The 56,903-nt window shown below is 58.9% G+C and carries 58 protein-coding genes, 3 tRNA genes and 2 rRNA genes (1 of these 63 running past the window's edge); 30 read left to right on the plus strand and 33 right to left on the minus strand.

Annotated features, from left to right (window positions below):
- A partial coding sequence (locus L6758_RS05670; RefSeq protein ID WP_237205086.1) for a hypothetical protein occupies positions 1-275 on the plus strand: 275 nt, incomplete at its 5' end.
- A gap of 367 nt (positions 276-642) precedes the next feature.
- A complete protein-coding gene (locus tag L6758_RS05675) occupies positions 643-1,626 on the plus strand; it encodes an LLM class flavin-dependent oxidoreductase (protein WP_237205087.1) in 984 nt (327 codons plus the stop codon).
- A gap of 63 nt (positions 1,627-1,689) precedes the next feature.
- Here the strand turns inward: L6758_RS05675 and L6758_RS05680 are convergent, their stop codons facing one another.
- The 6 genes from L6758_RS05680 to L6758_RS05705 all read right to left on the minus strand — a co-directional run bounded on the left by L6758_RS05680 (position 1,690) and on the right by L6758_RS05705 (position 7,005).
- The gene (locus L6758_RS05680) at positions 1,690-2,469 is read right to left on the minus strand and encodes a LuxR C-terminal-related transcriptional regulator (RefSeq protein ID WP_237205088.1); all 780 of its coding nucleotides are present in this window, start codon (positions 2,467-2,469) and stop codon (positions 1,690-1,692) included.
- A gap of 35 nt (positions 2,470-2,504) precedes the next feature.
- Complete coding sequence (locus L6758_RS05685) at positions 2,505-3,944, minus strand: sensor histidine kinase (RefSeq protein WP_237205089.1); 1,440 nt, start codon at positions 3,942-3,944, stop codon at positions 2,505-2,507.
- Between the two features lie 91 nt (positions 3,945-4,035).
- Positions 4,036-4,623 (minus strand): DUF421 domain-containing protein, encoded by a 588-nt coding sequence (locus L6758_RS05690; protein WP_237212169.1) that lies wholly within the window; start codon positions 4,621-4,623, stop codon positions 4,036-4,038.
- Positions 4,624-4,639: 16 nt separating this feature from the next.
- A complete protein-coding gene (locus tag L6758_RS05695) occupies positions 4,640-5,497 on the minus strand; it encodes a uroporphyrinogen-III synthase (RefSeq protein WP_237205091.1) in 858 nt (285 codons plus the stop codon).
- 42 nt (positions 5,498-5,539) lie between these two features.
- Positions 5,540-6,232, minus strand: coding sequence for an Abi family protein (locus L6758_RS05700; protein ID WP_237218611.1), 693 nt, complete (start codon positions 6,230-6,232; stop codon positions 5,540-5,542).
- A 110-nt stretch (positions 6,233-6,342) separates the two neighbouring features.
- Positions 6,343-7,005, minus strand: coding sequence for a DNA alkylation repair protein (locus tag L6758_RS05705; RefSeq protein WP_237205093.1), 663 nt, complete (start codon positions 7,003-7,005; stop codon positions 6,343-6,345).
- A 139-nt stretch (positions 7,006-7,144) separates the two neighbouring features.
- Here L6758_RS05705 and L6758_RS05710 point away from each other — a divergent pair, with 139 nt between their 5' ends.
- The gene (locus L6758_RS05710) at positions 7,145-7,825 is read left to right on the plus strand and encodes a TetR/AcrR family transcriptional regulator (RefSeq protein WP_237205094.1); all 681 of its coding nucleotides are present in this window, start codon (positions 7,145-7,147) and stop codon (positions 7,823-7,825) included.
- Positions 7,826-7,864: 39 nt separating this feature from the next.
- Here the strand turns inward: L6758_RS05710 and dnaB are convergent, their stop codons facing one another.
- The 3 genes from dnaB to L6758_RS05725 all read right to left on the minus strand — a co-directional run bounded on the left by dnaB (position 7,865) and on the right by L6758_RS05725 (position 11,883).
- Positions 7,865-11,086 (minus strand): replicative DNA helicase, encoded by a 3,222-nt coding sequence (dnaB, locus tag L6758_RS05715; protein WP_237205095.1) that lies wholly within the window; start codon positions 11,084-11,086, stop codon positions 7,865-7,867.
- 85 nt (positions 11,087-11,171) lie between these two features.
- Positions 11,172-11,537, minus strand: a complete 366-nt coding sequence (locus L6758_RS05720; protein WP_237205096.1) for a hypothetical protein — start codon at positions 11,535-11,537, stop codon at positions 11,172-11,174.
- Between the two features lie 16 nt (positions 11,538-11,553).
- Positions 11,554-11,883: a hypothetical protein gene (locus L6758_RS05725; RefSeq protein ID WP_237205097.1), complete on the minus strand. Its 330-nt coding sequence runs from the start codon at positions 11,881-11,883 to the stop codon at positions 11,554-11,556.
- 148 nt (positions 11,884-12,031) lie between these two features.
- On the opposite strand from L6758_RS05725, the gene L6758_RS05730 reads away from it, so the two are divergent.
- The gene (locus L6758_RS05730) at positions 12,032-13,009 is read left to right on the plus strand and encodes a siderophore-interacting protein (protein ID WP_237205098.1); all 978 of its coding nucleotides are present in this window, start codon (positions 12,032-12,034) and stop codon (positions 13,007-13,009) included.
- 27 nt (positions 13,010-13,036) lie between these two features.
- Here the strand turns inward: L6758_RS05730 and L6758_RS05735 are convergent, their stop codons facing one another.
- Entirely contained in the window at positions 13,037-14,173 is a 1,137-nt protein-coding gene (locus L6758_RS05735; RefSeq protein ID WP_237205099.1) for a glycerate kinase, read from the minus strand.
- A gap of 174 nt (positions 14,174-14,347) precedes the next feature.
- On the opposite strand from L6758_RS05735, the gene L6758_RS05740 reads away from it, so the two are divergent.
- The 3 genes from L6758_RS05740 to L6758_RS11000 all read left to right on the plus strand — a co-directional run bounded on the left by L6758_RS05740 (position 14,348) and on the right by L6758_RS11000 (position 17,222).
- Positions 14,348-15,463, plus strand: a complete 1,116-nt coding sequence (locus L6758_RS05740; protein ID WP_237205100.1) for a sensor histidine kinase — start codon at positions 14,348-14,350, stop codon at positions 15,461-15,463.
- Positions 15,464-15,468: 5 nt separating this feature from the next.
- Positions 15,469-16,134, plus strand: a complete 666-nt coding sequence (locus tag L6758_RS05745; RefSeq protein WP_237205101.1) for a response regulator transcription factor — start codon at positions 15,469-15,471, stop codon at positions 16,132-16,134.
- Positions 16,135-17,093: 959 nt separating this feature from the next.
- Positions 17,094-17,222 carry a hypothetical protein gene (locus tag L6758_RS11000; protein WP_272878804.1) on the plus strand — a complete coding sequence of 43 codons (129 nt, stop codon included), beginning with the start codon at positions 17,094-17,096 and terminating at the stop codon, positions 17,220-17,222.
- A gap of 137 nt (positions 17,223-17,359) precedes the next feature.
- On the opposite strand, the gene L6758_RS05750 is transcribed toward L6758_RS11000, so the two are convergent.
- The 13 genes from L6758_RS05750 to L6758_RS05810 all read right to left on the minus strand — a co-directional run bounded on the left by L6758_RS05750 (position 17,360) and on the right by L6758_RS05810 (position 28,024).
- Positions 17,360-17,674, minus strand: coding sequence for a DMT family transporter (locus tag L6758_RS05750; protein WP_185173745.1), 315 nt, complete (start codon positions 17,672-17,674; stop codon positions 17,360-17,362).
- Positions 17,675-18,031: 357 nt separating this feature from the next.
- A complete protein-coding gene (locus L6758_RS05755; RefSeq protein ID WP_237205102.1) occupies positions 18,032-19,324 on the minus strand; it encodes a DUF418 domain-containing protein in 1,293 nt (430 codons plus the stop codon).
- A gap of 348 nt (positions 19,325-19,672) precedes the next feature.
- Positions 19,673-19,999, minus strand: a complete 327-nt coding sequence (locus L6758_RS05760) for a hypothetical protein (RefSeq protein ID WP_237205103.1) — start codon at positions 19,997-19,999, stop codon at positions 19,673-19,675.
- Positions 20,000-20,134: 135 nt separating this feature from the next.
- Positions 20,135-20,584, minus strand: coding sequence for a 50S ribosomal protein L9 (gene rplI, locus L6758_RS05765; protein ID WP_135011324.1), 450 nt, complete (start codon positions 20,582-20,584; stop codon positions 20,135-20,137).
- A gap of 22 nt (positions 20,585-20,606) precedes the next feature.
- A complete protein-coding gene (gene rpsR, locus L6758_RS05770; RefSeq protein WP_004005948.1) occupies positions 20,607-20,843 on the minus strand; it encodes a 30S ribosomal protein S18 in 237 nt (78 codons plus the stop codon).
- A 130-nt stretch (positions 20,844-20,973) separates the two neighbouring features.
- Positions 20,974-21,642: a single-stranded DNA-binding protein gene (locus L6758_RS05775; protein WP_237205104.1), complete on the minus strand. Its 669-nt coding sequence runs from the start codon at positions 21,640-21,642 to the stop codon at positions 20,974-20,976.
- An 88-nt stretch (positions 21,643-21,730) separates the two neighbouring features.
- On the minus strand, positions 21,731-22,036 hold the full coding sequence (rpsF, locus tag L6758_RS05780) for a 30S ribosomal protein S6 (RefSeq protein ID WP_135011322.1): 306 nt from the start codon (positions 22,034-22,036) through the stop codon (positions 21,731-21,733).
- A 176-nt stretch (positions 22,037-22,212) separates the two neighbouring features.
- Positions 22,213-22,566 carry a TM2 domain-containing protein gene (locus L6758_RS05785; protein ID WP_237187013.1) on the minus strand — a complete coding sequence of 118 codons (354 nt, stop codon included), beginning with the start codon at positions 22,564-22,566 and terminating at the stop codon, positions 22,213-22,215.
- A 25-nt stretch (positions 22,567-22,591) separates the two neighbouring features.
- Positions 22,592-23,866 carry a hypothetical protein gene (locus L6758_RS05790; RefSeq protein ID WP_237205105.1) on the minus strand — a complete coding sequence of 425 codons (1,275 nt, stop codon included), beginning with the start codon at positions 23,864-23,866 and terminating at the stop codon, positions 22,592-22,594.
- A 90-nt stretch (positions 23,867-23,956) separates the two neighbouring features.
- On the minus strand, positions 23,957-24,841 hold the full coding sequence (locus L6758_RS05795; protein ID WP_237205106.1) for a hypothetical protein: 885 nt from the start codon (positions 24,839-24,841) through the stop codon (positions 23,957-23,959).
- A 2-nt stretch (positions 24,842-24,843) separates the two neighbouring features.
- The gene (locus L6758_RS05800; protein ID WP_237205107.1) at positions 24,844-25,854 is read right to left on the minus strand and encodes an ABC transporter ATP-binding protein; all 1,011 of its coding nucleotides are present in this window, start codon (positions 25,852-25,854) and stop codon (positions 24,844-24,846) included.
- A gap of 119 nt (positions 25,855-25,973) precedes the next feature.
- Positions 25,974-26,552 (minus strand): helix-turn-helix domain-containing protein, encoded by a 579-nt coding sequence (locus tag L6758_RS05805; RefSeq protein ID WP_237197709.1) that lies wholly within the window; start codon positions 26,550-26,552, stop codon positions 25,974-25,976.
- A 65-nt stretch (positions 26,553-26,617) separates the two neighbouring features.
- Positions 26,618-28,024 (minus strand): CCA tRNA nucleotidyltransferase, encoded by a 1,407-nt coding sequence (locus tag L6758_RS05810; protein WP_237199870.1) that lies wholly within the window; start codon positions 28,022-28,024, stop codon positions 26,618-26,620.
- A 92-nt stretch (positions 28,025-28,116) separates the two neighbouring features.
- On the opposite strand from L6758_RS05810, the gene L6758_RS05815 reads away from it, so the two are divergent.
- From L6758_RS05815 to trxA, 5 genes are all read left to right on the plus strand, one after another.
- Positions 28,117-28,620 (plus strand): NUDIX domain-containing protein, encoded by a 504-nt coding sequence (locus tag L6758_RS05815; protein ID WP_237205108.1) that lies wholly within the window; start codon positions 28,117-28,119, stop codon positions 28,618-28,620.
- A 24-nt stretch (positions 28,621-28,644) separates the two neighbouring features.
- On the plus strand, positions 28,645-30,327 hold the full coding sequence (gene murJ / locus L6758_RS05820; protein WP_237205109.1) for a murein biosynthesis integral membrane protein MurJ: 1,683 nt from the start codon (positions 28,645-28,647) through the stop codon (positions 30,325-30,327).
- A gap of 49 nt (positions 30,328-30,376) precedes the next feature.
- The gene (locus tag L6758_RS05825) at positions 30,377-31,639 is read left to right on the plus strand and encodes a serine/threonine protein kinase (RefSeq protein ID WP_237199872.1); all 1,263 of its coding nucleotides are present in this window, start codon (positions 30,377-30,379) and stop codon (positions 31,637-31,639) included.
- A 94-nt stretch (positions 31,640-31,733) separates the two neighbouring features.
- Entirely contained in the window at positions 31,734-32,768 is a 1,035-nt protein-coding gene (gene trxB / locus L6758_RS05830; RefSeq protein ID WP_237205110.1) for a thioredoxin-disulfide reductase, read from the plus strand.
- Positions 32,769-32,803: 35 nt separating this feature from the next.
- Positions 32,804-33,124, plus strand: coding sequence for a thioredoxin (gene trxA, locus L6758_RS05835; RefSeq protein ID WP_185173759.1), 321 nt, complete (start codon positions 32,804-32,806; stop codon positions 33,122-33,124).
- 462 nt (positions 33,125-33,586) lie between these two features.
- Here trxA and L6758_RS05840 read toward each other — a convergent pair whose 3' ends face one another.
- The 4 genes from L6758_RS05840 to L6758_RS05855 all read right to left on the minus strand — a co-directional run bounded on the left by L6758_RS05840 (position 33,587) and on the right by L6758_RS05855 (position 36,869).
- Positions 33,587-33,880 (minus strand): hypothetical protein, encoded by a 294-nt coding sequence (locus L6758_RS05840; RefSeq protein ID WP_237205111.1) that lies wholly within the window; start codon positions 33,878-33,880, stop codon positions 33,587-33,589.
- A gap of 106 nt (positions 33,881-33,986) precedes the next feature.
- On the minus strand, positions 33,987-34,316 hold the full coding sequence (locus L6758_RS05845; protein ID WP_237218612.1) for a hypothetical protein: 330 nt from the start codon (positions 34,314-34,316) through the stop codon (positions 33,987-33,989).
- Between the two features lie 425 nt (positions 34,317-34,741).
- Complete coding sequence (locus tag L6758_RS05850) at positions 34,742-35,851, minus strand: ParB/RepB/Spo0J family partition protein (RefSeq protein ID WP_237205113.1); 1,110 nt, start codon at positions 35,849-35,851, stop codon at positions 34,742-34,744.
- 199 nt (positions 35,852-36,050) lie between these two features.
- A complete protein-coding gene (locus L6758_RS05855; RefSeq protein ID WP_237187072.1) occupies positions 36,051-36,869 on the minus strand; it encodes a ParA family protein in 819 nt (272 codons plus the stop codon).
- Positions 36,870-37,222: 353 nt separating this feature from the next.
- On the opposite strand from L6758_RS05855, the gene L6758_RS05860 reads away from it, so the two are divergent.
- The gene (locus tag L6758_RS05860; RefSeq protein WP_237205114.1) at positions 37,223-37,744 is read left to right on the plus strand and encodes a GNAT family N-acetyltransferase; all 522 of its coding nucleotides are present in this window, start codon (positions 37,223-37,225) and stop codon (positions 37,742-37,744) included.
- Between the two features lie 65 nt (positions 37,745-37,809).
- Here the strand turns inward: L6758_RS05860 and rsmG are convergent, their stop codons facing one another.
- The 6 genes from rsmG to rpmH all read right to left on the minus strand — a co-directional run bounded on the left by rsmG (position 37,810) and on the right by rpmH (position 41,049).
- Positions 37,810-38,460 carry a 16S rRNA (guanine(527)-N(7))-methyltransferase RsmG gene (gene rsmG / locus L6758_RS05865; protein ID WP_237205115.1) on the minus strand — a complete coding sequence of 217 codons (651 nt, stop codon included), beginning with the start codon at positions 38,458-38,460 and terminating at the stop codon, positions 37,810-37,812.
- Between the two features lie 3 nt (positions 38,461-38,463).
- The gene (locus tag L6758_RS05870) at positions 38,464-38,994 is read right to left on the minus strand and encodes a Jag family protein (protein ID WP_237205116.1); all 531 of its coding nucleotides are present in this window, start codon (positions 38,992-38,994) and stop codon (positions 38,464-38,466) included.
- 21 nt (positions 38,995-39,015) lie between these two features.
- Positions 39,016-39,987, minus strand: coding sequence for a membrane protein insertase YidC (yidC, locus tag L6758_RS05875; RefSeq protein WP_237205117.1), 972 nt, complete (start codon positions 39,985-39,987; stop codon positions 39,016-39,018).
- 58 nt (positions 39,988-40,045) lie between these two features.
- A complete protein-coding gene (gene yidD, locus L6758_RS05880) occupies positions 40,046-40,450 on the minus strand; it encodes a membrane protein insertion efficiency factor YidD (RefSeq protein WP_237205118.1) in 405 nt (134 codons plus the stop codon).
- 3 nt (positions 40,451-40,453) lie between these two features.
- The gene (rnpA, locus tag L6758_RS05885; protein WP_237205119.1) at positions 40,454-40,816 is read right to left on the minus strand and encodes a ribonuclease P protein component; all 363 of its coding nucleotides are present in this window, start codon (positions 40,814-40,816) and stop codon (positions 40,454-40,456) included.
- 95 nt (positions 40,817-40,911) lie between these two features.
- Positions 40,912-41,049, minus strand: a complete 138-nt coding sequence (gene rpmH, locus L6758_RS05890; RefSeq protein WP_083091541.1) for a 50S ribosomal protein L34 — start codon at positions 41,047-41,049, stop codon at positions 40,912-40,914.
- A gap of 496 nt (positions 41,050-41,545) precedes the next feature.
- Here rpmH and dnaA point away from each other — a divergent pair, with 496 nt between their 5' ends.
- The 17 genes from dnaA to L6758_RS05975 all read left to right on the plus strand — a co-directional run.
- Positions 41,546-43,117: a chromosomal replication initiator protein DnaA gene (dnaA, locus tag L6758_RS05895; RefSeq protein WP_423817206.1), complete on the plus strand. Its 1,572-nt coding sequence runs from the start codon at positions 41,546-41,548 to the stop codon at positions 43,115-43,117.
- 458 nt (positions 43,118-43,575) lie between these two features.
- On the plus strand, positions 43,576-44,703 hold the full coding sequence (dnaN, locus tag L6758_RS05900) for a DNA polymerase III subunit beta (RefSeq protein WP_237205120.1): 1,128 nt from the start codon (positions 43,576-43,578) through the stop codon (positions 44,701-44,703).
- Between the two features lie 36 nt (positions 44,704-44,739).
- Complete coding sequence (gene recF / locus L6758_RS05905; protein WP_237205230.1) at positions 44,740-45,933, plus strand: DNA replication/repair protein RecF; 1,194 nt, start codon at positions 44,740-44,742, stop codon at positions 45,931-45,933.
- Between the two features lie 18 nt (positions 45,934-45,951).
- On the plus strand, positions 45,952-46,545 hold the full coding sequence (locus L6758_RS05910; protein ID WP_237198221.1) for a DUF721 domain-containing protein: 594 nt from the start codon (positions 45,952-45,954) through the stop codon (positions 46,543-46,545).
- Between the two features lie 299 nt (positions 46,546-46,844).
- Positions 46,845-48,872 (plus strand): DNA topoisomerase (ATP-hydrolyzing) subunit B, encoded by a 2,028-nt coding sequence (gyrB, locus tag L6758_RS05915; protein WP_237205121.1) that lies wholly within the window; start codon positions 46,845-46,847, stop codon positions 48,870-48,872.
- A gap of 74 nt (positions 48,873-48,946) precedes the next feature.
- The gene (gene gyrA / locus L6758_RS05920; protein ID WP_237205122.1) at positions 48,947-51,598 is read left to right on the plus strand and encodes a DNA gyrase subunit A; all 2,652 of its coding nucleotides are present in this window, start codon (positions 48,947-48,949) and stop codon (positions 51,596-51,598) included.
- The gene (locus tag L6758_RS05925; protein ID WP_237187036.1) at positions 51,588-52,094 is read left to right on the plus strand and encodes a DUF3566 domain-containing protein; all 507 of its coding nucleotides are present in this window, start codon (positions 51,588-51,590) and stop codon (positions 52,092-52,094) included. The genes gyrA and L6758_RS05925 overlap by 11 nt, the downstream gene beginning before the upstream one ends.
- Positions 52,095-52,257: 163 nt before the next feature.
- Positions 52,258-52,331 (plus strand) — tRNA-Ile (locus L6758_RS05930).
- A gap of 23 nt (positions 52,332-52,354) precedes the next feature.
- Complete coding sequence (locus L6758_RS05935) at positions 52,355-52,474, plus strand: DLW-39 family protein (protein WP_237205123.1); 120 nt, start codon at positions 52,355-52,357, stop codon at positions 52,472-52,474.
- A 12-nt stretch (positions 52,475-52,486) separates the two neighbouring features.
- A tRNA-Ala gene (locus L6758_RS05940) sits at positions 52,487-52,559 on the plus strand.
- Between the two features lie 3 nt (positions 52,560-52,562).
- A 5S ribosomal RNA gene (gene rrf, locus L6758_RS05945) occupies positions 52,563-52,679 on the plus strand.
- 213 nt (positions 52,680-52,892) lie between these two features.
- Entirely contained in the window at positions 52,893-54,086 is a 1,194-nt protein-coding gene (locus tag L6758_RS05950; protein WP_237205124.1) for an inorganic phosphate transporter, read from the plus strand.
- On the plus strand, positions 54,087-54,374 hold the full coding sequence (locus tag L6758_RS05955; protein WP_135011291.1) for a hypothetical protein: 288 nt from the start codon (positions 54,087-54,089) through the stop codon (positions 54,372-54,374). It abuts the gene before it with no gap.
- 129 nt (positions 54,375-54,503) lie between these two features.
- Complete coding sequence (locus L6758_RS05960) at positions 54,504-55,238, plus strand: AAA family ATPase (RefSeq protein ID WP_237205125.1); 735 nt, start codon at positions 54,504-54,506, stop codon at positions 55,236-55,238.
- 123 nt (positions 55,239-55,361) lie between these two features.
- Positions 55,362-55,434: transfer RNA gene (locus L6758_RS05965), tRNA-Ala, on the plus strand.
- A 3-nt stretch (positions 55,435-55,437) separates the two neighbouring features.
- A 5S ribosomal RNA gene (gene rrf, locus L6758_RS05970) occupies positions 55,438-55,554 on the plus strand.
- Between the two features lie 204 nt (positions 55,555-55,758).
- Positions 55,759-56,903, plus strand: partial view of a sodium/glutamate symporter gene (locus tag L6758_RS05975; RefSeq protein WP_237205126.1) — the 5' portion only. The gene runs 322 nt beyond the window's last position; the window shows 1,145 of its 1,467 coding nt (coding positions 1-1,145); the start codon lies at positions 55,759-55,761; its stop codon lies off the right edge, out of view.

Below are 56,903 nucleotides of genomic sequence, written 5' to 3' on the forward strand. Positions count from 1 at the left end.
ACGATAAGAATGTTATTTATAACATTGGTACGCTATTGAGTTTTCAAGCAACAAACCGCATTCTCAACCCTAGCCAGATGCTGGCCGGTGTTTCGTATCGGTCATTCTCAAGTTTTTGTGTTACCCGCTTGGGCAACTCGTCTAGTCTATCGCGTTTCTTTTCTGTGTGTCAACTCGGTGTTCCGTGTTGTGTCTCACAGTGGCTTTCGGCTGGATTGTTACTTCAAAATCTCACTCGTGCGAGCTGTGATTTCTCGGTTCCGGCCTTGGCCTGAATTCGCTATGTGACTAGGTGTTTTGTCGCTTGGCGGGTTTCCCCTGTGCCGTGGCGACTCGTAATACTCTACGCAGGTTCAAAACACTTCGCAAGTCGAAAATGACCCCAAAAACCACCCACAGGCGTCCGTACACCCATTTTTAGCCCCGCAAAGCACCTCCACCAACAGTATTTCACCTAGTCACAGGCGGTCAGTGAGGCAGGTCTATGGCTCACATCTATGACCCACTACACCTAAAATTCTTTGAAAAACCTTCAAAACTCCCCCAAACTGCCCTCCCTGACCCGTTTTCAAGGAATACTGCACCCCTCTCTGCCCGTTATGCCAGGCATACACAACCCCTATATAGAGAAGGACATTCACCATGCCAGCCCTATCCCTGCTCGACTTTGCCCTCATTTTCCCGGGTGAACGCCCCGCAGACAGCTTCAAACGCTCTGTAGCGCTAGCCCAGCACGCAGAGAAACTCGGCTACGAACGCATCTGGTACGCAGAACACCACAACATGCAGCGCATTGCCTCAGCAGCCCCGGCAGTGCTTATTGCCCACGTTGGTGCACAGACCTCAACCATTCGACTGGGAGCTGGTGGCGTCATGCTGCCCAACCACTCCCCCCTCACCGTGGCAGAACAGTTCGGCACCCTGGCCGAAATGTACCCCGACCGCATCGACCTGGGCCTGGGCCGGGCACCCGGCACCGACATGCGTACCCTCGCCGCCCTGCGCCGGGACCCGCAGGACGCAGAGAACTTCCCCCAGGACGTCCAGGAACTCGCCGGCTACCTGAGCGGGGACACCCGGGTGCCCGGCGTCCACGCCACCCCGGGGGCAGGGACCAATGTGCCCCTCTACATCCTGGGCTCCTCCCTCTTCGGCGCTTCCCTCGCTGGTGCCCTGGGCCTGCCCTATGCCTTTGCCTCCCACTTCGCCCCCACTCACCTGGAACAGGCCATAGCGGTCTACCGCGAGCGCTTCACCCCCTCAGAGCAACTAGAGCAGCCCTACGTGATCGCTGCGGCTAACGTGATTGCCGCCGATACAGAAGAGGACGCCCGCGCCCAGCAGGTGATTGCGCACCGGCAGCGGGTGAAGTCCATGATGCACCTAGATGACCGTGACCTGAGCGACGACGAGCTGGATATGCTGGTCGCTTCACCCCAGGGCCAGCAAATCCTGGACATGCTGCGCTACACCGCGGTAGGCACCTCGGAGCAGGTAGGTGACTACCTCACCCGCTTCGCTGATTCGGTACAGGCCGACGAGCTAATGATTTCTAATCTCTCCCCCAGCACGGAACAGGCCCACCGCGGCCTTGAGGTGCTGGCGCAGGCCATGATTCAGAAGTAGAACAAAGAAAGGTGTAGCAGGCTCGCACTCGCTGCGAGCCTGCTACACCCTTAGTATGGGCAACTACCCCTCTAGGAAGGCCAAGACCGCGCGGACGCGGCGGTTGCCGGTATCGGCGGGTAGGTCGAGCTTGTCGAAGATATTGCCCACGTGCTTGGCGACGGTTGCCGGGGATATGAAAAGTTCAGCTTCGATCTCTGCGTTTGACCGCCCCTGGGCCATGAGCCGCAGGATTTCCAGCTCGCGCGGGGAGAGCCTGGCCAGCTTGCCCCCGGTAGGGTGCACTGCCTGGCCGGGCTGGCGGGCGGACGCTCCCCCGCTGCCCCCTGCCCCGGGGTAGGGAGAGGGGGTGGGGGCGTCCGCACCGGAAGTACCCGCCGGGGTGCCGGGTATCTGCCCGCTAGAGGTGCCGCCGAGAAGGTGCTGGACGACGTCCGGGTCGATGACGGTGCCACCTGCCACCACAGTTTCAAGGGCGCGGGCAAATTCTTCGATGTCTCCCACCCTGTCTTTGAGCAGGTAGCCCAGCCCCGCCGCAGAGCGGGCGAAAAGTTCGCGGGCGTAGGCGGTGGTGATGTACTGGGAGAGCACCACGATGGGCAGGCCGGGGTAGGTCTCGCGCAGCTGTAGGGCGGCTTTGAGGCCGTCAGAGGTGTGGGTGGGAGGCATACGCACATCGGTGATGACGGCATCGACGCCCTCCCCCGCCATTGCTGCTTCAACGGCGGTGAGCAGGGTGGGAGCGTCCTCGGCTTCTGCAAGCACGGAGTGCCCCAGCGCTCCTAGTACCATCGTCAGCCCCTGGCGGAGCAGGGCGGAATCTTCGGCGAGGATAATGCGCATGGGGCACCTTTCGTGACAACGTTTCACGTGAAACGCTACAGGGTTGTTGAGCCCTTGGGTAGGGGCAGGGCGAGGGTCAGGCGGGTGGGGCCACCGGCAGGGGAATCCACCTGCACCGTGCCACCCAGGGCGGCTGCGCGTTCTACCAGGCCGGCGAGGCCGGTGCCGCGGGCGGGGTCAGCGCCGCCGATACCGTTGTCCTCTACCGTAACCACCAGGGACTCCCCCGCTACGAAGGCAGAGAGTGAGACAAACTGGGCCTGGGCGTGCTTGAGGGTATTGGTCAGAGCCTCATTGACGGTGTAGTAGGCGGTGCGTTCAAGGTCGCGCGGCAGGCGGGCAGGAGCATCGTAGGTCAGGTGGACCGGCAGGACGCTATGGCGCACCAGTTCTTCCAGGGCGGCTTTGAGGCCGTGGTCTTCGAGCACTGCCGGGTAGATACCGCGGACGGTGTCGCGCAGGGTCTGCTGGGCGTGGGAGAGCTGGGTGCGGGCCTCGGTGACGTGGTTAAGCAGGGCTGCGGCGCGGGCGTCCTGGGTGTCGGCAGCCAGGTTCTTCGCTTCCATCTCGGCTAGGCCAAGGCGCAGGTTGAGGTTGACCAGTTCCTGCTGGACGCCGTCGTGCAGGTTGCGCTCGATGCGGCGGCGCTCACCCTCGAAGGCGTCGACGATGGTAGCGCGGGAGGCGGTCAGGCGAGCCAGTTCGCGTTCCTGTTCTTCGGGGCGGGAGGACAGGATCAGCTTGGAGAGGCTAGCGCCGGTGGCGGCCAGCAGGCCGTTGACGTAGGCAAAGATGATGAGCAGGACGGGGATAGCGGCCAGGAAGACCCACCAGTACTGGGGAGTAACTTCAAAGATTTGGCCGCTTGCGGGAAGAAGGCCCTGGTTGATGTAGTAGTTCATTTCCCCCTGGGAGTAGAGGAAAAGGTACTGCCAGTCGAGGTAGAGCCTGTTCCCTATACCCAGGTAGTAGGCTACTGCACTGGTGCCGACAAGGGCCATGACCTGCAGGCCGAGTACTGCGCCTGCCAGCCAGCCCCAGAGGGCGGTCAGTGCCAGGGAGCCGACCTCGCGCCAGGTGGCAATTTCTTTGAGGCGGAAGAGAGCTCCCTGCCAGAAGCTGGCGTTGGGGTAGTCGACGTGGCCGTTGGCGATCACCCCGTGGCCGGTCTTTGCCAGGCGCCAGCGCTCATAGACCGCGAACCCGATAGCAGCAAAGGGTAGAACCGCGATACCGATAATGGAGGCGGTCAGGCCGGTCACCAGGGAGGCAACAATGCCCTGGGCTACCAGCACGGCAAACGCGATCCAGGGGCCAGCAGTGAAAATATAGAAGGGGTTAGCCATACGGCGCCACAGGCTCTTGACGGGCTTGGGCTGGCCGGCGGGGTCAGTATCAAAGGACGCCGGTGCTTGGCTCCCTGCCGCAGGGGCGGCAGGCGCGGCGTCGTGCAGGGTGTAATCGGTGCTTGTCATGCTTCTATTCTTTCGCGCCCAGCCCCCGAGCACAGTGGGGCAGTCTCTACTCTTACCTCACCCCCACCCCACCGGCCAGGTAGAGCTAGCTCTACCTCTGGCGTCCTGGCCGCTTCTTCAACACCTTATCGGCACCCACTACCCCGCGCAGCAGCTGCGGATCGATCTCCACGCCCTCACGCACAATCGACAGCTGGCCGGTAGCCTCCAGCACCACGCACTGCACCTGACTCAGCTGCGAAATACCCGCCTTACGCAGCGCCGCATACACCTCTGCCGGCGCCAAATGCGAGCGCTTCAAATGGCGCACCACGAACTTGCCGTGAGCCATAATCACCCGGGGCTTATGGTTGATATGCCGAATACCGGTGACCGACTGCACCGCACCAAAGATACTCTCCAGCAGCATGAGCGTGCCCAGACCCACCATGCCCGACGCCAGCGTCGGCGGGTGCCCAATAATCACACGGCCAGCCACCGCGCCAAACATAATGATGATGACCGCATCAAAACCGTTCCAGCCGCTCAGCACCCGCACCCCAAAGATACGCACCAGCACCAAAAAAGTCAGGTAAATGCCCAGGGCAGAGAGCATCACAATCGGAATACGCCAGGGCTCAATACCCAAATACTCAATCAGAGCAGGGCCCCACCCCTGCGGCGGCTCAAACACAGTCACCAGCCCCTCTCGTCGTCTACCTGCTAGCGGCAAGGGCCGCGGTCAGCTCCTTCACCAGCGCCCCCAGACGGAAACGCTCAGGAGCCACAGGCACAATACCCACCTCTTCAAGAGGCTCAGCCGTCACCGGCCCCACAGCAGCAGCAATAGTCCCCGCTTTAAAAGCCTCAATCACCTGCGGCAACACCCCGCGAGCCGACGCCGCCTCAAACAGGGCAGACACCGCAGGAGCAGCAGTAAACGTCACCGCATCCAGCTCATCACTCACCAGGGCATCAATCAACTCATCCACCAGCTCAGGACGCTCAGGAGCCTCCCACCTATGCGGCACCACAGCCGTCACCCGCGCCCCCGCATCCACCAAACGTCGCTCCTCGGCGGCATCCGGCGACCCGTGCTGCTGAACCACCACATGCAACCCAGCCACACCACGCTCAAGCGCCAAATCCACCAAAGCCGACGTACGCTCCTGCGCCGCCATACCAGCGTCCTCAAACCCCAAACCACGCACCGCACCCCGGCCCTTAGCGCCACGCACCAAAATCGTAGCCCCCGCAAGAGCCTGCCGCAGCTGCTCCTCAAGACCGCGCTCGCGGGCAGAATCAAACCAGCCGTTCAGGCCGTAACCGGTAGTGACCAGCAGGACGTCGGGGTGGTGGGCAAGGATGTGGTCGGTGGCCGCGTGCAGTTCGGTGTCATCTGCCACCGGCACGATGCGGACGGTGGGTGCCACCAGCACGCGCGCACCCTGCCGCTCAAAGGCCGCAACCTGCTCTTGAATACGGCGAGAGGCAGTCACGGCGATGGTCTTACCGGCCAGCAGACCGGCGTCGGGGGCGGCGGACGGGCGGTGTGAAGAAGGTGAGGAAGTCATAACACCAGGGTACCGCCGGGGTATAAATGACAGAAGAATCCCTTATAGAGAGGGACGGTTTTGTAAATACAAGTTCATAGAACTTGTTTGACGCAGATGCTCACTAAGCTCTGGAAGAAGCATGAAGGCGAGCAAACCAATAGCCTGATGGGCCGCAGTAATCTCTTGCAACCTTCTGTTAGTAAATAAAGGCTCGTGGTGCGCTGCACGGTTACGCACACCATTCACAAGAGCAAGAGCCCGGTCTATTTTCTTTCGATCTGTTTTAGAAGGAAAGGCTTCGTGCAGATACGGCACCCATAAAGTTTTCTCTAACGCCGCCGATGTAAGGTGACGCCAAAACCCAAAAGATAACTCAGCAATAATCTGCCCAGGCAGCGGGTCTGATGAACGAGTACGTTTTACTGCTTCGTCGATACTCAAACGGTTACGAGCATTCAGGTCTCTTTGCTGTCCATTCCTTACTCGTATTAGAGGGGTCCTCACAGGTGAGAGAGAGTCAAGTAACCAGTGATCTGAACCAGACCATGCATCAGAAAGCAGACGATCATAAGAATTGCGAAGAGCAACTTCGATATGGGCAACATCGTGCATTATTGCCCCTGCCAGCTGAGTATTCCACTCGTACAGACGCAGAGCTAAACCAAAATCTTCCTGGGCGGCGCTCTTATAGGTTTCCCATCTTTCTGCTGAAAGCCACTGCTCTACCCAATAAGTTTCCTGCATCCTAGGCATCACTCCTCTGTGATATGACAATGCCCCGGCGAGAATACTCCAAAACAAGTTTGAAGTAGCGCTCCACCGGGGCTTCTACGCTCCAGAATATCAGCTAGTTATCTACTTATCTAGAGTCGCTTAGAACCTTCACGCACACTCAAAGGGGCCATGCGGGTACCGTGGCGGGCGATGAAGTCTGCGACCCAGGCGGGGTCGGTCTTGGAATACTCGCGCAGGGACCAGCCAATGGCCTTATTGATGAAGAACTCCCTAGAACCAAAGTTGAGGGTGATGATTTCTTCGAGCAGGGCAGTGTTTGTTTCGGCCTTGCGGGGGCGCTGGTGGTCGATAGCTACGCGGCGCACCCACAGGTTGGCGTCCTGCGCCCAGGCAAGAATGAGGGCGTCATTGGGGTTGCGCCAGAGAATCTCGCCGACCATGGTGTCGAGGCGGTCAACGGTGTCCCACCAGCTTTTCTCTTCGATGAGATCCCGCAACCAGTCAATGTCTTCAGGTTCGAGGTAGCGGCGCAGTGCGTGTAGATAGTCGAGCGCGGCGTACTGGAACTCCCGTTCCGGAGCCTGCCAGCAGGCCTCAACGAAGCTGCGGTCTATGCCCTGAGCCTTCGCTTCTACCCGGGCCTCTGCCAGCAGGGGTTTGATGAGTTCCCGGCGCTGCGGGGTTTTAATTCCCAGGAAGGGGAATTGATTGCGCATGTAGGCAGCCATGGGGGCGGCGTTGGCGGGATCGGACGCCGCAACCAGGGTTTCATGCAGGGCAGAGAAGTTCATGGGGCTCTTTCAGGTGGTGAGTTAGCGGGGTTCGCGAACGAGTCTTTTAGTCCACCCTACATAATTCAACAGGTGGGGATATTATTCTACGCTTGATGAATTTTATCTACGAGTGGGGAATTCTGGGTAGACTGGGCATATGGCAGCTCAGCACTCTACTACTTCCGGCTCGCCCCGCGGACGACGCAGCGGCGGCACCCGCTCCCGCGACGACATTTTGCGGGCAGCAACCAATCTCTTTGCTGAACACGGGTTCGAGGGTACTTCTGTACGGGCTATCGCTGCGCAGGCCAAGGTTGACCCCGCCCTCATTCGACATTTCTTTGGGTCAAAAGAAGCACTCTTTACAACCCTGCTCAATGAGGTGATGGAACTTTCAACCAGTCAGGCCACAACACTCAGCAGCGGCGACCGGGCTACCGATCTTGTCGCGACCTACCTGCACCTGTGGGAATCACCCGAGACAGGGCCGCTGCTTATAGGTCTAGTTCGTTCGGCTCTTGCGTCAGCCACGGGGGCACCCGCCATCAAGGAAGCTCTGGCGCAGCACCTTACCCAAAGCTGTGCCGACCCGCTGAAGCTTAGCCTGGATGAGGCGTCCGCGGAGCTCCTCAGCACCCACCTGTTAGGGGTAGCGGTAGGACGCTACCTTCTGGGGCTCCCCCATCTTGCCGCGCTCAGCACCGATGAACTGGTTGAACGCACCGCACCGGCAGTTCGGAGCTATCTTGAGGGGAATTCTCTCTCCCGTAAGACCCGGCCCGCGCCGAAAAAGAAGAACCCCCAGGAGCAGCTGTCGCTGTTTGACGGCCTCTTCTAAGGAGAGGGCCGACTCCTGGGGGCTTCTGTCAGGCTGGGGTTAGAAGGTCTCGGTGCCAGTGTAAGAGTCGTGCACCATGTTGGCAAAGCGCGAGTAGTGCCCCTGGAAGGCGACCGCGATAGTCTTGGTGGGGCCGTTACGGTGCTTAGCGACGATGACGTCCGCCTCGCCTGCGCGGGTTGATTCCTTCTCGTAGTAATCCTCGCGGTGCAAGAGAATGACCATGTCAGCGTCCTGTTCAATAGAGTTATGAACGGTGATGCCGTTGGCGATGAAGTTGTGGTTCCCTAGCACAGTGGCGTCAAAAACCTCTTCTTCCCCCTCGTACTCGATAGAAGTGACGGTGTCCCAGAAAAGGTCATTGACCGCAAGCATGTCGAGCTCAGCGGCATCAAGGACGCTAGCTACCTGAGTCAGCACAGGAGCACTCGTTCGTACGCCAGCAGATGTAAGAGCATCAGCTACTCGAGTAGGCTCACGCAGAACATCACCTACCTGCCCCCAAACCTGCTCATTCCTGCCCAGCGGAACACCGGCGTCCGGAATCTCGATGTCTTGAATCTCAAAGCTAAACCGGACTAAATCATCATGCTCAGCCACAGACAGAGAACCATCTTCAACGACCGTTGAAATACCAAAACGTAGAAGCAGAAGGCTTGCCCGCTCAGCAACCGGTCGAGGCAGGTTCACCGTAACCGATGAATCTACAGTCTGCACGTCTAAGAACACTGTGCGCAGGAAAAGGCGAATCTGCTCTTTCGGTAAGGAAAATACCTCAGAGGGAACACCCAGCACAGGTGCTGTAGAAGCAGCTTCGATGACCTGCTCGTCGCTCCAGTGCGTCCGGGCAGACGGCCCGTTGACGTGGCGGGGTACGCCCAAACGATCCCCCACTGCAAGCTCACCCAGGCCCTTCCAGCCTGTGTACGTAAAGAAGGGGTGATTGGCGGTAGCGCGCAGGGTCTTACCCGAAGCTAGCGTTAGACGATACACAGGTTTCACGCCCGTAGAAAAGACGTGAGTCAGGTGCCGCTCCACGAAACGCATGTCGTCCCCCAGGGACCATACCGGGACGTCCTGAGCACCCTGCTCAAAAAGCTCGCCCATCGTTGTTTCAGCTCCCGTATCAGAGCGAAGCACACGAGTATCAGCAGTCAGACAGCCCGACTCGCGAAGGTCCGACACCTGTGGCTTCTTATCGGTACGCTGCTCAGAGCCACGGTTCAGCTGCGAGAGGGCAATCAGAGGCACTTCGAGCTCCTTAGCCATCAGCTTGAGGGCACGCGAGAACTCCGAAACTTCCTGCTGGCGCGACTCAACCTTCTTACCCGAGCTCATCAGCTGCAGGTAGTCCAGAACAATCAGCTTGAGGTTATTCTTCTGCTTCAGGCGGCGGGCCTTAGCGCGAATCTCCATCAGGGTCATGTTGGGTGAATCGTCAATAAAGAGCGGAGCTGAATCCATCTTGCCCATGGCGGTAGCAATCTTGGCCCACTGATCATCGTCCAGCTTGCCCTTACGCAAATCAGACAGATTAATGCCAGCCTCAGCCGACAGAATCTTCATAGCGATTTCGTTGCGGCCCATTTCCAGGGAGAAGAACACCGTGGTCATACCGTGCTTAATGGCAGCAGAGCGGGCGATGTCTAGGGCAAACGTAGAATTATGGGTGGGCACAAAAGCGCGAGAAGCCAAGAAAAGATGCTGCTCATTATCCACCTCAATACAGCGCACCGGTACAGAATCAACAGGCTCCACAGCAACAATGTAGCGAGAGCTCCGCTTAGCGGTCGGACGGGCATCGCGGTCACGGTGCATCTGATTCTTGCGAGATAGAGCAAAAACAGAATCAGAGGAAGAGAAAGTCAGTTTGTAGGCCGTCGACGTAGCCTCGCTACTGCCCTTGACCTTTTTCGTTACCATACCTGTGCGGTACCCCAAAGAAAGCGCCAGCTCCTGGGTATCGTATGCCAACTGGCGGTTCGTAACCGTGAACTGAATACACCCGGCATTTGTAACGGTGCCGTCGCTATCGAGCAGACCTGCCAGCAAAGCTCGGCGCTGCGCTTCAGAGGCCCGTAGGTACTGCATAGGAATGTGCTTATTATTCAGAACGCCCAGGGTACGTAGGCTCTTAGCACTCGGAGCCAAGGCTGTTGAGTCATCACCCAACCAAATCCCCAGGGTGTAGGGGGCGACTAGTAGGTCAGCTTCGGGCAGCTGGAGCGGGCGGGCGTTGGTAATAGAGTGGTTGGCTCGACGGTCAGCCGTCACACAGCGAACCGTCTCACGAATCTCAGCGGTGGTGCGCACCTGCGCGCCCACAGACGTCCGCACACGCCCCCCACCTGAACCCGCCAGAGCTGATGAGCGTGCCCGACGGGACGCGCGGGTTTCTGTGAGCCACTGGTGCTCGGCGTCCGCAATGATTTCGGTTCCGTCATCAAAAATGACCTTGAAACAGGGACGCCCGGTCATCACGTCGGTAGCGTTCGTGACGGTCGTGGGGTGCCCGTCTGCGCCCAGAACGGTGTCGCCCACGCGGATATCGCCCATGGTGGTCCAGCCTGTGGGGGTAGGGATAGGGGTGTCAAGGGCAAGCGCTTTACCCATCGCCGGACGCGCCGCGATTACGATCATCTGGCCAGCCTGCAGGCCGGCGGTGAGCTCGTCGAACTCGATGAAGCCGGTGGGCACGCCGTGAATGCCGCCGTCGCGGGAGCCGTTGGCCTCAATCTCTTCGACCGTGCTGTTCATGGCCTCAGAGAGGGGAACGTAGTCTTCCTTGGTGTTGTTGGCAGAAACCCCGTAAATCTCGGCCTGGGCGGCGTTGACCAGGGCTTCTGCCTCGCCGTCGCCGGAGTAGCCCAGCTGCACAATCTTGGTGCCAGCCTCCACCAGGCGGCGGAGCATGGCGCGTTCAGCCACAATTTCGGCGTAGAAACCGGCGTTAGCAGCGGTGGGGACGCCCGCGATCAGGGAGTGTAGGTAGGCTGCCCCGCCCACGCGGTTCAGTTCGCCGCGCTTGGTTAGCTCATCAGCCACCGTAATGGCGTCCGCCGGCTCGCCGTGCCCGTAGAGGTGGATAATGGCCTCATAGATCATTTCGTGGGCGGGCTTGTAAAAGTCAGCGCCGCCGCCGATGACCTCAACGACGTCGGCGATGGCGTCCTTGGAGAGCATCATGCCGCCCAGTACCGACTGCTCGGCAGTGTCGTCGTGCGGCGGTGTACGGACGAACTCAGACTGGCTCTCAGACAAGGCGGCCCCCTCGGTAGTGAAGAATATGGTGAGCTTCTATCATCTCACCTGCGAGCGCTCCCGGCGATATCGCTTCGCTGTGAGACTAGATGCTGGTGAGGTAGTAGTAGACGGCAAAGAGGGCATAGAGCAGTACCAGGGTGGGGGCGGTGGCTGCTGCGATAAGGCGGGGTATGGAGGGGGCGCGGCGTAGGACTGCAAGGAGGCAGAAGTAGCCGGGGGCCAGAGCCACAATGGCAAGAAGGATATTGGCGCTAAAGGGGTCGTAACTGTAGGCTACCCACTCTTTGGCGACGGGCACTCCCAGGAGGCCGAGGGGAACAGCGAGCAGGTGCGCTACGGGGGTCAGGAGGAGAACGACACCGATGATAGTAAGGGTAGTAGCCGCTCCTGTGGATCGGGGGTCGGTGGTGTGAAAACCGGTGACGTGGGGTTGGGTGCTGTCTGACATTGTGTTCTCCTGGGGGTTAGAAGGTGGGGCTCTGGGCGATAAGTGCCCCTACCCAGAAAATAAGAAGAGCGCTAACTATCAGTGAGATGGGCAGCCATAGGGCGGTGCGTAGCACCTGCCCGGCTTGGCCTCTGTAGACTGCGACCAAACCGAGGATAAGCCCTAGGTTGAAAACAATGATGCCGCCGCCGAAAGCAGCAGGGAGAAGGTTGAATAAAACCCAGGAAGGTTCGGAGTAGGTCAGCCCAGCGATAAAGGCAGCAGGGGCAAGCCCAATTCCGCCCCAGATCAGTAGTCCTGCTGCTCGGTTGAGGGCGGGGGTGCCGGGGGTAGGGGAAAGAGTCATAGCTACTTCCTTTGGTATTCACAGCGACGGTGATGTGATGGGCTTAACTTTATCTCGGTAGCATGGGTTCTAGCTAGAGTACTTAAGTACTAGAGATTGAGCTGGCCAGCGCCAAAAGGGGCTGGTCGTAGCCAGAGAAAGGACGCCGGTGGGCAGCACAAAGAGCAAGGGCAAGGACGCCAAGGAGCAGCTCAAGGGCCTCAAGGCCGAGGTGAAGTACCTAAAGAAGGGGCAGAAGCAGCTGCTCAAGCGGGTGGAGAAGCTGGAAAAGGCGCTCGCCGCCGGGCAGGGGTCGGCGCTCGCGACCTCCCCTGTGCAGAACCCAACCCGCGCCTCAGATGCCGGGGGCAGCCGGGGCGGGGCGGGGGCGTCCTACCCGCAGCCGATGAAGTCGGGCAAGTACCGGGGCGGCTACTCCCACTACCGGGTGACCGAGGTGGGGCAGCTGACGCCCACCGTCATGCGGGTGGTTGCCGAACCTGCTGACGGCAAGCGGGTTGAGGCTCAGGGGCTGGTGGGTGAGTACGTCTACCTGGTGACCGGCAAGAAGGGGGAGGTACTGCCCGCACCGACCTTTGAGAAGGGCAAGGCGCGATGGAGTCAGCCAACCACCACCGCCAAGTACACGGTCAGGAACTTTGACGAGCGCACCGGGGCGCTGGAAATCAACATCATGCTGCACGAGTACGGGGCTGGGACGACCTGGGCCCGCACCGTTGCTGTGGGCGATAGCGCGCATTTTCTGGGGGCGAAGTCGGGGCACTCCATCAGCAAGGACTACGACTTTTACCTGCTAGCCGGGGACGAAAGTGGCCTACCCGGTATGGCCCGCTGGATCGAGAGCCTGCCCGCGAGCGCCCGGGGTGTGGCCGTGATTGAGGTGCCCGGAGAGGCGTCACAGCAGGTGATTGCTGCTCCTGAGAATTTTGAGGTGGTCTGGGTGGATTCTGCCCGGCGCGGGGCATTGGCTGAGGCTGTGATGGGCTACCCCCTGCCGGAGGGGTCGGTGTGTACCTGGTTGGCCGGTGAGTCCGGGTCTATTCATCCCGTGCGTATCTGGGCGCGGCGGGAGTTGGGCGTACCCAAGGGGCACGGCTATGCCAAGGGGTATTGGAAGAAGAAGTAGCCTCCCGCCACGGCAGGGGGGAAGGGTCTAGCGCAGGTGGGTGCTGGCGATAGTGGCTGCTAGTTCGTGGAGGTAAGGACGCGGGTTGGCCAGGGATTCTTCCAGGGTAGCGTGGGTGTCACCCACGACCGAGTAGACGGCGGTAAACCCGGCGGCACGGGCCTGGTCGGAGGATAGTTCGCTGATTCCGCAGACGGCAATGACTGGCAGGTTGCGGGCGGAGGCTTCTGCCGCGACCCCTGCCGGGCCCTTGCCCTGCAGGGTTTGTTCGTCGAACTTTCCCTCGCCAGTGATGACGATATCTGCCTGCTCAAGTGCCCGGTGGAAGCCGGTGAGCTCAAAACAGACCTCCACGCCGGGGCGCATGGTGGCCCCGAGTACCGACAGGCAGGCAAAACCCAGACCACCGGCAGCACCTGCACCGGGGGCGGTAGCGAATGTTCCACGTGAAACATTGAGGGCTTCTTCTACCGCATCGGCTAGTTTTTGCAGGTTCTGGTCAAGTTGGGGAACCTGCTCTTCGACAGCCCCCTTCTGGGGCCCGTAGACCACAGCGGCACCAGAGGGGCCGCACAGCGGGTTGGTCACATCGCTAGCCATGATAATTTCTACCCCGGCCAGACGCTCATCGAGCCCGGTCAGATCAACTGAAGCCAGCTGCCCCAGCGCCCCGCCTCCAGGGGCAAGCTCACGCCCCGCAGCGTCCTGAAGTTTCACACCGAGCGCCTGCATGAGACCCGCTCCCCCATCGGTACTGGCCGACCCGCCCAGGCCAACCACGAGCGTCCGCGCACCCGCGCCCACCGCGTGCAGAATCAGCTCACCGGCGCCGAAGGAAGTGGCCCGCCAGGTATCCAGCTGGTCTTCGCGCAGGCGGGCAATGCCGCCCGCTTCGGCAATTTCAAGGACGGCCGTGCGTTCAGCCTGCGAGTAGGCGTAGCGGGCGGTCACCGGCTGACCAGCAAAGGGGCCCGTGACGGTGCAGGTGACCTCACTGTAGCCGGCGGCCAGGGCGGCATCTACGGTGCCGTCGCCGCCGTCCGCTATGGGGCAGGTGATGACCTCGCACCCGCCAGCCTCCTCTAGCCCGGCGGCGAGCGCCTCGGTGAGCTGCGCGCCGGTGAGCGTGCCCTTGAACTTATCGACAGCGAGTAAAACCTTCATGGGTCTATTATGAGGCTGCATTAGGCGCATCCGCTGAACATCCCTGCTTTTACCGTATGTCCCATTCTGGGCGGCACTTTCAGCACAAGGGGGATGTTTGCTTCAATCACGACAGTACAAGCAATATTCTCTGCACTAGACTATGAAGTATTCGGCGTCACAAGGAGGTAGCCCATGCAGAGAGTTCTTCAGCTCAAGCACCGGCCCCTCCCCCGGCATCTCGCCTTTCTTTTAGCAAGCCTCATAGTCTACGCCTCTGTAGTTTCTACAGTGCATCTGATTCACAGCGATACATCCATGATGTTCCCTGCAGGCATCATAATCTTAGGCGCACTACTGGTTTTGCTTTTAGCCCTACGACAACAAACAGCTCTGTGGTGTTATTGGGCTCTCTCCACGGCATCACTTGCGCCAAGCACCATAGGGAACATCTGGCTCCCTCTCGCACTTTTCCTTCTGCTGCCCTTTCTCGTATTTGCAGCTGCAGGGTGGCAAAACGCCCTCAACCTAGTATTTCTTCTAGCCACACTCTGGTACGAGACTAAAGACGCAACACTTCTACAGGCGTCAATCTACATACTCCTCATTATCTCTTTCACCTATGTCCTACCTCTTGCTTTACGTCTCGCACGAGAAACAGCAGAAGCCCGCCTAGAATCTTTGAGGCAGCAGCAGCTACTGCAAGCTCAAATCCAAGAAGAACTGGCACAGGAACTTCACGATGTTATTGCCCGAGAAATCAGCACTATCATCATCAAAGCTGCGGGGTCTTCTACTCAAGATGCACAGGGCACTCTTCAAGACTGTGAAAGGCATGCCCGACTTGCCCTCGACGAGCTCCGCCGCCTTGTAGGGACTTTAAGAACCCAAAAAGATATCGGCAACCAACCCCTTTTATCTTCCGCTGAGGCAGACCCTGAAAGTTCGTTCGCTGATGCTGTTGAGCTTCTATCGGAAGAGGGATTTATTGTTAACTCCCGGGTTACCGGCGACTTATCAGCCCTACCGCCGGGTATAGCCCCCACTTTTGTGAAAATAATTGATGAACTGTCATTCAACACCCTGAAATATGCCCCTGCCCGAGAGACGGTGATTTTGCATGTCGCTTTGGAGAACGGTATGTGCGAACTCAGCACACGCAACCGCTATACCGTCGAAAAATTCACGGGCACAGGTCACGGTCTACTCAGCATTCAAGAAAGAGTCATTACACTCGGGGGAACAATTGAGTACGGCCGCAAGGGCGACTACTGGAATGTAGATATAAAAATTCCCTTAGAAAAGAGGTAGCCGGAGTGGAGCAAGAGAGTTTCAGAGTTGTCATTGCTGATGACAACGTCATTATGCGAGAAGGTATAGCCTCTATTGTCCGACAGAGGCAAGGCTTTCAGGTAGTGGGGCTTGCCGCCGACGGCCTTGAAGCGGTTAACCTAGCTCTAAAACTCAAGCCTGATGTATTACTTATGGACCTGCAAATGCCCCGTATGAACGGGGTTCAAGCAACTCAGAAGGTTCTAGAACTTCTACCAGCAACCAAGGTTGTAGCTCTAACAACGTTCTCCACACCTAGTTACGTTAGTGCAGCCCTAACGGCCGGTGTGCACGGGTATCTCACCAAGGACTCACTCCCTGATGAAATTGAGCATGCCATAAAGGCTGCATGCCGAGGACAGGCAGTGATCACCCAGCGAGCCTTAGAAGCACTCAACTCTGTCATGGGTCGACCTGAGCCCCCAGCTGGCGCTTCTTGGGGGCTCCTCACCGAGGGAGAGCAACGCATTGTGTGGGCAGTCTGCCAGGGGTGGAGTAATCGTGAAATTAGCTCCTATTTCACGGTGACAGAGTCAGCAGTAAAAGCCCTTCTCACTCGGGCCATGCGAAAGGTTGGAGTAACTAGTAGGTTGCAGCTCGCAGTAGAAGCAGGACGGCAAAACTTTCCCCTGGATTACAAACAGTGGTGAATTTTCAAAAGTTCGTCATATAAATATACACTTAAGTCTACATTCAATAGACTTAAGTCTATATTTGGGGAAATAACATTGCCACACCCCAACTCCATCTCATAAAATTTTTTTAGAAGTCATAAAATATTAATTTATATTTGGAGTTTGAAATGTCACCAGAAAGTCTAGGTTTAATTCTTTTTCTTATAGTAGCGATTCTTTTTATATCAATCGGAATTCTTGCATGGTGCTTTATTAGCCAGATCAGAAAGAACAATGTACAGATAAAATATTTCAAGAACCAGCCACCCATCAACCCTGAGACCTCCAGTAGTCATAAACAACTTCCTACCCCTAATAGATAAATAGACTACAACCAAGGGGCTTGTTCAAAATCTGAGGAGTGAGGCAAGCTCACAGTGAGCGCAGGGCGTAATCTTTCTGAGACCAACTTACTACATAAATAATCTTGCTTATTAAAACAGAGGTTGATAAAGCATCTTGCACCACATATGAAAAGTTGAGGAGTTTCGAGTTAATCACGACTGCACAACGACTGTTCTTGAGTCAGGAACCATTATTTACCCTGACACCAACAGAGTAGGTTGGTACTACTGGGAAAAATAGCCTTGAAAACGTTTAAGCCCTTGCCCTCGGTTCTATTAGCTAGTTGCCTGTTGCTTGCTGCTTGTTCAGATAGTAACAGCGCTCAAAGCACGCCCACCCCCAGCCAAACAACACATCATACATCTACCCCATCTGCCAGCGTCACCCCACCCCTTCCATCAGATGAAGCAGCAACACGTATCACCTTTGACTCTGAAACAATTGAGGGGCAACCTGGCGTTGCTGTCGAAGGTGTGGACTATTACCTCATCGCTTGGTGCTCTGACCATGGGGGCTTCTCAGCAGAAGTATGGGACGCTCAGGGGTTCATCATGTCGCAGGTTCTACCCTGCCTACCTCAACAAACTACCATGGCTACAGCTTTAACCGGCCGAGGTCAGGAAATCTGGATTGAACTCAAAGGCGTATCAGGCGAGTACCTCAGCCAAGGGTTCGTAGAGATAGCCCCTATGCCAACTCCTACCCCTGCCGACCAGTAACTTGATATGTGCTCATGCTGGATGAGGGGATTCGGCGATTGCTTGGGATATTTAAGCAGAGTGACAAAATATCGTTTTGCTCGCCTTTTTCTCTTCCGCGGGTCCACATACATCACTGCGAATAGGCGCTTGACTCTCTAAGAGGTGACCTTCAGCCCCACAATACCCGCCACAATCATGAGCAGGAAGAGCACCTTAAGCAGGGAAACCGGCTCGGTGCCGGTCGCCATGGCGTAGAGGACGGTGACAGTCGCGCCGATTCCCACCCATACAGCATAAGCGGTACCGGTGGGCAACTCCCGCATGGCATAGGCCAGGCCCACCATGCTGAGAACCAGACCCCCAATAAAGACCAGGGTAGGGGTCAAGCGGGTCAGCCCCTCGGACTTACCCAGGGCCGTTGCCCAGACAGCTTCAAAGAGACCAGAAATAATCAGAATAAGCCAGTGCATAAGCACCCATTCTAGGGGCGCACTCGCACAGTTTAAAACGATGAGGCCGGGTCCCCCGACCCGGCCTCATCCATACACACACATTTACACATCAGGGCTAGGCCCCATGCAAGAAACACACACTACTGCTTTCTTGAGATTCTCCAGGACCACCCTGCGGGCGGCTGCTCTTTCGAACCTTGTACCTCTAGTATGGCGGAGCCTTCTTAAGCTCTTATATACCGTTCCTGTGTGCCAGCTGGGAATGTGGAGCGGTAGTCTGTCTAGGGTTCTTAGCTCGTGTGCAGGGAAAAACGTGCACACACGCCAAGAAACCTAGACAGCCCCCAGGCTGCGGGCGAAGCCTCTGCCCCTCAGCTAATTCAGCCCGCCCTTACCGTAAGACATCCTGCGATGCAGGGCCTCTAGCGGGCCGGGCTTGCCCGCCGCATCAAGGGCCACCGCCACAAGAACCGTTACCAGCCACCCGGCGGTGCCAACCAGCAGGAGCACGGAGGCACCGGCGTCCGCAAAAAGCCCCAGGGCAAAGCCACCGAAGACCACTAAGAAAATCACCGACTGCAGCACATAGCCGGTCATAGACCGCTTACCCAGGGCGATCAGGGGTCGAAGCGGGGCAGGGACGGGGGCACCGGCGTCCACACGCTCCTGAACCCCGGCAAGCGCCAGCGCCAGCAGGGCAATAAAGCCCGGGCCGCCCAGAACCCCCAGGGTCATCGTGAGCACCCCGAAAACGCCGGTAGGCAGCACACCCAGGGCCTCGAGCCCGGCAGGAATACCGGTGCCCAGGGCAGCAACCAGGCCAACCCCGGCCAGCCACACCAGCACCCGGCGGTGACGCGCAGGGTCAGCCAGCACGCCCTCACGCGCCAGCACAAAACCCAGAAGCATCAGCGGGAGCAACATAAAAGCCTGCAACGGCACACCGAGGAAGCTACCGAGCAGCACAATCAGGCCGTTGAGCAGTACCGACCAGTAGCTCGTTATGGGTAGTAGGCCGCCGCTGCTGCCCCCGCTCAGTAGCTCCTGGAGCTGGCCAGCGCCGAGCACCGCCTCAAGTAAAAGCACCCCGGCCAGAGCCACCAGGTTGGTCACGGCAAAGAGCGTTCCAGCGATCCAGAGCAGAACCTTGGTGCGCACCGCAATCAGGCAGGCCATGAACAGGCCAATCAGGCCGTAAGCCAGCATGATGTCGCCCCAGAAGAGAAAGACCATGTGCAGGCCGCCAAAGATCGCCAGCATACCGTAGCGGCGGGCAATCACTCCGCGGGCCTTCGGTAGGGGGTAACCGCGCCGGTAGAGGCTGGCGGCAATCAGCCCCACACCAAAGCCCAGCAGGGTCGAGAACATGGGGAAGCCGCGGGCATGCACAAAGGAGGTGGTGAACATAATAGTCAGCTTGTCCCAGAAGCTCCCGTCGACCACCCGCCCGGTCATAGACGCCGGGCCGCCCGCAAAGAGCACCCAGGCTGTAGCCACGTTGGCTACCGCAATACCCCAGAGCATGAGCCCGCGGGCAACGTCGGGCACCAGCATGCGCGAGCGGGTGGATGACGCCTGGGCCTGTGATGGCTGAGGCTGCGGAGCCAAGGCCTGCGAGGGCTGAGCCTGTGGTTGTTGTCGATGAGAGGGCTGGATAGGGTGCTCCATTGCTACCTTTCGTGTGTGGGTACCTACTTCTACCCTAGAGAAAACGAGTAGGTGGCGCATCCGCCGGACGGGTGAAAAGAGACCCTCAACAGTGAAAACAACTTAAACACCGATGGCGAGACCCCCATACTGGTCTCGCCATCGGTGAGTGAAAGCCGGGTTCAGCATTACCCGGTTTTCGAAGCACACACACATTCGCTTCTTGTAGCCTTTCGAGCTGTTATATCCATATAACCGCACTAGGCTTGAACTGGGTTTTGAGTTGCCTGGGAGCAAGCTGGGTATTTTTTCGGACGCCCGTGGGCGCTTCCCGGGCACGGGCAGGCACCGCCCCCCCCCGGGGAGTTCCTAGGAGAAGTAGCCAATCAGGAAGAACCAGAGCACCGGGTTAGCCAGCACAGACACCACCAGAATCATGATGAACCAGGCCGTGTGCCGGGCAAAGCGCAGCAGACCCACCAGGGCCAGCACAAAGGCCAGGGTAGCCGCTACGACAGAAACAGCCATAAACCCCAAGAAGGTGGCCAGAACCGTTGAGGGCGACCCCACGTTCACCACGAAAGCCAACACCAGCGTCAGCACCGCCAGGCCCTCGGTCACCGCAGCTGCAAACAGCATCTGGGTGCTCTGTGGGCGGCGGGTGCGGGTAGAAGAAGGTGTTGATCGTAAAGCCATACCCTCTAGCATGCCAGATTCCCCTGTGAAACCGCACCCGCTACCCTGCCCCACGCAAGAACGCCCCGCTCCCCACCAAGGGGGAACGGGGCGTCCTGATGCTGCTAGAAGCCTAGCGAATAATCCTCAAGGGAATTACTCAGCTACAACGTCCAGCTCAACGTTAGCTACAACGTCTTCGTGCAGACGCACAGAAACGGTGTAAACGCCGGTGCGCTTGATAGCGGAACCGAGGTTGATCGCACGCTTGTCGACGGAGCCTGCGCCTGATGCCTCAATGGCGTCAGCAACGTGCTCAGCCTTAACGGTGCCGAAGAGGCGGCCGTCAGCGCCAGCCTTGTGAGCAACAACAACGGGCTTTGCTGACAGAGCAGCTGCGGTTGCCTTTGCTTCTTCAAGGTTAGCCTTGGCGCGAGCAGCGCGTGCTGCGCGGATGGACTCAACCTGCTTTTCGCCGCCTACAGTCCAGGTGACTGCGAAGCCACGGGGCAGCAGGTAGTTACGTGCGTAGCCGTCCTTTACAGTGACGACGTCGCCAGCGGCACCGAGGCCGGTGACTTCCTGAGTAAGAATGATCTTAGCCATGTTCTTCTACTCTCCTATCGATTTAGCGGCCAGCGCCTGAGTAGGGCAGCAGTGCAACTTCGCGGGCGTTCTTGATTGCCTGGGCGATCTTGCGCTGTTCCTGAACGGTCACGCCGGTGACGCGACGTGCACGGATCTTGCCGCGGTCGGAGATGAACTTACGCAGAAGTGCGACGTCCTTGTAGTCGATTACGGTGACGTCAGCAGCCTTCAGGGGGTTCTGCTTGGGTTTGGGCTTGCGGATTTCAGCCTTAGCCATCGTGGTGCTCCTTTTTCTGGTGGGAGCCCGCGGGATAAACCGCGGGATGGATGAATATTTTGTCTTGGTTCAAAGAAGGACGCCGGGCGCCCCTTCCCTTCTGCCGTGCAGGCGGTGCCTGCCCGGGGGTTTAGAAGGGGGGTTCGTCGTCTGCGCCGGATCCCCAGTCGTAGTTGCCACCGGACTGCTGGCCCCAGGGGTCAGCAGCGGGTGCCTGCTGGACAGGTGCGGCTTGGGGGGCTGCTGTGGGTGCGGCAGGGGCAGCGTTGAAGTTGCCCTGCTGTGCGCCGCCGGTGTTGCCACCGAAGCCGCCCTGGTTGCCGTAGCCTGCGCCGCCGCCGTAACCACCCTGGCCACCGGCGTTGAAGCCGTTGCCCTGCTGGTTGCCGTAGCCGCCGCCGAAGCCCTGGTCGCCACCGAAGTTGCCACCTGAGCGCTGGTTGCGGGATACGTTAGCGGAGGCGAAGCGGAGTGAGGGACCGATTTCTTCGATCTCTAGCTCCATGCTGGTGCGGCGTTCGCCTTCTTTGGTTTCATACGAGCGAGACTTCAGACGGCCCTGCGCGATGACGCGCATGCCCTTCTTCAGGGTCTCGGCGACGTTCTCGGCAGCTTCACGCCAGACGCTGGCGCGCAGGAAGAGGGTCTCGCCTTCTTTCCATTCGCCGGACGCGCGGTCGAAGTTGCGGGGAGTCGAAGCGATCGTGAAGTTAGCTACCGCCGCACCGTTGGGGGTGAAGCGAAGCTCAGGATCGCCGGTCAGGTTACCGATGACGGTAATGACGGTATCGCCAGCCATGTGATGCCTCCAGTCGTAATAAGAGTAAGTATTTGAAGTTTTGCACGGGGGTCTGACATTTTAGTGAACAGGGCCCCGTCTCAAACATTTACTTGGAGGAGATCTGCTGATCTTCCGGGCGGATGATCTTGGTGCGCATGACGGATTCGTTCAGGTTCAGAACGCGGTCCAGTTCAGCAGCAGTCTCGGGGGTTGAGGTGAAGTTAACGACGGCGTAGATGCCTTCGGACTTCTTCTGGATTTCGTAAGCGAGCTTACGGCGGCCCCAGATGTCCATGTTGTCAACGGTGCCGTTGTCCTTGGTGACAACTTCGAGGAACTTGGTGAGGGTGGGCTCTACAGCCTTGTCCTCTACCTCGGGGTTGAGGATAACCATCAGTTCGTATGCACGCATGATTAAACCCCTCCTTTGGGCTAAGCGGCTATGGGATTTCCATAGCAGGAGATTACGTACGGTCTGGCCGGTCTCAGGTGTTGGCCGAGCGCCAGCACAGACTTGACCAACTTTACCGCAGGACGCCCGGTTTGGGCAGGGGTGGCGCGGTTAAAGCGGTGTTGTTCACAGCACCATTAGTAGATACGGCGGTTAGCCAGAGCGTTGAGGTAGCCCACGCGTACGGGGATGGTGAAGAGGTCCCAGATCATGACGATGACCAGGGGGATGTAGAAGATCCAGCCGATGAAGGGCACCGCTGCGGTGATACCGCCCGCAATGAGGTTACCTACGATGTAGAAGATGCCCATGATGGGCTGGCGCAGGTAGAACTTATGGGCCCCGAGCCACCAGAGGAAGAAGAAGAGCAGGTAGGCCACCAGGGTGGATTTGGCCTGCACGATGTAAACCGGCTGCCCCTGGGCAAAGGAGCGGGCGCGGCCGGGGTTGTTGATGTAGGTGGGCTGGTAGTGCTGGGGCTGTTCGGGCATGGTCTCCTGCCTTTAGAGGGTGGGCCTAGAGTGAGGCCACAAATTTTTGGAGGGTGGATTTGGAGGCTTCTTCCTCCACGATGGCTTGGCGTAGCTGGGCTTCGCTTTCTTCACTGCCACCAAGGCCCACGCTAATACTTGCTTGGGCTCCATCTGAGACTACCTCAGCATTGATGTAAAAGGGGATGATTTCTCGTTGGGCTTTACCGTCAGCGAGGTAGGTAACCTCGAAGGTCGCCTGGCGGTAGCGTGAGGCCCTCCAGACGCGGGGGTCAGTGCGGTCTGGCACCAGGTAGAAGGCGGGACGATCGGTAAGCTCCCAGGAAACATCGTTAATAACAGCGGTGGAGTCCTCCCCGTGGAGGATCGAGGTAGGGCAGCCCGGGGCATCCAACCGTCGAGCACTTTCGCAACGCTCTAGCCAGGAGGTGATGAGGTTGTTGGTTTCGTTCCACATGCGCGGGGACGGGCGCACGTCGAGGGTGAGCTCCTGAGCACTTGTTCCGTCGCCCGGTAGAGGTGCGGTGACGGTGTGGTCGGCATGCCTGAGGGTGTAGTAGGAGCTGCTGGGCAGGGTGAAATCGTAGGTGCCAGGCAGGGTTGGGATTACCCACTGGTACCCGGCTTCTGTTTCTGTACGGCGCGTAACGGGAAGGTCGAGGGGGTGGCCGTTGACCTGCACCCCGGCGAGCGCTACCGGCGCGGTGAGGGTGAGGTAGGACTGGGCGGGGGTGGCAAGCTGCCAGCTGTCGTTGAAGGGCCCGGTGCGGGGTATCTGGGTGAGTGGCAGGGTGAGCTGGTGGTCTTGCCCGGCAACGGTGGCGAGGACGCTGGCTGTGACCTGCCCGGTGGCATCCTTACTGGTGCCGGTGATGGTGTAGTTTTCTACGCGCCCCTGGGCGGCGCGGTAGATGGAGTTGGTGAGGTAGGTGTAGGTGAAGTCGCTGTAGGCACCGCGGTCGATGCCGGCGATGTAGTCGCCGCGTTCGAGGGCGCTCATGTAGCGGTCCACGCTGTCTTCGGGGGTGTGGGTCAGGGAGAGGTAATTGCCGACAGCGGCCACGAGTACCGCCAGCAGAGTCACAAAGAGAGTGGTGAGGGTCAGGCGGACGCGGACGGTGCGGGCGTCCTTGCGGGTTAGGACGCCGGCGGCGCGCTCGGAGAACTCCCCGACCTGGCCCGGGATTCGGCTTACTCGCTGGATGGAGGTGGTGAAGGTGTCGCGCACAGCCTCGGGACGGGCATGGGAGACGGCACGGGCCAGCCACTGTTCGCCATCCTTTTTCTTGCGCTCAACCATAGCTCTATTGTAAAGCCAAACAATAAGGGTGGTGACTTCTTTCCCCTTGAGAAGAAGTCACCACCCATGCCAGTCAAGAACTAGCTAGTTTTAGCCGCGGGTATCGGTAAGAGTAAACCGCAGGTAACCCAGCAGGGCAGGCACAGCCGCCCACAGGGCAAACCAGGCGCCACCTTCCAGGTAGCCTAAGTCGGCATCTTCACTCAGGTTATAGGTCAAAATAACCCGGCCCAGGCCCGACGGCAGGTAGTTGAAGGCGTCCGCCACCCACTCAAACTGACCCATAAAAATACTGGCAATAATGGGCAGAATCAGAAGCAGGAAAACCACCAGCACAATACCGCCGGCGTTATTGCGGAAGAGGGCACCAAAGCCAAAGCCCATCCAGGACATAAACATGAAGTAAATACCTGCGGCGACCCAGTTCATCAGCAGGCCAGAGTTCATCTCCAGCGCCTCACGGATAGACTCATCCAGCACCGGGTAGCCAACCCAGAAAGCAATCGCAGCCAGGGCAAAACCGATGACGAAAGCATAGAGGGAAATGACCAGGATTTTTGCCAGGTAGAGGGTGCTGCGACGAGGCACAACGGTCATAGAGGTATGAATAGACCGTGTGGCATATTCAGACCCAATGAAGACCGCAGCAATTGAAGCAATCAGCATATTTGCCATATCAATACCCGAAACACCCAGGGTATATGCCATATTGGTAATACTTTCAATACCAGCATTAGTGGACGCCATACCCTGCTCAGCCTGGGCCATGAGCTCCGGGCTGTCCATCATAGAGTTCAACACCTGGGAATAGAGGGGGGCCATACCCACCATCACCACAGCCAACACCAGGGTCATCACCCAGTTAGTGGTCAGGGTACGGAACTTCAGGGCCTCAGACCGCATAACCCCCAAGAAGGAGAGCTTACGCCCAGCGAACTGGGAGGCTGACGCAGGAGCAGAAAGGGTAGCAGTCATGATTAGTTCTCCTTAGCGTCGGTTGAAGTCTGGGTCCAGGGGGCTGCAGGGCCACTTGCAGGGCCTGCGAGCGCCGGGGCGGCGCCGTCCTGGCCGGTGGAGGGGGTGAACTCGGCTGAGTGGTATTCGACCTCGTCGCGGGTCATGTTCATGTAGACCTGTTCAAGGGTGGACTTTTGGGGGGTCAGCTCGTGGAGCAGGACGTCAGTGCGGGTAGCCAGCTGGGCCAGGGCGCGGGCGTCAGCCTGCTCAACCATGAGGCCGTCGGTGTCGACGGGGGTGAAGCTGTAGCCTGCCCCGGTGAGGGTCGCTGCGAAGGCGTCGCGGGCGTCGGTGCGGACCAGGACCTTATTGGAGTCGCCGATGGCGAGGAACTCTTCCATGGAGCAGTTAGCCAGGACCCGGCCGCGTCCGATGACGATGAGGTCGTCGGCGGTTTGGGCCATTTCGCTCATGAGGTGGGAGGAGATGAGGACGGCGCGGCCCTCTGAGGCCAGGTGGCGGGCCAGGTTGCGGACCCAGATGACGCCTTCGGGGTCGAGGCCGTTGACGGGTTCGTCCAGGATGATGTTTTGGGGGTCGCCGAGCAGGGCGGCGGCGATACCCATGCGCTGGCCCATGCCGAGGGAGAAGCCCTTGACTTTTTTCTTGGAGACGGCGGCCAGGCCGATCATCTCGATGACCTCATCGACGCGTTTCTTGGGGATTCCGTGGGTGAGGGCCAGGGAGCGCAGGTGGGCTACTCCGGAGCGTCCGGGGTGCATGGCCTTGGCGTCGAGCAGGGCACCGACGGAGGTCAGGGGGCTTTTGAGGGAGCGGTAGGGTTGGCCGTCGACGAGGGCCTTGCCTGAGGTGGGGTTTTCGAGTCCCACGAGCATTCGCATGGTGGTGGACTTGCCTGCCCCGTTGGGGCCGAGGAAGCCGGTGACTTTGCCGTTGGGCACGGTAAAACTGATGTTGTTGACGGCGGTTTTAGGGCCGTATTTTTTGGTGAGGTTTTTGACCTCGAGCATGGGTCTCCCCTTGGTATGTGTGACTGTTTCACTTTTAACACTAGGGGGTCAGACTGAAGAAAACATCAGTCTACGGGATGAGTTCTTCATACACCTTAGGAATGAAGCAGATATATGGACTACCGCAGGATCTCTACCAGTTCGTCTATCAGGGCTCGTGTTTCAGACCAGTAGCCCTCACTGAGCCGCTGGCTCACGGCAGACTGACTTATCCCAAGTTTTTCAGCTATCTGCTTCTGAGATAACCCCTGACGAGCCATTTCTCCTGCCTGCTGGCGGGTTTCTTGCCGGTCTATTTCAAGACGGGCGAGCAGGCTCAGGGCTCTATCAACCAGCTGAGCTGACGCTACAGACCCAGCGAAGCAGCAGCGTCCTTTTGCTTTTTTAGCCCGCTCAACCGCCCTACGGGCGTACTCAAAAGCGGGCCCGGCCCCTGCCCGAGTTTCTGCAGGTAGCGGGACGTTTACCGGGCCCTCCCCTATACCCACGTACCAGTGACCGGTACGCACCAGAGCAAGAGCGGTTACAAGCGCAGCAGCTGGGTCGTCGAACACCGCTTGGGCTTCGTCGCCTGCGGTGCGCTGGAATGGACGGACTGGGGCGCCGCTACCCTCTAGCCCATCGACAAGGGTAAAGAGGTCGGGGATTCGATCCTTATCACCGGATGAGCCCACCTGGTCAACAGTCAGAACAAACATAAAATAAGCATATAACCTTATATATTCATATATAAGGTTATATACTTATCTCCAAGTTTCTGGCCTTACTTTTTACTCCACTCCAGCAGGCGGGCCGTTGCTTCTTCCTTGCCCAGGGCACCTTCGTCCAAGCGCAGGTTGAGCAGGAACTTGTAGGCCTGCCCCACCTGCGGGCCAGGCTTGATACCCAGAATCGCCATGATTTCTTCACCGTCCAAATCGGGGCGAATGGCGTCCAGCTCCTCCTGCTCGGCCAGCTCTGCGATGCGACGCTCCAGGTCGTCGTAGGCGGACGCGATGCGGTTGGCCTTGCGCTTGTTGCGGGTGGTGACGTCCGCACGGGTCAGCCGATGCAGGCGCTCCAGCAGGTCCCCTGCGTCGCGCACGTAGCGGCGCACCGCAGAGTCCGACCAGCCGGCGTCCCCGTAACCGTAGAAGCGCATGTGGAGCTCTACCAGGCGGGCAACAGCCTTGATGGTGTCGTTATCAAAGCGCAGCTCGCGCATGCGCTTCTTGGTGAGCTTAGCCCCCACCACGTCGTGGTGCAGGAAGCTCACAGCCCCGTTGCTCTCAAACTTGCGGGTGGCGGGCTTGCCAATATCGTGCATGAGGGCGGCAAAGCGCAGGATGAAGTCGGGGCCGGGCACAGCGCCGTCCGCACCGGTTTCGAGGGCGGCAGCCTGTTCCATGACGGTCAGAGAGTGCTGGTAGACGTCCTTGTGGCGGTGGTGCTCGTCGACCTCCAGCTTGAGCGCCGGGATTTCGGGCAGAACAAAGGACGCCAGCCCCGACTCCACGAGCAGGTCAACACCGCGGCGGGGGGCGGTACCGCAGATGAGCTTGACCAGCTCATCTCGCACGCGCTCAGCCGAAATAATCTGAATACGGTCGGCCATATCAACCATGGCCTCAAAAACCTCGGGGGCCAGGTCAATATCCAGGCGGGAGGCGAAGCGGGCGGCGCGCATCATGCGCAGCGGGTCGTCAGAAAAGGACGCCTGCGGGGTACCGGGGGTGCGAATAATGCCCTTCTGCAGGTCCTCCTGACCCCCAAAGGGGTCAACCAGTTCAAGGGAGGGCAGGCGCAGGGCCATAGAGTTGATGGTGAAGTCGCGGCGGAAGAGGTCTTCCTTCAAGTCTGTACCGAAGGCAACAACCGGCTTGCGGGAATCAGGGTCGTACTTTTCAGCACGGTAGGTGGTGATTTCAACCATCTCGTTGCCCTTGCGGATGCCGATGGTTCCGTACTCCTTGCCGATCTCCCAGGTAGCGTCAGCCCAGCCGTCCACCACAGCCAGGGTTTCATCGGGAGTGGCATTGGTAGTGAAGTCCAAATCTACCGAAGTTTCCCCCAAAAACAGGTCACGGACGGGCCCGCCCACCAGGGCCAGCTCGAAGCCAGCGCGGGCAAACAACTCGCCCGCCTCAAGTGCTACCGGGTGAATGAGGGAGGTATCAAAAACATGCGCCATAACCCTTCAATCGTGCCAGCAAACCGCACAAGTTACCACTTACACCCTCAACTTTTAAAACATCACCCCTCTCTATCGGTTAAGGTAGAGACATGACTTTTCCTATTCCCCGGGCACCAAAGAAGCGGGCTTTCACGCCCGTTGCTGCCATGCCCACGGTTGAGGAGGTCTCTGCAGGCGGCGTCATCGTCAACTTTGACGACCGCAACCTGCCCGTTGCTATCATCGCCCGCATCAACCGCGGCGGGCGTCTGGAATGGTGCCTGCCCAAGGGCCACCCCGAGGGGGACGAGTCCAAGGCGGCAGCGGCTGCCCGTGAAATTGAAGAAGAAACCGGTATTTCTGGCGATGTGATTACTTCGCTGGGATCCATCGACTACTGGTTCAATGTATCAGGGCACCGCGTGCACAAGACGGTTCACCATTTCTTGTTCTCTGCAACCGGTGGCGAACTAACCACCGAGAACGACCCCGACCATGAGGCGGTTGATGTCGCCTGGGTCAACATCGATGATTTGGGGCGTAAACTCTCCTTCCCCAATGAGCGGCGCATCGCTGAGATTGCCCGTGAGTACATCATTCACCAGCTCTCCTAGCTGACTGAGTAGATAAGGATTCCCGTGGCACGTTCCGGTGCTTTATCCAGCGCAATTATGGCCGCTGGTACGCTCGTTTCGAGGGTTCTCGGCTTCGTTAAAACCTTCCTGATTACTGTTGCTCTCGGTGCTACAACCACCGTGGGCGATATTTTTGAAACCGCTAACACCCTGCCCAATCTGATTTATGTGCTGGTGGCTGGCGGTATTTTTAATGCCGTGCTGGTGCCGCAGATTATCAAGGCAGCTAAGCACGATGACGGCGGCTCTGACTACGTCTCACGCCTGGTGACGCTGGCGGTCAGCGGTATCGCCGCGGTGACCGCCGTGGTTCTGCTCTTCTCGTGGCCCATCATTGCGGTCATGGGCAGTAAGTGGACGCCCGAGCAGCAGCACTTCGGCTGGATTTTCGCGCTCTGGTGCCTGCCCCAGATTTTCTTCTACGGCCTCTACACGGTGCTGGGCCAGGTGCTGAACGCCCGAGGGGCCTTCGGCTGGTACATGTGGGCACCCGTCCTTAACAACGTGGTGGCTATCGCTGCCCTGGTCGTTTTCATCATGGCCTTTGGCCCCCAGGACGTCACCACCAACCCGCCCTTCCACAACCTGGAGAGCTGGACGTCCGCCCAGACCCTGGTACTTGCCGGTTCAGCAACGCTGGGCGTGGCACTACAGGCCCTGATTCTCTTTATCCCCCTGCGCAAGGTGGGCCTAAAGCTGCGCCCCAAGTTTGGCTGGCGCGGTACCGGCCTGGGTACCGCGGCCAATCTAGCTGGCTGGACGCTAGCTACCGGCGTGGTTTCTAACCTAGCCTTCATGTACCTCACCAAGGTCGCCGCAGGTGTCGTTGGTGCCCGTGAGGGCTTCCTCGCCATGGGCGTGCAAATTCCCGGTGTGCAGGCCCTGAACTACTCATCTATGCTCTACTCCCTGCCCCACGGCGTCATTGGCCTCTCCATCGCCACAGTACTCTTCAACCGCATGTCAGCCGCCTCGCAGGACGACGACCACAGCTCGGTAGCCGCCGCGCTCTCGTCCGGTCTGCGCACCGCATCTATCGCCACCATCTTCTGCGCTGTAGCCCTCATCGTCTTCGCCGGACCTATCGGCATGATCTTCGGTGGCGGCTCCCAGCAAGCAGGTGCGGTCATCGGACAAACGATCATCGCTATGGCTCTCGGCGGACCCCTGCTCACCGTTGCCTTCATGATGGGCCGTGTCTTCTACTCCCAAGAAGATGTTAAAACCCCCTTCTATATTCAGCTCATCACAGCTATCTTCATCTGTATCTTAGGGTTCATCTCATCTCGCCTGGCCCCCCAGTACATCATCTACGGTCTGGCCCTCACCTACCCCCTGCAAAATATCCTCGCGGTCTATCTAAGCCACCGTGTGCTCACCCGCCGTCTGGGCGACTATGGAATACGAGAACTCGTCTCAACCCACGCCCGGGTCTCTTTCGCTTCCATCGGCGCAGGTCTAGCCGGGGCCGCTGCCCTCTACCTGCTAGGTGGCTACACCTTCGACGGATTCGCGTGGGCCTCTCGCGGTAGCGCATTCATCACCGTTGTAGCAGGTGGCACTATCATGGCCATTGCCTACTACGCCATGCTTATGCTTTTCCGCGTACGAGAGATTGATACCCTCGTGAACCCGATTATGGCGAAACTCGGTATGCGCCGCCACACTGCCCGCCACAGAGGGTAAACTCAGTAATCTAACCAATCACTCACCCATTCGCAACGGGAGGCCCCACTTGACACAGCAGATTCCCCTCAACACCCTGCTGGGAGATCGCTACAAAGTCACCGCTCACCTGCTCGATACAGCTAGCGGCGACACCGTGCTTGAGGGCCTTGATACGGTACTTAACCGCAAGGTCTCTATCGTTCTAGCAGCCCCCGAACATACCCGTCTGTTGGTCACGAATGCCCGCAATTCCAGTTCTCTGTCCCGTTCCGCGGTGCAGGTGCTCGACCTGGGCAACCACAGCGAGCGCACCTACCTGGTAACCTCCCACTCCCGCCCCGATACTCTACTCGATGTACTCCTAACCGAGGGCGGCAGCAACTCCGCTGAAGAATTCGGTGAGGAAATCTTTGGTGATACCGGTTCCATGACCGCCCCCAATACCTATGTGGTGGCTAAAGAAAAGCCCACTGACCAGGGCCAGGACGCCGGGCCGGCAGCAGGTGCCGCAGCAGCAGCGGGTGCGACCTCCATCTCCGCTACCCGCACCCTCTCCACCGTAGAGGAAGAACCCGCCGACGAGTTCGAAGAATACGACGCCGAAGAAGAAGGCTACTATGAAGGCGACGAGCCGACCGAACGCAACGGTGGGATGTGGGTTGTCGGTATTGCAGCTGCCTTGCTGCTCGTTATCGGCGCCGGCGCTGTCTTTGCCAGCCTCGGCGGTATGGTGGACTCCGACGCTTCTAAGGACGTTCTGGAAGCCAATGGCACCGCCGTAGCCACCGCATCAGCCAGCGCCTCGGCAAGCGCCTCAGCGAGCGCGTCCGCCTCAGCAACCCCCAGCAAAACTGCCCTGCCCACCCCAAAAATTGAGGGAACCTTCACCCGCACAGTTCCCGCCTCTCCCACCCTCATGGCAGAAAATGACTCTCTCCTGAGCAATCTAACCGATGGTAATGCCTCTACAACCTGGGTCTCTCTCGGTTTCGGTTCTGCTAATTTCGGTGGGCTCGTCGATTCTTTCTACCTCTCCGCCAAGCTCGACGAAGCAACCACCGTCAACAGCATCACCATCAACCAGGTATCAGGTGTAGGCGGCGCTTTCACCGTCTACGCCAACGACTCAGCCTCAATTGACGGAGCCACCGAAATCGGATCCGGTAGCTTCGCAGCTACCGGCGACACCACCGTCCAGCTCAACAAGGACGCCCAGGACGGCAAGACCGAATACATCATCGTCCAGTTCACCAGCGCACCGCAGCTAAGCCAGCCCATCGTATCGGGCTACGTCTACGGCCTGCGACTGGCAGAAATTTCCGTCAAGTAACAGCACATCTACCGCCGGCGGGTGGGTTGGGAATAAACCCCACCCACCCGCCGTTCCATACCCATAGCGCACCAAACCAACCCCAAGGAGAACAATGACCGACAACGCACTCGGCGGCCTCTTCGGCGGCGCCGCTGCCGGCCTCAACCTGGCAGGCTCAGCCACCACTACCGCCCCCGACACCACTGCCCAGAACGACGACCAGACCGTTCACAACGTCATCATTGTTGGCTCAGGCCCCTCCGGCTACACTGCCGCCATTTACACCGCCCGCGCCAACCTCAAGCCCGTCCTCTTTGCCTCATCGATCTCCCCCGGTGGCGACCTGATGACCACCACCGAGGTTGAGAACTTCCCCGGCTTTATCAACGGTATTCAGGGCCCCGAGCTGATGACCAACATCGGCGCCCAGGCAGAGCGTTTCGGCGCAGATATTCGTTATGAGGATGTCGCCGAGGTTGAGCTCGAGGGTGACGTTAAGAAGGTTATTCTGACCGATGGGTCAGTTCACCTGGCGAAGACCGTCATTATTTCCACCGGTTCTGAGTACCGCAAGCTGGGTGTGGACGGCGAATCCCGTCTCTCCGGCCACGGCGTCTCCTGGTGCGCTACCTGTGACGGTTTCTTCTTCAAGGAGAAGGCACTGGCTGTTATCGGCGGCGGCGACTCCGCCCTCGAAGAAGCCCTGTTCCTGACCGCTTTTGCGTCTAAGGTCTACCTGGTCCACCGCCGCGATTCCTTCCGCGCCTCAGAAATCATGGCCCAGCGCGCCCTGGCTCACGAGAAGATTGAGGTTATCTGGGATTCGGTTGTCAAGACCATTGACGGCAATGAGAAGGTCTCTGGCCTAACCCTGTCGAATGTGAAGACCGGCGAAGAAACCACCCTGGATGTTGAGGGGGTCTTCGTTGCTATCGGCTCAGACCCCCGTACCTCCCTAGTGCAGGGCCAGCTTGAGCTGACCGAGGCCGGCACCATCGCCGTAGAGGGCCGCTCTTCACGCACCTCTATTCCCGGTGTCTTTGCCGCGGGCGACGTCATCGACCCCACCTACCGCCAGGCCATTACCGCAGCCGGTTCAGGCTGCGTTGCGGCCCTGGATGCCCAGCACTATCTTGAGGCCCTCTAAGCCTCCCCTAGCCCCTCTACGAAAGGTTATTTATCATGGCACAGCAGGTTACTGACGCTACTTTTGCTGACGAGGTTCTGAAGTCAGACAAGCCCGTCATCGTCGATTTCTGGGCTGAATGGTGCGGCCCCTGCCGCATGGTCGGCCCCATCATCGACCAGCTCGGTGAAGAGTACGGCGATAAGGTCAAGGTGCTCAAGCTCGATGTTGAGAACAACCCCGCCACCGCAATGAAGTACGGCATCACTTCTATCCCCGCCATCTACGTCTTCAAGGACGGCGAGGTTGCCAAGCAGACCGTCGGCGCTAAGCCCAAGGCTGCCCTGGAGCAGGAGTTTGCGGAGTTCCTCAAGTAGGCTTTGCTGCTTCCCTAGACACCCCTGACAAGCCCCTCAGCTTCCTGTTGAGGGGCTTGTTTGTAGCCAGAGAAGGCTGCCAGAGACACCAGAAGAGGGCCGGGATGTTTCACGTGAAACTCAGCAGCTTGACCGCTGTTTCCATCAAAATAGAACTGAAGTCGCATTGCGGAGCAAAAGTAGGCAAAGATTTACTCCTCGTCATTACCCCAATGTATGCGGCGCGGAGGGGAGCTTCTGGGGTAATTCCCCACCGCTCATAGCGAGCTAACCATTGGGCTACTTCAGGACGAGTTTGAGGCAGGTTTTCTGGCAGGGTGGGGTAGACTGTTTGGCTACTTCACGGATGAGTTCAGGTATATCCGCATGTCCCACCTAAAATATCTGTTGCATACGTGCAACAGATGGTGCATGCACGCAACAGATATTTTGAGATATCACTTCATTCGTTTTATAAGGAACTCATTTCTTTTTCTTATCAAGAAGACTAAACCCCCATAATAAAAGCACCAACGGTGTCAACAGGGTCGATAGAGGCGGGTAACTTTTCACCACCACCCCCTGAGGAAAAGAATCCCAAGTGCAGGTATATCCCAGCGGAATAAGAGAAACTCCGGCATCTCCATAGATTGAATCTAGATTTGTTGGACACGAAGTAAACATACGAGAAAAAACAAATACTTCAATAAAGGCAACAAATACCCACAGGGAGAGGGCTATAAAAAATAATTTTTTAGACATATTATCAACCTTCACACACGATATATATTCAGCAAAGGGCAGCTTGAAAATTGAGTTATGTTTCACGTGAAACAGCGATAAATCTCAGAATTTACAATAATTCAACCCTAGAGAGGTGCTTTTAAGATTCTAGAGGGTCCTTGCCAGGGTCATGAATTGACGAGCTCTCCCTGCCGCTTTTCTGGGGCGCTTCAAATCTGGCCGACCGCCCGGGAGCAAAAGAAGAACCATATAATTCCATGGGCTGAGCTAAACCATCACCCACCACAGATTTACCACCGGATGATATATCACCCTTACTAGCGGCAAATTTATTTTTAGAATTTCCCGCTTTAGGCTTTTCCTTAATAACTACACGGCGCACAATGACGACAAAGACAAGGAACATCAAACCGTAAATAATAAAAACACCAAACCAGGAAATAAGTTCATAGAAAAAATTCATCATCATCACCTCCTTGTGATATTCCCAGTATAGAACAACCCCCTCACCACACACACAATATTTACTGCGAATTGGAGAAGTCAGAGCCCCCACGAGAAGGGACCAGATTGGCCCCGCTTGTATGCGTACACATCAAGGAAATCGGGAGAATTTTGGTCCCTACTGCAAAAAACTGAGGCTCTAGAAGCCGCCCTCAGTACCTAACGCGACTTAACCGGCATCCAAGTAAGTTGCACCCTCTTTAAGGCCCTCAGACGGCCGTACAGCGCTTTTTCACCTCTCCACAAGCCCAAAAAAACCTAGATTTCCATTCAAGGTCACCCACATACGCCATGTTTCACGTGAAACATAAAGGAGCGGCACCTACGTTTCACGCAGGTGCCGCTCCCAGGTATCACGGGCAGGCCAGCCAGCTCAGGCTGACCGCTCCCCTATTTTTTCTTGAGCTTGGGATCAATGATGTCAAGAATTCGGTTGAGGTCATCCACCGAAGCGAACTCAATGGTCATCTTGCCCTTACGAGCTCCCAGATTTATTTTGACGTTGGTATCCAGCTTGTCTGCTAGAGCATCTGCCAGATAATCCAGTCGCTCAGAGTGATCTTGGACCTTGGCACCCTTCTTGGTGCGCTCGGGCTCAGCCGAAGATCCTGCAGCTACGAGCTCTTCAACTGCACGCACAGATAAACCCTCATTGACGATTTTCTGGGCTAGAGTCTCAATATCAGCGGCCTTTTTCAGCCCCAGCAGGGCACGGGCATGCCCCGAAGAAATGGTACCGGCAGCAACCCGGCGCTGCACCAGGGCAGGCAGCTTCAGCAGGCGGATAGTATTTGAAATCTGCGGGCGAGAACGACCGATACGCTGGGCCAACTGCTCCTGGGTGGTTCCAAACTCTTCCAAGAGCTGCTGGTAGGCGGCAGCTTCTTCAATGGGGTTAAGCTGCGACCGGTGCAGGTTCTCCAGCAGGGCATCCCGTAGCAGGTCTTCGTCCTGGGTCTCACGAATAATCGCCGGAATAGTGGTCAGGCCCGCACGCTGGGTAGCGCGCCAGCGACGCTCACCCATAATAAGCTCGTACTTTTCAGCACCACCTTCCCGGCTGGGGCGCACAACAATCGGCTGCAGTACGCCGATTTCCTTGATGGAATGCACCAGCTCCTGCATATCGTGCTCGTCAAAGTCGGTACGGGGCTGCTTACGGTTAGGGTGAATATCGGTGACGTTGAGGGTAGCGAAATCGGCACCGGGCACAGGTACCAGACCATCGCCTGCAGCGGCAGTCTCGTCACCAAAGAAGAAATCGACAGGACGCCGGGAACCGCTTGCGGTGCGCAGGGCAGCTCCCATGTCTGCCCGCTTCTTCTTTGATGTTTCACGTGAAACGCTCTTCTGGGCGGGGGCAGGAGCCTCTACACCCAGCCCCAGATCTAGCTGTTCGCTCTCTACCGACTCGGTGCTTTTCTGCTCCACCGGGGGCTTAGCGCTCTCTGGAATGAGAGCTCCCAAGCCACGACCTAGACCGCGTTTCTTCTCTGCCACGTTGACCTCCGTACTCAAAAGTTTTCCTCACCCAAGTCTAGTGGAGTCAGCTCCCCCGCATAGACCAACGGCGCCCTGTTCAAACACAAGGCGCCGTCATTCTTACTGAGCTTGTTCGAAAGGCTACGCAGGCTCACGCTCGCTGCGACCCTACCTTGCCTTTCTTTAGATATTTACTAAAACATCGCAAAGAAGGTGTTTACACTCTTTTTGCCATCTCCATAGCAGCCTTCAGGTAGGCCACAGCACCGGGTGATGCAGGGTCATAGCTCATCACGGTTTGCTGGTAGCTGGGAGCTTCAGAGATGCGCACAGAGCGGGGAATAGCGGTTTCAAGCACCTGCTCAGGGAAATGTTCACGCACTTCGTCAGCCACCTGAGATGAGAGGTTGGTGCGGCCGTCGTACATGGTAAGCAAGATAGTGCTGATGTGCAGATCAGAGTTGAGGTGCTTTTGAATCATGCCGATATTTTTGAGCAGCTGGCTCAGACCTTCCAGGGCGTAGTACTCACACTGAATGGGAATGAGCACCTCCCGGGCGGCGCAGAAGGCATTGATGGTGAGCAGCCCTAGCGAGGGAGGGCAGTCGATAAAGATATAGTCAAGACGCGGCAGTCCGGCAACTTCTCGCGCGGCAGCATAATCAGAGACAGCGCTCTTCAAACGGGTCTCTCGAGCCACCATAGAAACCAGTTCAATCTCGGCTCCTGCAAGATCGATATTGGCTGGAGCGCACCAGAGGTTTTCGATATCGGGGCAGGGCTGCACAATATCTGCCAGGGGCTTGTCGTCAATCAGCACATCGTAGGTAGAGGGAACCTCCACCCCGTGTTCTATGCCCAGCGCGGTCGAGGCATTACCCTGGGGGTCGTTATCTATGACCAGCACATTCATGCCCTTGAGGGCGAGCGCCGCGGCAAGGTTCACTGCGGTTGATGTTTTACCCACCCCGCCCTTCTGGTTAGAGATGGTGAAGATGCGGGTCTCTCGGGGGCGACTGAGGGTTTCACTGGCCAGCTCTTCGAACTGCTGCTTGGCCGAGCGAGCCTGCTGGGTGATGGGGTTATTCTGAGCAGCCACAGCGTCAGTGCGCTCCAACTTTTCACGTGTTTCACGTGAAACATGTGAGCCTCGGTCAGGTTTGGCCAGGGCGTCCTGGGGTTCAGGTGGCAGCCCAAAATCGGGGATATTGGAGATGGTAGACACCGGCTATGCTCCCTCGGTAGGTGTGGTGGTCTCGCTTATCTAAGGTTACCCGCTCTCCCCCACCTCTCGAAACATCGAAAAATAAACACCACTATTATGTTGTTTTACAGATAAAAACCCATGTTTCACGTGAAACACTTTGCGCACCCCTATAATCACTGACCATGACCACCATTCGCAGAGCCCTCCCCCACGACGCCCAGACCCTAGCTGCCCTGTCTGCCACCACCTATGCGCAGACCTTCAACTACTACCCGCCCGAAGACCTCGAGCACTACCTCTCCACCACCTACACCACCGAAAACTACCTCGCCTATCTCGCAGACCCCAGCATCGCCATCTGGCTGGCAGAAGATACGGACGCCGGCACCCCACTGGGCTACGTCATGGCAGGCCCTGCTGGCCTCCCCCACCCTGATTGCAGCGACCAGGACGGTGAACTCAAACGCCTCTACGTCTTAGCGGATCAGCAGGGCTCAGGGCTGGGTACCAGACTGTTAGAGACAGCCCTGGAGTGGCTAGAGGTCGAGTACCCCCACCGTTCTCTCTGGCTGGGGGTCTGGTCTGAAAACTACGGCGCCCAGCGCCTCTACCAGCGCTACGGCTTTGCGCGTGTTGGTGACTACTACTTCACGGTCGGCTCCACTCAAGACTACGAGTTTATTTTCAGAAGAGACCCCCGATAGATTCCACATAAAAAGCCCGGCTTCCCTGTACAGGGAAGCCGGGCTGTGCCGTCCTGGTCTAAAGCCTAGAGGCTTACTCGCACCACGGTGGTGGGCTCTTCGAGCAGGGTCTCGCCAGCGACCAGAATTTCGGTCTCGCGAGCTCCGTACTTGTTGAGCTTCTTTTTGGCCTTGGTGATTTCGTCAGCCGCGCTACGACCCTTGAGAGCCAGTAGCTGGCCGGTGCCGCGCAGAATCGGCAGGGTGATGTCCAGCAGGCCTACCAGGGCAGAAACAGCGCGGGCGGTCACGTAGTCAGCCTCGACCTGCCCCACGGCCTGCTCGGCGCGGGAGCGCAGGATTTCGACGTTATCCAGCCCGAGGTCGTCCACAACCTCGGTTAGCCAGATGACGCGGCGCTCCAGGGGCTCGATGAGGGTCAGTTTGAGGTCGGGGCGGGCAATGGCCAGGCAGAGGCCGGGAAGGCCCGCTCCTGAGCCCACGTCGGCGACGCGGGCGCCGTCCTCGATGAACTCCTCAACCACGGCGCAGTTGAGCACGTGGCGCTCCCAGAGGCGGGGAACCTCGCGGGGGCCGATGAGGCCGCGTTCGATGCCGCTGGTAGCCAGGTGCTCCACGTAGCGCTCTGCCAAAGGCAGGCGGTCACCGAAGATCTGGTCGGCAGCTACCAGGGTAGGGCCAGCCAGTTCGGGAAGGTCGGTGGTTGCTTCGCTCATGGTTTAGTCCTCCGCCGGCATGATGACGATGTGACGGTCGGGGCCAGCGCCTTCTGACTCTGAGTAGAGGCCGTGGGCTGCCACGATGTCGTGCACGAGCTTACGCTCGTAGGAGCCCAGGGGCTCCAGGTGTACCTCGTCGCCGGTTTCTTTGACGCGGGCAATGGCGGTCTCTGCCATGTCAACGAGGGCCTTCTGGCGGCCGGCACGGTGCTCAGCGATGTCCAGAATCAGGCGGGTGCGCTGGCCGGTGGCAGCGAGCACCGAGAGGCGCACGAGCTCCTGCAGGGCGTCCAGCACTTCGCCGTCCTCGCCCACGAGGGCGGTGAGCTCGGTGTTGTTGCCGTCCTCGGTCACAACCGAGAGGTAGGTGCGGCCGTTGCGCACCTCGATGTCGATGTCGCCGTCAATGTCTGCGATGTCGAGAAGTTCTTCGAGGTAGTCGGCGGCGATGTCGCCTTCGTCCTCAAAGCCCTGCTCTGCGGCGTCTTCAAGGACGCTGTCTGCGGCGGTTTCTTCGTAGGCTTCAGTCATGGGTTCCTCCTGTAGCTGCCGCTATTTCTTCTTGTTCTGCTGCTTTTGGCGCTTCTTGCTCATGGGCTGCTGACGCTGGCCGCGGTTGGCACGCTCACGCTGGGCTTCAAGCTCAGCTTCGTGCTCTTCCTTGGTCTTACCAACGGGGGGCAGACCCTTAGCGGCGCGGCGCTCGTTGAGCTCACGCTCGGCCTGAGAGCCGGGGGTGGGGTTGTTCTTGATGACCCAGTACTGCTGGCCCAGTGACCAGAAGTTGGAGACGGTCCAGTAGACGAGCACACCCAGGGGGAAGTTGATACCCGAGATAGCGAAGACCAGGGGCAGCACGTAGAGCATGATCTGCTGCTGGCGGTACATGGGGGACTGCTTGGCGGCGTCCGACATGTTCTTCACAGAGAGCTGCTTGGTGATGTAGAACTGGGTGGCGCTCATGAGCACAACCATGATGGCGGCGATGATGATGGTGGCGGCGTGGTTGCCGTCGCCGGGGCGCATCATAGTGGAGAAGAGGGGGGCGCCGAAGATGTAGGCGTCGTTGAACTGCTCGACCTTGTCGTTGGAGAGCATCAGGATGCTCTCATTGTTGGCAGCTGCGCTGGGTACACCGTTGAGCACCTGGAAGAGGCCGAAGAAGATGGGCATCTGCACCAGGATGGGCATGCAGGAGGCCAGGGGGTTGGAGCCGGTCTTGCGGTAAAGTTCCATCTGCTCCTGCGCCATGGCCTGGCGGGAGAGCTGGTCGGTCTTGCCCTTGTACTTGGCCTGGAGCTTGGCCAGTTCAGGCTGCAGCTCCTGCATACCGCGCATGGCCTTGATTTGCTTCATGAAGAGCGGGATGGTGAGGGTTCGCATGACCAGGGTCAGGCCGATGATGGCCAGCACCCAGGTGACGCCGGACGCGGGGTCCATGCCGATGGCGGTGAAGAGTTCGTGGAATGCCCAGAGAATCGCCGAAACGATCCATTTGAAGGGCCAGAGAATGATGTCGAACATAGTTCTCTCCCTGGCTCGGGTATGTGAGCCGGTTGTGGTGGACTGCAGCCAGTACCTGTTAGTGGTTCAGGTGCTGGTGCGGGTGGTTTAGAAGTATTATTTTGGGTTCGGTGCCGGGGGCGAAGGTGCGCCGCCCGGGTGGAACCGGGTCGAGGCCTCCGGTGGCCCAGGGGTGGCAGCGCAGTAGGCGGCGGACGGTCAGCGAGAGGCCGCGTATGGCGCCGTGGGTGGTGAGCGCTTCGAGCCCGTAGGCTGAGCAGCTCGGATAGTACCGGCAGACGTTGCCGTAGAGCGGCGAGACGATGGCGCGGTAGACCTTGATGAAAGCGATGAGGACGTTCTGGGGCAGGGTGATAGCTGCCTGAACGATGGTGGTGGGCACGACGAACTCGTGGGGGGCCTTATCGAGTAGGACGTCTTCGTCCGTGTGAGCCCCGCTGGGGTGCTGATGGGAGGCGCTCATGGCTTAGAGCTCCTCTCGGGCGGTGGCACCGATTTTTTTGAGGGTGGTGGCCAGCGCGCTGGTCAGGTCTGTTTCGAGGTCGGTGTAGGGGGCGGACGCTGCCGGCGGCAGGGCTCGTACGACCACCTGGTAGCCGGTGGGGTTTTCGGCGACGAAGGGGGCGATGATCTCACGGAGGCGCCGCTTGGTTTTATTGCGGGTAACGGCGTTACCGACGGCCTTGGAGACGATGAAACCGATGATGGTTGGTTCTTCGCCTGTTTTGGCTGTATATAGAACTAAGTTCCGACGCCCTGAGCGGGCGCCGGAACGTGTAGTTGCTGAGAATTGAGCCGAAGCTCGCATCCGGTGCTGTTGTGCCAGCACGTAGTCTCCTTTGTCTTTTCGGTTGTCTCTCGGCGGGCTGCGTGGTCACGCTGGCCTGCACAAGGGGCTAGGCCGAGGCGAGGAGATGTGAAGCCTTATGCTGAGAGGCTTGCGCGGCCCTTTGAACGACGGTTCGCGAGGATGGCGCGGCCTGCACGGGTGCGCATGCGAAGACGGAAGCCGTGCTTCTTGGCGCGGCGGCGGTTATTCGGCTGGAAAGTCCGCTTGCTCATTTGGTTACTCCAAAAATGGTTGGTACGGGGGCCAACCTTTCAACAGTTCTTCGAACAGGTTGACGCTTCTTGCTCGTGTGTTAGCTCCGCCGCGTAAGGGGCGGATATCAGGCCTTAGATATAGGCATAGTCCTAGCACACTTTGACTAAACAACTCTAGAAGAGGTTGCGATATAAGGTCAAGCCCGCTAGGGGTAGGTCTTTAATCACAGGCAGGTGGGAGAGTTTGCCCACACCTGTGGATAGCTTGCGAGCGCGCTCGCCCTAGCGAGAGTTATCCACAGGCACACCGGGGAAAGTTGTAAGTTACAAAAACTGCGGCTTTGAGCTAGCGGTGCGCGGTTTAATCACATACTGTAAACAGGTACTCCCCTCGTTAAATCACAAGTTTTCCACCCTGTGGATAACATGGTGATAAATCGGTGGGCCCTGCGGCTAAGCTGTGGGTAAGTTTTTTGCGTGACCTGAGATTAAAGGAGAGCCAGTGGGCGATTATATGGACCCGGAGCTTCAGAAGAAGTGGATGCACCTGGTAACCCTGTTGCGGGCAGATACCTCGGTGGCTCAGCGTCACCGCGCGCATATTGGCCTAGCTCAGCCTCACGCTTTTATGGGCAATGTGCTGCTGATTGCGGTGCCGAGCGAGTTTACCCGCGATATTTTTCAGCACGAGCTGAAGGAGACCCTGCAGGAGGCTATTACCGCGACCTTTGGCCAGGGGGTGACCGAGGCTTTCATTATTGATACCAGCCTCGAGAATTCTCCCGAGAAGGTGGCGCTGCCTGCAACTGAGCGTCCTGCTACTCCGTCTTTCCCTGCGCCCGCTGAGCGGGAGCAGGCTTCCCGTGCCGGTTTTGACGACGCTGCCCACCAGCGTCCGGACGCCGCCCCCGCCTTTGGGCAGGCACCGGCGGCTCCCGAGTTTACCCAGGTCAACCACGAGGTAGAGCCCCTTGAAGAGCCTGTTGAGGCGGGCGAGATGGTTGAGGCCCCCGCGGAACCGGGGGATGTAAAGACCTGGGACTCCACCGCGCGCCTGAACCCCAAGTACACCTTCGATAGCTTTGTGATTGGCCAGTCCAACCGTTTTGCCCACGCGGCTGCCTTCGCGGTGTCCGAAACCCCGGCGTCTGCCTACAACCCCCTCTTTATCTACGGCGGCTCGGGACTGGGTAAGACCCACCTGCTGCACGCCATCGGCCACTACGCCAAGAGTCTCTACCCCGGTTTGCGGGTGCGCTATGTGAACTCTGAGGAGTTCACCAACGACTTCATCAACTCCATTCGCGACAACAACGGTATTACCTTTAAGCAGATTTACCGCAATGTCGACATGCTCCTGATCGACGATATTCAGTTCCTGGCTGGGAAAGATAGTACCCAGGAAGAGTTCTTCCATACCTTCAATGCCCTGCACAACCACCAGAAGCAGGTGGTCATCACCTCTGACCTGCCGCCCAAGCAGCTGACCGGTTTTGCAGAGCGTATGCGCTCACGCTTTGAGTGGGGTTTGATTACCGATGTTCAGCCGCCGGAGCTCGAAACCCGTATCGCGATTCTGAGTAAGAAGGCCCAGAACGAGGGTCTTGATGTGCCCGATGACGTGATGGAATATATTGCCTCGCATATCTCCACCAACATTCGTGAGCTGGAGGGCGCGCTGATTCGTGTGACCGCTTTTGCCTCCTTGCAGGGGCAGCCGGTGGATATGCAGCTGGCGGAGCAGGTGCTCAAGGATCTGCTGCTAGACGACGGCGCCCAGGAGATTACGGCATCGCAGGTCTTGCAGGCGACGGCAGAGTACTTTGACGTGACGATTGATGATCTGCGGTCAAAGTCCCGTAGCCGCACTCTGGTGAACGCGCGTCAGATTGCCATGTATCTCTTGCGAGAGCTCACCGATATGTCGCTGCCCCGTATCGGGCAGGAGCTGGGCGACCGCGACCATACCACCGTGATGTACGCAGATCGCAAGATTCGTAACCTCATGGCGGAGCGTCGACCTATCTTTAACCAGGTCACAGAGCTTACCAACCGCATTAAGCAGGGGTCTCGCGACGCATCCTAACCCTAAAAGACCTAGTCACAGGGCTGTGGATAACTTTGAGGCTTAAGGGGTTTTAATGTGGATGTTAAGTGCATGAATATGCAAAGCCTGTGCAGTTCGATGATTGCATAAATATCCATCCACTATTCATTCACAGTGGAGACTGGTTTTCTGCACAGGTGCCCCACAAGCACTTGGTTGAGATTCCGGGCTCAAACGGGGTTTTCCACAGTTTTCACAAGGGTTATTAACACTACGATTCTTAAAGAAAAAACGTCAAATAACAAAAATCTGTGCTTGTGCTGCCGGGTGGGGTTGGGCTCTTGTAATTACAGATTTTTGTGAGGGCTCTTTGGTTCAGGGTCACGGCTTGTAATTACAGAAAAACAGCTTTAGTGCCAAGGTAGTCCGGTAGACTGGACACCTGAAGTGTGCCCGTTTAAGGGCTTCTCATGTTTAAAGCTTTGGAAGGTGCTCCAGTGAAATTTACTGTCGAACGCGATACTTTGGCCGAGGCCGTCAGCTGGACTGCCCGCTCCCTCTCCCCTCGTCCGCCTGTACCGGTACTCTCTGGCCTGCTCATCAAGGCAGCAGCCGGTGAAGTATCTATCGCCAGCTTCGACTACGAGACCTCAGCTAAGCTCAACATCGCAGCCGATATCGCTGAAGAAGGCGAAGCGTTGGTATCTGGCCGTCTGCTTGCCGATATCTGCCGTTCACTGCCCAAGTCTGACGTGCTCTTTGAACTGCGTGAGGGCAAGGTTCACCTCTCCTGCGGTTCTTCTAACTTCAACCTCTCGTCCATGCCTGTAGCTGACTACCCCGAGCTTCCTGCCCTCCCCGCAGTATCGGGTACCGTTGAGGGCTCTGAGTTCGCTAAGGCTGTTACCCAGGTGTCGGTAGCAGCATCCAAGGACGACACCCTGCCGATTCTGACCGGTGTGCGCATGGAAATCGAGGGTGACCAGATCACCCTGCTCGCAACCGACCGCTACCGTCTGGCCATGCGCGAGCTAACCTGGAACCCCGCAGATGCTTCTATCTCAACCGCTGCGCTGGTCAAGGCCAAGACCCTTTCTGAGGTCGCCAAGACCCTGGGTGGTGCAGGGGACCTGTCCATCGCCCTGTCAGATGCCCACGAGCTCATCGGCTTTGAATCTGACTCCCGCCGCACCACCAGCCTGTTGGTTGACGGCGAATACCCCAAGATTCGCTCCCTCTTCCCCGAAGTCACCCCCGTACACGCGATCGTCCGCACTTCAGACCTGATGGAAGCCGTCCGCCGTGTCTCCCTGGTCGCTGAGCGCAACACCCCCGTCCGCTTGGCCTTCAGCCAGGGCCAGGTCACCCTGGACGCCGGCACCGGTGAGGACGCCCAGGCAACCGAGGTGCTGCAGGCCCACCTGCACGGCGACGACATCACCGTAGCCTTCAACCCCAGCTACCTCTCCGAAGGTCTGCACACCTTCGCAGCCAACAAGTTCGTGCGCTTCTCCTTCACCGACCCCCGCAAGCCCGTGGTGCTCTCGGAACAGGACGACTGGCAGGCTGAGGACGAGAAAAACTACCGCTACCTGCTCATGCCTATCCGCCTGCAGAACCAGTAAAGCCGCAGGTCAAACCGCTATCTCAAGGAGGGCGCGCTGTACATCGACCACCTTTCGTTGATGGACTACCGCACCTACCAGCTCCTGACTCTTCCCCTCACCCCCGGCGTCACCGTCTTTCTCGGGTCAAACGGGGTGGGCAAAACCAATATCGTTGAAGCCATCGACTACACCGCGCAGCTGGCTTCTCACCGGGTTAGTCAGGACGCCCCGCTGGTACGTGTGGGCGCTGACCGCGCCTACATCCGCACCCGCACGGTCCGCGGCAACCAGCAGACCGTCCTTGAGTTTGAACTAGCCCCCGGCAAAAGCAACCGGGTGCGCATCAACCGGGCGGCGCCCGTCCGCGCCCGTGAGGCCCTAGGCGTGACCCGTACCGTGCTCTTCTCCCCCGAAGACCTTCAGCTGGTCAAGGGGGATCCCGCCGGGCGACGCCGTTTTCTCGACGATTTGGCTGTCTCCCTGCGTCCCTCGGTCGCCGGCTACCGGGCCGACTATGAGCGGGTTTTGCGCCAGCGCAACTCCCTGCTCAAGTCCATGCGCTCGCGGCGCAGTAACGGGCAGGAGGACGCCTATACCCTGGAGATCTGGAACAAGCAACTAGCGGACGCCGGTGCCCACCTTCTGCAGGCCCGGCTGCGCACCCTGGCCCTGCTTCTGCCACAACTGCAGAGGGCCTATAGAGAGCTCACGGACGGCTCCAAGAGCGTCAGCCTGGTCTATGACTCCACCGTTTTCCCGCCGATTTCTTCCGCCGTTCTTCCGAGCGCTGCCCTGATGGGCGTAGACGATCTGCGAGAGGCCATGCTGCGCGGCTTTGCCGATAAGCAGCGGGAGGAGCTGGAGCGGGGCGTCACCCTGGTGGGTCCCCACCGAGATGACCTGGCTCTGGAGCTGGGCGGTATTCCGGTCAAGGGCTTTGCCTCCCACGGTGAAAGCTGGTCTTACGCCCTGGCTCTGAAGCTAGCCTCCTGGTATGTGCATCTGGCAGATAATGACGCCCCCGGGGCTTCGCCGATTCTGATTCTCGACGATGTCTTTGCTGAGCTTGATACTGCCCGGCGTCATAAGCTGGGTGCTATTGTGGCCGGTGCTGAGCAGGTGCTGGTGACCTGTGCTGTAGCAAGTGATATCCCAGAAGAACTGGGAGAGATTACCCTGGTAAGAGTCGAGCCCGGTAGTGCCCGAGTGGAAAGCTCCCCACTAGTTAATATTCCAAATAAGGAATAATTGGGCAGCGGGGTAAATATGGTTGATTCAGAATATGATGTAGAAGCAGTGGATGCTCCCCATGCCCTGCTCAGCCGCATACGAGCTGCGAAAGAAGCCCGCGGTGAACACCGCGTGCAGGGTGCAGCCGGGCGAAAAATCATCAAAGACTTCGGGCGGGTGATGAATGCTGAACCCGGCACTAAAGTCCGCCGCTATACCTCAACAGAAGCAAGTGGCCAGCTGGGTGGCTACACCGGGGCTGGTCCCAGTGCTCGAGACCCCCAGAGCCTGGGCGGCCTGCTCGATCGCGTCATTATGGAAAGAGGCTGGACTACTCCCCTAGCTGTTTCATCGGTCATGGCCCGCTGGGATAAACTGGTCGGCCCCCAGATTGCCTCGAAAGCCGCCCCCGAAAGTTTTGAAGACGGAGTCATGACCGTGCGCTGTGAATCCACTGCCTGGGCCGTGCAGATTCGCCAGATGAAGTACGACATTATGCGCCGCTTCAACGGGGAGCTGGGTGATGATGTCGTCAAGGACGTACGGGCCTTTGGCCCAGCGGCTCCCTCCTGGAAAAAAGGGCGACGGGTTGCCCCCGGCGGGCGCGGCCCCCGCGACACCTACGGGTAGAAAACCCAAGAGCGCAAATTACAAAAATCGTTTCTGCGCCCCTGACCCCCTGACCCTGTGAGAACCCACAGCATCGGGGTTCCGGACGCTCTAGTAGCGAGCTAGGGCTCTTCTGGCCCTAAGTACCCCTCTAAAACATCACAAAACAGGTTCAAAAATGGCCCTGTGCGGTAGAATTGAGAGCAGAATACGCGCGCCTGCCCGCCCGTACAGCAGCCCCACCCCGCCGCCTTGAGCGCGGGCGTCCGCGCTGAACGGCCGCCGGTGCGAGACCGACCATGCAAGGAGCCTAACTACCTGTGGCAACTGAAGAAACCTCCCACGAATACGGCGCCGCCGACATCACGGTCCTCGAAGGCCTTGAAGCCGTGCGCAAGCGCCCCGGTATGTACATCGGTTCAACCGGCGAACGCGGCCTGCACCACCTGGTCTACGAAGTCGTTGATAACTCCGTCGATGAGGCCCTGGCAGGGTACGCCGACCTGATTGAGGTCGTCATTCAGAAGGACGGCGCAGTACGAGTTGCCGACAACGGGCGAGGCATTCCCGTCGATGAGCACCCCACCGAAAAGAAGCCCACCGTCGAGGTCGTCATGACCATCCTGCACGCCGGTGGTAAGTTCGGCGGCGGCGGCTACGCGGTCTCCGGCGGTCTGCACGGCGTGGGTATCTCCGTTGTTAACGCGCTCTCAACTAAGGTTGAGACCGAGGTGCGCCGCCAGGGTTACAAGTGGCACATCAGCTACGCCAACGGTGGCCACACCGTCAAGCCCCTCACCCGCGGGGATGCCACCGACGAAACCGGCACCACCCAGACCTTCTACCCCGACCCCGACATCTTCGAAACCGTCGAATTCGATTTCGAGACCCTGCGCGCCCGTTTCCAGCAGATGGCCTTCCTGAACAAGGGCTTGACCATCCAGCTCACCGACGAACGCGAGCTGCACGAGGGGGATGAAGTCACCGGCGAAGAGAAGCCCGAGAAGCTGCCCCTCAACCAGGTGGGTGCCGACGCCAACGGCTACAAGACCGTCACCTACATGTACAAGGACGGCCTCTTCGACTACGTGAACTTCCTGAACACCTCCAAGAAGCTCACCACCGTGCACGATGACATCATCGCCTTCGAAAGCGAAGATACCGACCGCATGATGAGCCTGGAAGTAGCCATGCAGTGGACCACCGCCTACAAGGAATCGGTGCACACCTACGCCAACACCATCAACACCCACGAGGGTGGCACCCACGAAGAGGGCTTCCGTACCGCTCTGACCACCCTGATCAATCGCTTTGCCCGCGACAACAAGCTGCTGCGCGAGAAGGACGATAACCTCACCGGTGAGGACGTCCGCGAAGGTCTGACCGCCGTGGTCTCCGTCAAGATTTCCGAGCCCCAGTTTGAGGGCCAGACCAAGACCAAGCTGGGTAACTCCGAAGCCAAGGCTTTCGTTCAGCGTGAGACCATGGACCAGCTGGGCGACTGGCTGGAGCGTAACCCCGGTACCGGCAAGGAAATCGTCCGCCGCGCTATCACCGCAGCCCAGGCCCGCCTGGCAGCCCGCAAGGCCCGCGAAACCACCCGCCGCAAGGGCCTGCTCGAAACCGGCTCCATGCCCGGCAAGCTTAAGGACTGCTCATCCAAGGACCCCTCGATTTCCGAGATTTACCTGGTGGAGGGTGACTCCGCGGGCGGTTCGGCTGTGCGCGGCCGCAACCCCGAAACCCAGGCGATTCTGCCCCTGCGCGGTAAGGTGCTGAACGTGGAGCGCGCTCGCCTCGACCGCGCCCTGTCCAACGCTGAAATCCAGTCGCTGATTACCGCCTTCGGTACCGGTATCGGTGAGGACTTCGACATCGAGAAGGCCCGCTACCACAAGGTTGTCCTGATGGCGGACGCGGACGTGGACGGCCAGCACATCACCACCCTGCTGCTGACCCTGCTCTTCCGCTACATGCGTCCGCTTATCGAAGCCGGCTACGTCTACCTGGCCCAGCCCCCGCTCTACCGCATCAAGTGGTCCAACGCCCCGCACGACTACGTCTTCTCTGACGCTGAGCGCGACGCTGCCCTGGAAGCCGGCTACGCCAAGAACCAGCGCATCCCCAAGGACAACGGCATCCAGCGCTACAAGGGCCTGGGCGAGATGGACTACACCGAGCTCTGGGATACCACCATGGACCCCGAGCGCCGTACCCTGCTACAGGTCAAGATGGAAGACGCCGCAGCGGCTGACCAGATTTTCTCCGTGCTGATGGGTGAGGACGTCGAGGCCCGCCGAGAATTCATCCAGCAGAATGCAAAGGATATCCGCTTCCTTGATATCTAGGGCTTTTTAGTGTGAATTAAGCGCTATATAGCCAATACGGAATATAAAAATCAAGGACGAAAAACGAGGAACTTATGAGCGACGAGAACACCACCAGCTCACCCCAGCCCGTCGAGGGCGATATCGTTGCAACCGACGCAACCCCGGCACCTGCCGCCGGCAACGTTGAGGTTGTAGACCTGCGCTCCGAGATGGAGCGCTCCTACCTGGACTACGCTATGGCCGTCATTATCGGCCGTGCCCTGCCCGATGTGCGTGACGGACTCAAGCCCGTGCACCGCCGCGTCATCTACGCCATGTACGACGGCGGCTACCGCCCCGAGCGCTCCTTCAACAAGTGCGCCCGCGTGGTTGGTGAAGTCATGGGTCAGTACCACCCCCACGGCGACGTCGCTATCTACGACACCCTGGTGCGCCTGATTCAGGACTGGGTCATGCGCTACCCCCTGGCGCTCGGTCAGGGTAACTTCGGCTCCCCCGGTAACGACGGTGCAGCAGCTCCCCGTTACACCGAAACCAAGATGGCCCCCCTGGCCCTCGAAATGGTACGAGATATCACCGAGGACGCCGTCGACTTCCAGCCCAACTACGACGGCAAAAACCAGGAGCCGGTCGTCCTGCCCTCCCGCATCCCCAACCTGCTGGTCAACGGCTCATCGGGCATCGCGGTCGGTATGGCCACCAACATCCCGCCGCACAACCTGCGCGAGGTAGCCGACGGTGTGCAGTGGTTCCTGCAGAACCCCGAAGCCTCCAATGAAGAGCTGCTCGAAGCCCTCATTGCCCGCATCAAGGGCCCCGACTTCCCCACCGGTGCTACCATCCTGGGCCACAAGGGAATCGAGCAGGCCTACCGCACCGGCCGCGGCTCCATCACCATGCGCGCTGTGGTCAACGTCGAAGAAATCCAGGGCCGCACCTGCTTGGTCGTCACCGAACTGCCCTACCAGGCCAACCCCGATAACCTGGCCATCAAGATTGCCGAACTGGTCAAGGACGGCAAGATCACCGGCATCGCTGATCTGCGCGACGAAACCTCCGGCCGTACCGGCCAGCGCCTGGTCATCGTCCTCAAACGCGACGCCGTGCCCAAGGTTGTGCTGAACAACCTCTACAAGCACACCCAGCTGCAGGAAAACTTCTCAGCTAACATGCTGGCGATTGTGGACGGTGTACCCCGCACCCTCTCCCTGGATGCCTTCATCCGTCACTGGGTCAACCACCAGCTCGAAGTTATCGTGCGCCGCACCCGTTACCGTCTGCGTCAGGCCGAAGAAGAAGCGCATATCCTGCGCGGCCTGCTCAAGGCCCTCGATGCCCTCGATGAGGTCATCGCCCTGATTCGCCGCTCCCCCACTGCCGATGACGCCCGCACCGGCCTGATGGACTTCCTCGACATCGACGAGGCCCAGGCCCAGGCGATTCTGAACATGCAGCTGCGTCGCCTGGCCGCCCTGGAGCGCCAGAAGATTCAGGACCGTCACGACGAACTCATGCGCATGATCGACGAGTACAACGCGATTATTGCCTCTGAGGACCGCCAGCGCGCCATCATCTCTGAAGAGCTGGCCGAAATCGTCGCCCGCTTCGGCGATGAGCGCCGCACCAAGATCCTCATGGGCTACGACGGTGACATGTCCATGGAAGACCTCATCCCCGAGGAAGAAATGGTCGTCACCATCACCCGCGGCGGCTACGTCAAGCGCACCCGCAGCGACCAGTACCGCTCCCAGCACCGCGGTGGCAAGGGCATCAAGGGTGCCTCACTGCGCGGGGACGACGTGGTTCAGCACTTCTTCGTCACTTCCACTCACTCCTGGATTCTCTTCTTCACCAACCTGGGCCGCGTCTACCGCACCAAGGCCTACGAGCTCATGGAAGCCGGCCGCGACGCCAAGGGGCAGCATGTAGCTAACCTGCTGGCCTTCCAGCCCGATGAGACCATCGCCAAGGTTATGGAGCTCAAGTCCTACGAGGACGCCCCCTACCTGATTCTGGCCACCAAGAACGGTCTGGTGAAGAAAACCGCCCTGTCGGACTACGACACCAACCGTGCCGCCGGCGTCATCGCCATCAACCTTCGCGACGGCGACGAGCTGGTCTCAGCCCAGCTGGCCAGCGCCGAGGACGACCTGCTGCTGATCTCCCGCCAGGGCCAGTCCCTGCGCTTCACCGCCTCTGACGAGGCCCTGCGCCCCATGGGCCGCGCAACCTCCGGCGTGACCGGCATGAAGTTCCGCGACGGCGACGAACTGCTCTCAGCCAACGTCGTCACCGACGACTCCTTCGTCTTCGTGGTCACCGCTGGCGGCTACGCCAAGCGCACCCAGGTCGACCAGTACCGCGTACAGGGTCGAGGCGGTCTTGGCATCAAGGTCGCCAAGCTGGCAGAAGACCGCGGCGAGCTCGTCGGTGGCCTGATTGTGGGCGAAGAGGACGAGGTCATGGTCGTCATGCAGTCCGGCAAGGTCGTGCGTACCTCGGTCTCAGAAGTACCGGCCAAGGGCCGAGACACCATGGGCGTCATTTTCGCTAAGCCCGGCAAGAACGACGAGATCCTCGAAGTTGCCCGCAACTACGAGCGCAACATCGATGAGGCAGACGACACCGACGAAAACAGCGCCGAAAGCCCCGAAAAGCCGGCAGATGAAGTACCTTTAGAAAACAACACCACCCCGGCAGTAGCCGACACCGCAGACGCACTTGGAGGTAAGAGTGAGCACTAAAAGCACCGGAACCGCACCGCGGCCAGCGCCGCGAGCCGGCACCCCGCGCGCTGCCCAAGGTAAGGCACGCCCCCAGAGTGCGGCGTCCGCAGGTGCCCAGCGCAAGCCGCTGGTGCGCCCCGCCCCCCGCTCCAAGATTCGTCGCGCTCGCCTGGTCGTTGCCAAGGTAGATACCTTCTCGGTCGCCAAGCTCGTCTTCCTGCTCTCGGTCGCCATCGGTATCGCTACCGTGGTTGCAGCCGTCATTCTCTGGCTCGTCATGCAGGCCACCGGCGCCTTCCAGAGCCTCAACGACCTGCTGACCCTACTCGGTACCACCGGTGACGCCGTAGACATCTCCCAGTACCTCTCACTGGGGCAGGTGGCTCTCTACAGCACCATCATCTCCGTGGTGAACGTCGTGCTCTTCACCCTGCTCGGCACCCTGGCAGCCATGCTCTACAACGTGGCAGCCAAGCTGGTTGGCGGCGTGGGTGTGACCCTCACCGACGAATAAACACCGAGTAAAACTCTCATCTAGCCCCGTGGCACCCTGTTTTTTCAGGAAGCTACGGGGCTTTTTGAACCCCTGTGAGGTACTGTGTCTCAGAACACTCTATTTCGATTTGGCAAGGTGCTAAAACCTGTGTAAAGTTATATCTCGTTCTGATGAACACCAAGGGCGTATAGCTCAGACGGTTAGAGCGCTACACTGATAATGTAGAGGTCCCAGGTTCAATTCCTGGTACGCCCACTCACCTTGGTCGAAAGGTTGACATGAAGAAATTTATGGCAATCACGCTTGCTGCATTAGCAACAGCAATAGCGGCAAAGAAAGCTAAGGATTCTCAGGAGAATAAAAAAACTTGGGAAGAAGCTACAGATAAAATTTCATAGGTAGCACCCGATGGGGGCGTGGCGCAATTGGTAGCGCACCTGCTTTGCAAGCAGGGGGTTAGGGGTTCGAGTCCCCTCGCCTCCACTCTTCGGTGATTATAGCAAGAGGGAAACACCCGGTCCCATCCCGAACCCGGAAGTTAAGGCTCTTAGCGCCGATGGTACTGCACTGGCGACGGTGTGGGAGAGTAGGTCATCGCCGAATTAAATTTGGTAAGGAACCCCCAGTCGAAAGACTGGGGGTTCCTTTTTTCTATAAACACTAAAAAGTTATTCCGATAGTTCTCTGGGATAGGTATAGCGCTGTCGTCGGCAGAGTCGCAGGTGAGGCTCGGAGTTGCCTGCAATGACTAACAGCACAAGCGACTCTAGTCTGTTATAGCCTTGAAATAAGCAGAGAAGCATGAGAATAGAAACCGTGACTACAGAACTCATCATTCTGGTGATCGTAGTGCTCACCGCACTAGCCTTCGACTTCACCAACGGCTTCCACGACACCGCCAACGCCATGGCCTCTTCTATTGCCACCGGCGCCCTCAAGCCCAAGGCGGCTGTCGCTCTCTCAGCCGTCCTTAATCTCATCGGCGCATTCCTCTCCATTGAGGTAGCTAAGACCGTCGGCTCCGGCCTCATCGACCTTGAAACTGCCGGCGGCGGCCCCAGCCTCATGCTGATCGTCTTTACCGGCCTGGTAGGTGCAATCCTCTGGAACGTCTTCACCTGGCTGCTGGGCCTGCCCTCCAGCTCCTCTCACGCCCTATTCGGCGGCCTGATCGGCGCAACCCTGGCATCGCTGGGCACAAGCGGCGTGCTCTGGAACGGCGTGCTGATGAAGATCATCGTCCCCGCCCTGATGGCCCCGCTGATTGCGGGTGTGGTTGCCGGTGTCGGTGCCGCCCTTATCTACGGGATCACCAAGCCCGTCCCCGCCGAACAAAAGAAGAAGAACTTCCGCTTCGGTCAGGTCTCTGCCGCTTCCCTGATGTCCCTGGCACACGGTACCAACGATGCACAGAAGACCATGGGCGTTATCTTCCTGGCCCTGGTTGCTGCCGACGAAATCAACCCCGAAGCGGACATCCCCTTCTGGGTCCGCCTGGTCTGCGCCCTGGCTATCGCCCTGGGTACCTACCTGGGCGGCTGGCGCATCATCAAGACCATGGGTAAGGGTATCGTCGATATTGAAGGCCCCCAGGGCTTCGCAGCGGACGGCTCCTCGGCAGCTATCATCCTGACCTCCTCCCACTTCGGCATGGCCCTGTCCACCACTCACGTAGCAACCGGCTCCATCATCGGCTCCGGTGTCGGCCGTCGCGCCAAGGTGAGCTGGTCAACCGCCCGCCGTATGGTCATCGCCTGGATTATCACCCTGCCCGCCGCTGGCTCCGTCGGTGCCCTGACCTGGTTCGTGGGTAACGGCATCAACTCTATGACCGGTAGCGCCTGGATGGGCGAGGCAACCGTCTTCCTCATTCTGGTTGGCTTCTGCTTCTGGATGTGGGCCCACTCCCGCAAGAGCGCCGTCAGCCACATCGATATGCACTCGGGTGAGGCTGTCACCGCCCGTGAGGTGCACACCGAGTCGATTCCCACCGTGAAGGCTGGTTCCTAAATGTTGATTGTTGATATCTTCCACAAGATTTACCCCGTCTTCCTGGCCGGTCTGGGCTTTGGTGCTGGCCTGCCGATTCTCTACGCCCTGGGTGTGCGCCTGATGAGCGGCACCGCTGTAGAGACCCCTGAGGGCACTGTCTACACTGAGCCTGCCCCTGTGGCCCGCGCTGCCGCCTACGTGCTGTTTGCGGTGCTGGCTCTGGCTGTTGTGAGCGGTATTCTCTGGATCGCCAAGGACTTCATCTACGCCTACACCGGCTTCAACTTCCTGGGAGCTGCAGGCTAGGGTTCTGTTTATAGACGACGGGGGCTGGTGGTTTCATCTGAAACCACCGGCCCCTACTGGTTTTAAAGGGTGGACGAACGGGTTTTGGTTCCTTGTGCCCCCTCCTGCTAAGCCGGTAGGGTTCCTTGTATGGTGCTCAACGACCTTCCCCTGCGCAGTATCACCGCCCGTAGCGACTTCGAGCCGCCCACCGGTGTCCGCGCCCATACCTGGCCCTATAATCTTGCGGTCACCCGGGCGGCGCTCGCAGGGCTCACCTTTGGGCAACTCACCATCATTGTGGGAGAAAACGGGGCCGGTAAATCCTCCCTCGTGGAATCCATCGCAGAAGCCTACGGCCTGCCTCTCGGGGGCGGGGATAACCGGGTTGCCCGGCCTACCTATGAGCAAGCCTCCGCCTTCGGCGCTGACCTACAGGTTATACGCGGGGTCGCCGGACGCCGGGCAGGGCTCTTCCTGCGAGCTGAGGGAATGCTGGCTCATCTGGAACACATGGCCAGCTTCGGCTCAACACAGGCAGTCGATATTCTGCGCCTCTCCCATGGGGAGGGTACCCAGCGTTTACTTAAAGAATCCTTCGATGATTACGGCCTCTGGATCCTTGACGAACCCGAATCAGGCCTATCTTTCTCGGGGCAGCTTGAACTGTGCGCCCGCGTCCTTGCCTTTCTTGAGCGAGGCGGGCAAGTAGTGCTCTGCACCCACAGCCCGCTCCTTGCTGCGCTCGCTGCACGCCGCAATGAACTGGTGTGGGAAATAGGGGAGTGGGGGATCCAGAAACTGGCCTGGGCTGAGCTCGATATGACCACCCACTGGCGCAATATGCTCGATGACCCCGACATGTACCTGCACCACCTTGGATAAACCGGGGTGGAGGGTCTGTTTTTCAGGTTTTTATCTAAAATCTGTGGCGGATCTAACCGTGCATTTGGTAGAATTGGTTTGCGCGTGCAAAAAACCTGTAGTAAGGTAGAAGCATAACACCACGGGGGCGTGGCGCAATTGGTAGCGCACCTGCTTTGCAAGCAGGGGGTTAGGGGTTCGAGTCCCCTCGCCTCCACTCTTCGGTGATTATAGCAAGAGGGAAACACCCGGTCCCATCCCGAACCCGGAAGTTAAGGCTCTTAGCGCCGATGGTACTGCACTGGTGACGGTGTGGGAGAGTAGGTCATCGCCGAATTAAATTTGGTAAGGAACCCCCAGTCTTTCGACTGGGGGTTCCTTTTTTGTGTGTGCGGTTTTTGTGGGGTGCAAGCTCGCGTCCCCGTCATAAATAGCCAGATATAGCCCCGTATAGGTAAACTGGACACCTCAAAAGTAAGTAGTATTGCAATCTCTGTGATTGCAGGTGCAAGGACGCACCAGCGAGAACAAAGGCAAAACCATGTCACCACAAGCAGTTGGCTTCGCCCTCCTTATCCTCGGCGTAGCCCTTCTCATCGGCAAGATTATTCGAGTCAAAGTGGGCTGGGTACAAACCCTCTTTTTGCCCAGCTCCATCGTGGCGGGCGTCCTGCTACTCCTGCTCGGCCCGCAGGTTCTTGGCCGCTTCTCCGGCCCCTGGGGTGAAAACGGCCTCTTCACCGACGCCATGCTCACCACCTGGGGAGCCCTCCCCGGCCTGCTCATCAGCGTCATCTTCGCAACCATGTTCCTGGGGCAAGAGCTCCCCACGCCCAAGCGGGCCGTGCAGCTTGCCGGCCCCCAGCTCTCCCTGGGCGTGGCTCTAGGGTCGGGCCAGTACGTCGTGGGCCTGCTCCTTGCCGCCCTGGTACTCGTCCCCGTCTTTGCAGCCTCGCCCATGACCGGCGCCCTCATCGAAATCGCCTTCGAGGGCGGGCACGGCACCGCTGCCGGTATGCGCGGTGTCATGGAAGACCTGGGCTTCAGTGAAGGTGCCGACCTGGCAGTTGGCCTGGCAACCGTCGGTATCGTAGGCGGTATCGTCATCGGTATTGCCCTCATCAACTGGGGCGTGCGCACCGGCAAGACCGAAATTCTCAAGGGTGACGCCAAGATGTCGATTGCCGAGCAGAAAGGTCTCTTCCGCGAGGACGAGCACTACTCGGCCGGCACAATGACCTCCCGCCCGGCGTCCGTTGAACCGCTCTCCCTGCACATGGCGATTATGGCTCTGGCGGTGCTGGTGGGCTGGCTAATCTTGGAGGCCCTGCGTTGGATTGAGCAGCAGACCTACGCCTCTATCATGCTGGACGAGAACACCCCGCTTGAAATCTTCGCCTATGTGCCGCTCTTCCCCATGGCCCTGCTGGGCGGCGTCATCGTACAGATGGCAGCTAAGGCGGTAGGAGCTGCTTCTATCATCGACCACCAGATGATGCTGCGTATTCAGGGCTGGGCCCTGGACTTCCTCATCGTCGCCGCAATCGCCAACCTGTCCCTACAGGCTGTGGGCGAGAATCTTGCCGTCTTCGCCATACTGGCGGTGGCCGGTATCGGCTTCAACGTGGCTATCTTCCTCTGGCTGGCCCCGCGCCTGATCGGCCGCTACTGGTTCGAACGCGGCAT

Origin of the sequence: Rothia nasimurium (genome assembly GCF_928382285.1) — a bacterium.
In the GTDB taxonomy this organism is placed as follows: Bacteria; Actinomycetota; Actinomycetes; order Actinomycetales; family Micrococcaceae; genus Rothia; species Rothia nasimurium_E.

Coding starts and splice junctions, on each gene's coding strand:
- L6758_RS05675 (WP_237205087.1), top strand. CDS start 643: ATGCCAGCCCTATCCCTGCTCGACTTTGCCCTCATTTTCCCGGGTGAA.
- L6758_RS05680 (WP_237205088.1), bottom strand. CDS start 2,469: ATGCGCATTATCCTCGCCGAAGATTCCGCCCTGCTCCGCCAGGGGCTG.
- L6758_RS05685 (WP_237205089.1), bottom strand. CDS start 3,944: ATGACAAGCACCGATTACACCCTGCACGACGCCGCGCCTGCCGCCCCT.
- L6758_RS05695 (WP_237205091.1), bottom strand. CDS start 5,497: ATGACTTCCTCACCTTCTTCACACCGCCCGTCCGCCGCCCCCGACGCC.
- L6758_RS05700 (WP_237218611.1), bottom strand. CDS start 6,232: ATGCCTAGGATGCAGGAAACTTATTGGGTAGAGCAGTGGCTTTCAGCA.
- L6758_RS05705 (WP_237205093.1), bottom strand. CDS start 7,005: ATGAACTTCTCTGCCCTGCATGAAACCCTGGTTGCGGCGTCCGATCCC.
- L6758_RS05710 (WP_237205094.1), top strand. CDS start 7,145: ATGGCAGCTCAGCACTCTACTACTTCCGGCTCGCCCCGCGGACGACGC.
- L6758_RS05720 (WP_237205096.1), bottom strand. CDS start 11,537: ATGTCAGACAGCACCCAACCCCACGTCACCGGTTTTCACACCACCGAC.
- L6758_RS05725 (WP_237205097.1), bottom strand. CDS start 11,883: ATGACTCTTTCCCCTACCCCCGGCACCCCCGCCCTCAACCGAGCAGCA.
- L6758_RS05735 (WP_237205099.1), bottom strand. CDS start 14,173: ATGAAGGTTTTACTCGCTGTCGATAAGTTCAAGGGCACGCTCACCGGC.
- L6758_RS05740 (WP_237205100.1), top strand. CDS start 14,348: ATGCAGAGAGTTCTTCAGCTCAAGCACCGGCCCCTCCCCCGGCATCTC.
- L6758_RS11000 (WP_272878804.1), top strand. CDS start 17,094: ATGGCTACAGCTTTAACCGGCCGAGGTCAGGAAATCTGGATTGAACTC.
- L6758_RS05750 (WP_185173745.1), bottom strand. CDS start 17,674: ATGCACTGGCTTATTCTGATTATTTCTGGTCTCTTTGAAGCTGTCTGG.
- L6758_RS05755 (WP_237205102.1), bottom strand. CDS start 19,324: ATGGAGCACCCTATCCAGCCCTCTCATCGACAACAACCACAGGCTCAG.
- L6758_RS05760 (WP_237205103.1), bottom strand. CDS start 19,999: ATGGCTTTACGATCAACACCTTCTTCTACCCGCACCCGCCGCCCACAG.
- rplI (WP_135011324.1), bottom strand. CDS start 20,584: ATGGCTAAGATCATTCTTACTCAGGAAGTCACCGGCCTCGGTGCCGCT.
- rpsR (WP_004005948.1), bottom strand. CDS start 20,843: ATGGCTAAGGCTGAAATCCGCAAGCCCAAACCCAAGCAGAACCCCCTG.
- L6758_RS05775 (WP_237205104.1), bottom strand. CDS start 21,642: ATGGCTGGCGATACCGTCATTACCGTCATCGGTAACCTGACCGGCGAT.
- rpsF (WP_135011322.1), bottom strand. CDS start 22,036: ATGCGTGCATACGAACTGATGGTTATCCTCAACCCCGAGGTAGAGGAC.
- L6758_RS05785 (WP_237187013.1), bottom strand. CDS start 22,566: ATGCCCGAACAGCCCCAGCACTACCAGCCCACCTACATCAACAACCCC.
- L6758_RS05790 (WP_237205105.1), bottom strand. CDS start 23,866: ATGGTTGAGCGCAAGAAAAAGGATGGCGAACAGTGGCTGGCCCGTGCC.
- L6758_RS05795 (WP_237205106.1), bottom strand. CDS start 24,841: ATGACTGCTACCCTTTCTGCTCCTGCGTCAGCCTCCCAGTTCGCTGGG.
- L6758_RS05800 (WP_237205107.1), bottom strand. CDS start 25,854: ATGCTCGAGGTCAAAAACCTCACCAAAAAATACGGCCCTAAAACCGCC.
- L6758_RS05805 (WP_237197709.1), bottom strand. CDS start 26,552: ATGTTTGTTCTGACTGTTGACCAGGTGGGCTCATCCGGTGATAAGGAT.
- L6758_RS05810 (WP_237199870.1), bottom strand. CDS start 28,024: ATGGCGCATGTTTTTGATACCTCCCTCATTCACCCGGTAGCACTTGAG.
- L6758_RS05815 (WP_237205108.1), top strand. CDS start 28,117: ATGACTTTTCCTATTCCCCGGGCACCAAAGAAGCGGGCTTTCACGCCC.
- trxB (WP_237205110.1), top strand. CDS start 31,734: ATGACCGACAACGCACTCGGCGGCCTCTTCGGCGGCGCCGCTGCCGGC.
- trxA (WP_185173759.1), top strand. CDS start 32,804: ATGGCACAGCAGGTTACTGACGCTACTTTTGCTGACGAGGTTCTGAAG.
- L6758_RS05845 (WP_237218612.1), bottom strand. CDS start 34,316: ATGATGATGAATTTTTTCTATGAACTTATTTCCTGGTTTGGTGTTTTT.
- L6758_RS05860 (WP_237205114.1), top strand. CDS start 37,223: ATGACCACCATTCGCAGAGCCCTCCCCCACGACGCCCAGACCCTAGCT.
- rsmG (WP_237205115.1), bottom strand. CDS start 38,460: ATGAGCGAAGCAACCACCGACCTTCCCGAACTGGCTGGCCCTACCCTG.
- L6758_RS05870 (WP_237205116.1), bottom strand. CDS start 38,994: ATGACTGAAGCCTACGAAGAAACCGCCGCAGACAGCGTCCTTGAAGAC.
- yidC (WP_237205117.1), bottom strand. CDS start 39,987: ATGTTCGACATCATTCTCTGGCCCTTCAAATGGATCGTTTCGGCGATT.
- yidD (WP_237205118.1), bottom strand. CDS start 40,450: ATGAGCGCCTCCCATCAGCACCCCAGCGGGGCTCACACGGACGAAGAC.
- rpmH (WP_083091541.1), bottom strand. CDS start 41,049: ATGAGCAAGCGGACTTTCCAGCCGAATAACCGCCGCCGCGCCAAGAAG.
- dnaA (WP_423817206.1), top strand. CDS start 41,546: ATGGACCCGGAGCTTCAGAAGAAGTGGATGCACCTGGTAACCCTGTTG.
- L6758_RS05910 (WP_237198221.1), top strand. CDS start 45,952: ATGGTTGATTCAGAATATGATGTAGAAGCAGTGGATGCTCCCCATGCC.
- gyrA (WP_237205122.1), top strand. CDS start 48,947: ATGAGCGACGAGAACACCACCAGCTCACCCCAGCCCGTCGAGGGCGAT.
- L6758_RS05935 (WP_237205123.1), top strand. CDS start 52,355: ATGAAGAAATTTATGGCAATCACGCTTGCTGCATTAGCAACAGCAATA.
- L6758_RS05955 (WP_135011291.1), top strand. CDS start 54,087: ATGTTGATTGTTGATATCTTCCACAAGATTTACCCCGTCTTCCTGGCC.
- L6758_RS05960 (WP_237205125.1), top strand. CDS start 54,504: ATGGTGCTCAACGACCTTCCCCTGCGCAGTATCACCGCCCGTAGCGAC.